The sequence below is a fragment of the Pseudomonas sp. SJZ077 genome (assembly GCF_007993905.1).
Classification (GTDB): Bacteria; Pseudomonadota; Gammaproteobacteria; order Pseudomonadales; family Pseudomonadaceae; genus Aquipseudomonas; species Aquipseudomonas mandelii.
Map to the genome: position 1 here is coordinate 1 of NZ_VIUJ01000030.1, position 57,671 is coordinate 57,671.

The following is a 57,671-nucleotide window of genomic DNA, read 5'->3' on the forward strand; positions in this document are numbered from 1 at the left end:
AGTCTCCCACGGTCTGTACTGGTTAGAGTCAGATGACGAGCTTTAGTCCCACCCACCCCTTCAAGTCTAAACATACAAGCGAGCCTGCTCGCGATTGGATTTCAGCAGCAGCAAAAAATTCTGATCAGAACCACTCATCCTGCATCGTCAGGCAAACATCATCCCGAGCCTCAAGAATCGCCAGCTCATGGTGGCAACCCGGCACTTCCCAGGTCAGGAAATACCGCGCCGCCTGCAGCTTGCCTTTATAGAAGCTCACATTCGCCGCATTTCCCTTCGCCAACCCTTCCTCGGCGCGAATCGCCTGTTCCAGCCAGCGCCAGCCGATCACCGTGTGCCCGAACACTTTCAGGTACAGCGCCGAGTTCGCCAGACTGCTGTTGACCTTGCCTTGGCCCAGATCCATCAGCAAGCCGATGGTCACCGTTTGCAGGCGCGCGACCAGCTTCTCCAGCGGTTCACGCAACGCAGTCAATGACTCATGTGCCTGCGAGCGTTCGGCAGTGTTGGCAATCAAGCGGATCAGCTGCTTGAGCCCCGCCCCTCCGTTCTGCGCCAGTTTGCGTCCCAGCAAATCCAGCGACTGAATACCGTGGGTGCCTTCGTGGATCGGGTTCAAACGGTTGTCGCGGTAATACTGCTCCACCGGGTATTCGCGGGTGTAGCCGTGGCCGCCGAGAATCTGGATCGCCAGTTCGTTGGCCTTCAGGCAAAACTCCGAGGGCCAGGATTTGACGATGGGTGTCAGCAAATCCAGCAGTTCGTGCGCCTGTTTGCGCTGGTCTTCGGTCTCCAGCGTCGTGGTGTCATCGAACAGCCGCGCCGCATACAACCCAAGGTCGAACGAGCCTTCGACATAGGCTTTCTGCGTCAGCAGCATGCGCTTGACGTCGGCGTGCTGAATGATTGCCACTGGCGCGGTGTTCGGATCCTTGCTGTCCGGCACGCGACCTTGCGGACGTTCGCGGGCGTACTCCAGGGAATACAGATACCCGGCATAGCCGAGCATCACCGCGCCCATGCCGACGCCGATCCGCGCCTCGTTCATCATCTGGAACATGTAGCTCAGACCGTGGTGCGCCTTGCCCACCAGATAGCCGACGCACTCACCGTTATCGCCGAAGTTCAGCGCGGTGGAGGTGGTGCCGCGCCAGCCCATCTTGTGAAACAGGCCTGCCAGCAAGACGTCGTTACGCTTGCCGAGGCTGCCGTCATCGTTGACCAGGAACTTGGGCACGATAAACAACGAAATCCCTTTCACCCCGGCCGGTGCATCCGGCAGTTTCGCCAGGACCATGTGCACGATGTTCTCCGAGAGCGGGTGATCGCCACCGGAGATGAAAATCTTGTTGCCCTTGAGTCGATAGGTGCCGTCAGACGCAGGCTCGGCGCGTGTACGAATATCCGACAGCGAAGAACCGGCGTGCGGTTCGGTCAGGGCCATGGTGCCGAAGAAACGACCGTCAATCATCGGTTGCAGGAAACGCTGCTTCTGCTCATCGGTGCCGAAGCTTTCAATCAGGTTCGCCGCGCCCATGGTCAGGAACGGGTACGAGGTCGATGCCGCGTTGGCCGATTGGAAATGCGCGAAGCAGGCCTGGGACAGCAGCGTAGGCAGTTGCATGCCGCCGGCGTCGAAGCTGCGCGCGGCGTTGAGGAAACCGGCTTCGAGAAACGCATCCACCGCCGGTTTTACTTCCGGAATCAGAATCGCCTGACCGTTCTCGTAGCGCGGCTCGTTCTCGTCGTTCTTGCGGTTGTGTGGCGCGAAGAACTTCTCGGCGATGTTTCGGGCCGTGCCGATGGCGGCATCGAAGGTTTCGCGGTTGTGCTCGGCAAAACGCTCACGCTGTGTCAGGCCCTCGGCATCGAGGACTTCGTACAGCTCGAAAGCCAGATTGCGGGAACTGAGCAGCGTCTCGGACATGGCGGCCTACCTTTTTTTGGAATGGACCGAGTCTAGGCGTGAGAATAAAAGCTGAACAGGATGATTGATGAGCGTGATGGTAGATCAGAGCACCGACTTACCAGACACCCCAAAACAACTGTAGGAGTGAGCCTGCTCGCGATAGCGGTGTGTCATCCAATAAATAGGTCGGATGACAGAGCGCTATCGCGAGCAGGCTCACTCCTACAGGATTTTGCATACCGGGCAGCCATTGCGGTTGCCCGGTTTTGTTGCGGTTTAGCCGATGGTCATCAAGCTGGCGTTACCACCCGCCGCAGCGGTGTTGACGCTCAACGCCCGCTCAATCACCAGACGCTCCAGCGCAATGCTGGTCTCGCCCTGCGACAGACCATGAACCCCGACAATCGCCCCGGCACGCTTGGCCACTTGCTGGCACACGGCACGCAGCTGGTCGGAATGGCCATGATGCAGAACCGCATCAAACACCACTTCGTCCTTGCTCCAGTCGGAAACAAGCTTGATTCGCGCCTGAACTTCCTTCGGCAGACGTGCGAACACCGCTTTGGTCAATTCAGCTTCCGGCCACACCGCCGAACCGCCGACAGCCAATACCGCCGCCAGCTGCGTCAGCAGATCGCCTTCGACTTCCGCCAGGCACAGCACGTGTTCACGCGGCAGGATGGCGTAGCTGTTGCGCTCGCCAGTCGGGCCAGCGAGGACACGGGTGATGCCGCTTTGCGATTGCGCCGCGAACTGCACACACAGCGTGCTCAGATCTGCAAACGTGTTGCTGTCGGCCCACGCCTTCAGGGCGGTCAGTGGTTTGCTCATGGCATCACGCAAACGGACATCCGGTGCTGCGATGGCGTCGCCGCGAGCGAAGGATTGTTCGATGGCATCGGTAGGACGCGTCGACAGCAAACGGTACAGGTACAGCGGACCACCGGCCTTCGGGCCGGTGCCCGACAAGCCTTCGCCACCGAACGGCTGTACGCCGACCACGGCACCCACGATGTTGCGGTTTACGTAGACGTTACCGGCGTTGACGTTGTCGATCACCTTGGCGATGGTCTCGTCGATCCGGGTGTGCACACCCAGCGTCAGGCCATAGCCGGAAGCGTTGATCTGACCGATCAGTTGATCGATGTCTTTGCGCTTGTAGCGAACCACGTGCAGCACCGGACCGAAGATCTCACGTTGCAGCTCATCGAAGCTTTCCAGTTCGATCAGGGTCGGCATCACGAAGGTGCCGCGTTTGACTTCTTCGCTGTTGGCGATGGCCACCTGATACACGTTGCGACCTTTGTCGCGCATGGCCTGGATGTGCTTCTCGATGCCGGCCTTGGCTTCGGCGTCGATCACCGGGCCGATGTCCACGGACAGGCGCTCAGGGTTGCCCAGACGGCATTCAGCCATGGCGCCCTTGAGCATTTCGATCACACGGTCAGCGGAATCTTCCTGCAGGCACAGCACGCGCAGGGCCGAGCAACGTTGACCGGCGCTGTCGAAAGCCGACGACACCACATCGATCACCACCTGTTCGGTCAGTGCCGAAGAGTCGACGATCATCGCGTTCTGGCCACCGGTTTCGGCGATCAGCGGAATCGGACGACCCTGTGCATCCAGGCGACCGGCGACATTGCGTTGCAGCAAACGAGCGACTTCGGTGGAGCCGGTGAACATCACGCCTTTGACCCGATCGTCGCCGACCAGACGGGCGCCGACGGTTTCGCCACGGCCCGGCAGCAGTTGCAGCACGCCTTCCGGAATCCCGGCTTCGAGCAGCAAGCGCACGGCTTGAGCCGCTACCAGCGGGGTTTGTTCCGCAGGCTTGGCCAATACCGGGTTGCCTGCGGCCAGTGCAGCAGCTACCTGGCCACTGAAGATTGCCAGCGGGAAGTTCCACGGGCTGATGCAGACCACCGGACCCAATGGGCGGTGGGCGTCGTTGGTGAAATCGTTACGCGCCTGCACCGCGTAATAACGCAGGAAGTCCACGGCTTCACGCACTTCGGCGATGGCGTTGGCGAAGGTCTTGCCGGCTTCGCGAGCCAGCAGGCCCATCAGCGGCTGGATCTCGCCTTCCATCAAATCGGCGGCACGTTCCAGAATCGCAGCGCGTTCGGCGGGCGGAGTGGCCTGCCAGATCGGTGCAGCCTTCAGGGCGCACTGGATCGCGTTGTCGACGTCTTCGACGGTTGCTTCCTGTACGTGGCCGACGACGTCACGCAGATCCGACGGGTTCAGCACCGGAGCCGGGGTTTCAGTGCTGGACGCGCAACCGAGCATCGGCGCGGCTTTCCAGTGATTGTGAGCGGTGGCCAGCAAAGCACAGGACAGCGAAGCCAGACGATGTTCGTTGGCCATGTCGATGCCGCTGGAGTTGGCGCGCTCGGCACCATAAAGATCACGCGGCAGCGGGATACGCGGGTGCGGCAGGCCGAAGCCGCCTTCCAGCGTCGCCATCTGCTCGATGCTGGCCACTGGATCGGCCACCAGCTCCTGAATCGAAATGGATTGGTCGGCGATGCGGTTGACGAACGAAGTGTTCGCGCCGTTTTCCAGCAGACGACGCACCAGATACGCCAACAGCGTTTCGTGAGTACCGACCGGGGCGTACACGCGGCACGGGCGATTCAACTTGCCTTCGGAAACTTTGCCTACAACCTGTTCGTACAGCGGTTCACCCATGCCGTGCAGGCACTGGAACTCGTACTGACCGGGGTAATAGTTCTGACCGGCGATGTGGTAAATGGCCGACAGGGTGTGGGCGTTGTGCGTGGCGAACTGCGGGTAGATGACTTCCGGCACCGACAGCAGCTTGCGTGCGCAAGCGATGTAGGAAACGTCGGTGTACACCTTGCGGGTGTAGACCGGATAGCCTTCCAGGCCCTCGACCTGGGCGCGCTTGATTTCGCTGTCCCAGTACGCGCCTTTTACCAGGCGGATCATCAGGCGATGACGGCTGCGACGAGCCAGGTCGATCACGTAGTCGATCACATACGGGCAACGCTTCTGATAAGCCTGGATCACGAAACCGATGCCGTTCCAGCCGGTCAGTTGTGGCTCGAAGCACAGGCGCTCCAGCAGATCCAGCGACAGTTCGAGGCGGTCGGCTTCTTCGGCGTCGATGTTCAGGCCGATGTCGTATTGCTTGGCCAGCAGGGTCAGCGACAGCAGGCGCGGGTACAACTCGTCCATCACGCGCTCGTACTGCGCACGGCTGTAACGCGGGTGCAGTGCCGAGAGCTTGATGGAAATGCCGGGACCTTCATAAATCCCACGACCGTGGGAGGCTTTGCCGATCGAGTGGATGGCTTGTTCGTACGAGGCCAGGTATTTCTGGGCATCATGCTCGGTGAGTGCGGCTTCACCCAGCATGTCGTAGGAATAGCGGAAACCCTTGGCTTCGAACTTGCTCGCATTGGCCAGGGCTTCGGCGATGGTTTCGCCGGTCACGAACTGCTCGCCCATCAGGCGCATGGCCATGTCGACGCCCTTGCGGATCATCGGCTCGCCGCTCTTGCCGATGATGCGGCTCAAGGAGGAAGTCAGGCCCGCTTCATTGTGGGTGGCGACCAGTTTGCCGGTCAGCAACAAGCCCCAGGTCGCGGCGTTGACGAACAGCGACGGGCTGTTGCCCAAGTGCGGGTGCCAGTTGCCGGTGCTGATCTTGTCGCGGATCAGCGCGTCACGGGTGCCTTTGTCCGGGATGCGCAGCAGCGCTTCGGCGAGGCACATCAGCGCGACGCCTTCCTGAGACGACAGGGAAAATTCCTGCAACAGACCCTGAACAATTCCGGCACGGCCGCCGGCGCTCTTCTGATTGCGCAGTTTTTCGGCGATCGAGGAGGCGAGCTTGTTAGTGGCTTCGGCCATCGCCGCCGGCAGACGCGCCTGCTCGATCAGCATCGGCACCACTTCAGGTTCCGGGCGACGGTAAGCGGCAGTGATCGAGGCGCGCAGCACCGATTGCGGCAGGATGCTTTCGGCAAATTCGAGGAAGCACTGATGGGCGTGATCCATAGGCGCATCGACGGCTTCGTCGGAATCCTTGGTCAAACCGCTCAGCTCGGTCAGGGTTGCACCACCCTCGAGTTTTTCCAGGTAATTGAAAATTGCCTGCTTGATCAGCCAGTGCGGCGTGCGATCAATCGAGGTCGCGGCCGCCTTGAGGCGCTCGCGGGTCGGGTCGTCAAGTTTGACCCCAAGGGTGGTGGTAGCCATATTTTTATCCTCATGTTTGCCACGACCGCGTGGCATCAGCTGGCCGCAAGATTAGCTGGGCAACCTTTGAGGTGCAACCGGGTGCAACCCTTTTTTTGTCGGAATAATAGGCAGCTCGTCAGGAAATAAATTCCGGAACGAACGTACCGCGCTGACTTGGTGCTTTTCATTCTAGTAAACCGTCAGGACTGCCCTAAAAGGGAGCAAAAACAGGGGTTTTTCAGGTAAATCCGACTAGGTGCAACTTATTCTCGAAAAATGGGTTGCACCTTATTTGCTTTGTTGAATAGCATTCGCGGCCAAGGTGCAACCGGTCATAAAAGACTGGTGTACCGGCTGATGGCTTTCCTGGGGAAACATCAGTCATAAATGCGCGGGACCTGAAATCGTCTGTCAAACGTCGTCGTTTGCGCGCGGTTCACCAGCCGCCGCTACATAAAAACAAAGCCAGGGCGAAACTTAATGAGCGTTAGCAATCCAACTCTGATCACGTTCGTGATCTACATCGCAGCAATGGTGCTGATCGGCTTCATGGCCTATCGCTCCACCAACAACCTTTCTGACTACATTCTGGGCGGTCGCAGCCTGGGCAGCGTCGTGACGGCATTGTCTGCCGGTGCTTCCGACATGAGCGGCTGGTTGTTGATGGGCCTGCCGGGCGCCATCTACATGTCCGGTCTGTCCGAAAGCTGGATCGCCATCGGCCTGATCATCGGTGCTTACCTGAACTGGCTGTTCGTCGCCGGCCGTCTGCGCGTGCAGACTGAGCACAACGGCGATGCACTGACCCTGCCGGATTACTTCTCCAGCCGTTTCGAAGACAAAAGCGGCCTGCTGCGGATCATCTCCGCCGTCGTGATCCTGGTGTTCTTCACCATCTACTGCGCTTCCGGCATTGTGGCCGGCGCCCGTCTGTTCGAAAGCACCTTCGGCATGTCCTACGAGACCGCGCTGTGGGCCGGTGCTGCGGCGACGATTGCCTACACCTTCGTCGGCGGTTTCCTGGCCGTGAGCTGGACGGACACCGTACAAGCCACGCTGATGATCTTCGCCCTGTTGCTGACGCCGATCATCGTGCTGCTGGCCACCGGCGGCGTCGACACCACGTTCCTGGCCATCGAAGCGCAGGATCCAAGCAACTTCGACATGCTGAAAAACACCACCTTCATCGGCATCATCTCGCTGATGGGCTGGGGCCTGGGCTACTTCGGCCAGCCGCACATCCTCGCGCGTTTCATGGCGGCGGATTCGGTCAAGTCGATCGCCAAGGCACGTCGCATTTCCATGGCCTGGATGATCCTGTGCCTGGGCGGCACCGTCGCTGTAGGTTTCTTCGGTATCGCTTACTTCTCGGCACACCCCGAACTGGCCGGCCCTGTGACCGAAAACCCAGAGCGCGTGTTCATCGAACTGGCGAAAATCCTGTTCAACCCATGGGTTGCCGGTGTCCTGCTGTCGGCCATTCTGGCTGCGGTCATGAGCACCTTGAGCTGCCAACTGTTGGTGTGCTCGAGCGCCCTGACCGAAGACTTCTACAAAACTTTCCTGCGTAAAACCGCTTCCCAGGTTGAATTGGTCTGGGTCGGCCGCGCCATGGTGCTGCTGGTTGCCCTGATCGCCATCGCGTTGGCCGCTAACCCGGAAAACCGCGTATTGGGTCTGGTCAGCTACGCCTGGGCCGGTTTCGGTGCTGCGTTCGGTCCGGTGGTCCTGATCTCCGTGATCTGGAAAGACATGACCCGCAACGGCGCACTGGCCGGCATCCTGGTCGGCGCGATCACCGTGATCGTCTGGAAGCACTTCGAACTGCTGGGCCTGTACGAAATCATCCCGGGCTTCATCTTCGCCAGCCTGGCCATCTACATCGTCAGCAAGCTGGGCGCGCCGACTCAGGGCATGCTTCAGCGTTTCGCCGCTGCCGAGGCTGATTTCCGCCTGAACAAGTGATAGGGATGAGCTAAGGCTCTGAGCTTTCGCCGAACATGAAAACGGCCCGCTTCCTTTTGGAGGCGGGCCGTTTTTTTGTCTGCGGGAAAAGATTGGGTGTTTTTTATGGCCCTTTCGCGGGCAAGCCTCGCTCCTGCAGGGTTGGCGATTCGCCACAAAACTGTGGGCGCTAGGCTTGCCTGCGAAGAGGTCATCAGCTGCAACACACTACTTTGCAGAGAATGTCTGTAGCCAAACATTCCAATTCTTGAAGGACAAATCCCTAAAAAAGTAGGGCAAATCTGATTTTCCTGTCCCTCCCTCAACACCCCTTGTCGCTCATGCAGAATCGCCCGCCCTCATTCTGCAGAGACACATCGGATGTTCGCTCCTGCCAATCAACCGCGTTTCACGTTGACGATCGACGGCGTCCAGATTGAGCTCAAGGTGCTTGAGTTCACAGGCACGGAAGCCATCAGCCAACCCTACCGCTTCGATCTGGAACTGGTCAGCGACCGGCCAGACATCGAGCTCGAAAACCTGCTGCATCGTCAGGCGTTTCTGAGTTTCGATGCACAAGGTTCTGGCGTACACGGTCAGATCTTTCGCGTCGGTCAAAGCGATTCCGGGAAACGTCTGACGGGCTATCAAATCAGTCTCGTACCGCGACTGGCCTACCTCGGTCAGCGCATCAACCAGCGGATTTTCCAGCACCAAAGCGTGCCAGCGATCATCGCGCAGGTCCTCAAGGACCATGGCATCCAGCGCGATGCCTTCGAGTTCCGGCTCGGCAGCGACTACTCACCGCGCGAATACTGCGTGCAATACGCCGAAAGCGACCTCGCGTTTATCCAGCGCCTGTGTGCCGAGATCGGCATTCATTACCACTTCCAGCACAGCCCCGACGAACATCTGCTGGTGTTTGGCGATGATCAGACAGTATTCCCGCGCCTGCCTGAGCCGACGCTGTACTTGCCGGGCAGTGGCATGGCGGCGGACGCGCCGGCCATCAAGCGTTTCAACGTGCGTCTGGAGACCCGCACCACGGCGGTCACCCGGCGCGATTACGACTTCCAGAAACCGCGTCTCTCCCTGGAAAACCGGGTCGACAGCGAACAGCGTCCGGTGCTGGAGGATTACCTCTTTCCCGGCCAATTCACTGACCGCGAGCATGGCAAACAGCTGACACAGCGAGCGCTGGAACGGCACAACGCAGACTTCCGTCAGGCCGAAGGTCGTGGCGACGATTCTGCCTTGGTCAGCGGACATTTCCTGCACCTCGCCGAGCACCCGCGTCAGGCGTGGAACGACCTGTGGCTGATCACTGAAATCGAACACCGTGGCCGACAGCCGCAAGTGCTGGAGGAGTCGGCCACCAGTGATGACCCGGATGATTTCCAGGGTTATCGCAATACCTTTCTGGCGACGCCGTGGGATGTTTCATTTCGTCCACCACTGGGACCGGAAAAGCCGCGCATGCTCGGCTACCAACCTGCCGTGGTCACCGGTCCTGTCGACAGCGAAATCCATTGCGATGAGTTCGGCCGGGTAAAGGTCCAGCTCGCTTGGGACCGCGACGGTCAGCTCAATGAGCATTCCAGTTGCTGGTTGCGGGTCGCCACGGGCTGGGCCCACGACCATTACGGCAGCGTGCTGATCCCACGAGTGGGCATGGAAGTGCTGGTGGGTTTCATCGACGCCGATGCCGACAAACCGCTGGTGATGGGGTGCCTGCCCAACGCCGCAACACCGGTGCCGCTGGATCTGCCCGCCGACAAGACCCGCAGCATTTTCCGCAGCCAAAGTAGTCCGGGCGGCGGCGGTTACAACGAATTGCGCATCGAGGATCGCAAAGGCGCCGAGGAAATCTACCTGCGCGCCCAGCGAAACTGGACCCAGCACGTGTTGAATGATCAGCAGGTGCAGGTCGATAACCAGCGCAGCATCGTCGTCACGGGGACCGCTCGCCATGAGCTGAAGGCTGACGAGCAACGCATCACCCATGGCCAGCGCCAGGCCGAAGTGAAGCTCGACGATCACTTGCTGGTGATGGGCGACCGGTACATCCGCGTATCCAGTCAGGCGCTCAACGCCAGCCAGCAGTTCCATGTCAGCGCCGGTCAGCAAGTGGTGATCGACGGCGGTGCCAGCGCGACGATTCAGGCGGGCGGGCAGTGGATCAACATCGGTCCTGGCGGGATTTTCAGCAGCGTTCCGATTCAGGTCGGGGGCGCGTTGATGCCGTCTATGGCCGCTACGCCCGTGTCGCCAAATACGCCGTTGAAACTCGTCGCCGCCCCAGCCGCCCTGCTGAGCGCCGCACAGATCATGAGCCTGCAAAGCGACGCGCCGTTCTGCGAAGAATGCGAGCGCTGCAAGGACGGTGTCTGTGCCGCCTGATCGCATGTCACCCCACGCCTGGCTGGAACGCCAACCGCTCAAACCCGGCGAGCAGTTGTTCGCGATTTTCGGCAACGCCAGTGCGTCGCAGCCGATGAAAGCCTGGCAGCTCTCGACCCCGGCCCAAGCGCCGAGCCCGATCTGGGCCGACACCACCTATGCCGAGTGGGAACCGGTGATGCCCTATGTAGGAATCGTTCCCGCAAGCAGTGAGTTTCTTCAGTGGGTCGCCACGACCGAGTCCCGTGACTGGGGTTGGCTGGCGGTTTCTTCTGCGTCTCAAGAAGCGCTGGTCGAACATCTGCGCAGCCTTACACAAGTGCTTTTGCCCAACGGCAGGGCGGTGTTTTTTCGGTTCTGGGATGGGCGCTATTTGCTGCCGATTCTTCAGTCTGCCGACGTTAACCCAACGCAGTTAATGCCTGTGCTTGACCGTTGTTTGATCAATGGGCAGCCGCTCGATATCGGCGGCAGCGCATTGAAAGTCTCCAGGGTTTTTCCGTGGTGGGAAGTGTCCGAATCGCTGCTCGACGACCTCGCCGCCGAGTCCGCGACAACCCGGATCAACAACTTGATGAAGTGGTTGAGCGAAGACCGTCCTGATCTTTTTGAGGCGTTTTCGGCGCGTGTATTGCGGCACAAGGTTGCGACCTTTCTGAAGACGCCGGACCTGCCTCAAGCACCGAAACAAGCCTTGGCGGATTACCTGATGGCGGAGCGGAACTGATGGACCAGATTGTGCGGATCGAGCAGGAGCTCGACGGTTTCAAAGACACGTTGGTTGTGTATCGCGAGCAGCTCGGCAGTTTCTTGAGTCGGAATGCGGACAAGATCAGCCGGTCGATGGACATGCCTTCGCTGGTGGGCATGGAGCGGCTGATAAAGCTTGGCGATTCGACGACAGCGGTGAGCAGTCGCGACGATGATTTTCTCTCGGGTTTGGCACAGTGTCCTGCGAACGGAATTCTGGAGATCGAGAGCAAGTTTGAATCGGTTTATGACATCCCGCTGGGGAATATTCAGGTCGATGTGATCGCCATGGACGGGGGTGAGAGCACCGCGGTCCCGCTCGACGAAAACGGCAAGGGACAGTTCGAAGGCACGCCTGGCAAGTTCTATCGCGTTCATGTCCAGAGTGACGTTTCATCGGATCAAATCGAAGACCTGTTCTCCTCTTACGATGGCCTGACCCAAGAGCTGGACAGTTGGCTGCGCAACGAGTGGGAAGGGTTCAAGCCGCAATGGTCGCAGTCGACATTTGCGGCCGCCGGTAATGGAATACTCGCGGGAAGTTGGGAGGCGATTACCGGTGTCTGGGACAGCATCAGCCTGCTCTCGGACATTCTCCAGGATCCCCGAAAGTTCGTTGGCCGCTTGGGCGATGGGGCCGACAAGCTTGCCGAACTGGCAGAGAAACTCCCGGCAACAATGGAAAAGGTCCAGCTGCTGGTCAGCGATGAAGCGGCCCTTTGTCTGTTGCTGCGCACGGCAAGCCTCTGGCTGGAGATGCTGCCCCCCAGTGAAATCGCCGGCAAAACTGCCGAAGCGCTTTCAACCGTGGTGGTGCAACTGCTCATCGATATTCTGATCGGGGTTGTTCTGACTTTTGCGGGCGCAGGCGCAGGCGTTGCCTATTTGGGGATGCGCCTTGCCAACTACGGCGCCCGAATCGTCGACGCTGTTGTGGGCTTCGTCAAAGCCATCTTCAACATCACCAACAGCTTCATTACCTACGTTGACCGCTACAAAAAAGTGGCCGCACGCGGTGTAGCGGCAGGCCTGAAAAAAGGTCGCATGCAACTGCGCTGGGACGCCAAACGCAACACCACACTCAAACAAAACGAACACCACGACAACGTCCCGGATCAGGCGAAAAACCCCAACGGCGACAGTGCCGATTCCGTCGATAAAACCGCCACCAACAAATGCCCGGTGTCGATGGTTACCGGCGAAGAACTGCTGACCCTCATCGACGGTTCGCTGGACGGCATTCTGCCGTTCGACTTTGCCCGGCTCTATCGCACCAGTGCTGCCGAAATCGACTGCGGTCTCGGATTTGGCTGGAGCCATTCGCTCTCCCATCGACTGGAAATCGACGGCGACACCGTCATCTGGATTGACCACGAGAACCGCCGCACCACGTTCCCGCTGCCGTCCGCTGAACGCCCGGCGATTCATAACAGCCTGTCGCGCGCCGCGATTTACGTTGGCAATGAACCCGAAGAATTGATCCTCGCCGTCGCCGGCGACGAGTCACGTTTCTACCATTTTCGTAATGGTTTACTTACAGCGATCAGTGACGGATACGACAACCGCCTGCGCATAACCCGCGATCGTCAGGGCCGCATTCGGCGCCTCGACAACGGTGCGGGCCGCGCCTTGTTGTTGCGTTATGAATGCAGTCACTTGGTCGCCGTCGATTATCAGGTTTTCGCCCCGGCCCAAACCCTGGACGAAGCCTGGCAGACCGAGCAAACACTGGTCGGTTACCGCTACGACGAACGCGGTCGACTCATCGAGGCCACCAATGCCGCCGGCGAAAGCGAGCGCTACGACTACGACGATCAGCACGTCATTCTCCAGCGGCAATTGGCCGGTGGGGCGAGTTTCTTCTGGGAGTGGGAAAGGTCCGGCAAGGCCGCCCGATGCATCCGCCACTGGGCGTCGTTTGCGCAGATGGACGCGCGGTATACCTGGGATGACCAGGGCAGCGTCACCGTCCACAACATCGACGGCAGCGAAGAGGTTTACGTCCACGACGACCGGGCGCGGCTGGTGCGCAAGGTCGAACTGGATGGCGGTGAACACCTCAAGGCCTACGACGACCAGGGTCGGCTGATTGCCGAGCAGGACCCGCTCGGCGCGGTCACCGAATACCGCTACGACGAAGTCGGACGCTTGGTGGCGCTGATTCCGCCAGAAGATGAGCCAACGGCCTACGAGTATCGCAACGGTTTCCTGCACGCACGCTATCGCGGCAAAGCGGTGTGGAAGTATCAGCGCAATGCGCAGGGGGATGTCACCGAAGCGACCGATCCCGATGGCCATGTCACCCACTATCACTACGACGAAAAAGGTCAGTTGCTGTCGATCCGCTACCCGGACACCAGCCGGCATGTGTTCGTCTGGAATGGCTTGGGGCAACTGGTCGAAGAGACGCTGCCGGACGGTGGCGTACGGCGGTTTTCCTACGATGCGCTCGGGCGGCAGATTACCCGTCAGGACGAAAACGGCGCGGTCACGAAGTCGCTATGGGACGCTGTTGGCCGACTGATCCAGACGATTCTTCCTACCGGTGCAAGTCGCGCCTACAGCTACAACGCCTACGGAAAAATCACCGCCGAACGCGACGAACTCGGCCGCGTCACCCGCTACGAATACCTCGACGACCTTCACCTGGTCAGCCGCCGGCTCAATGCCGACGGTACCCAGCTGAAGTATCGCTACGACAACGCGCAGCTGTTGCTCACGGAAATCGAAAACGAATCCGGCGAAAAATATCAGCTGGACTACACCCCCGGCGGATTGATCCGACAGGAAACCGGCTTCGACGGCCGACGCACGGCGTATGCCTACGACCTCAACGGCCATCTGCTGGAGAAAACCGAGTTTGGCGACGATGGTTCGCAGCTCGCCACCGCCTATGAACGAGACTCGGCAGGGCGCTTGCTGGTCAAAACGCTGCCCGACGGCGTCAAGGTCGAATACCGCTACGACAGCCTCGGCCGACTGATTGGCGTCGACGATGGCCACGACCATCCGCTGGAATTCGAGTACGACCAACAGGATCGGCTGATCACCGAGCATCAGGGTTGGGGCACGCTGCGTTATGGCTACGACGCCTGCGGCCAACTCAATCGCCTGCGCCTGCCGGATGGCAGCAAACTCGATTATCACCACGCCAAGGGCGGCGCACTGACCGCAATCGACCTCAACGGCGCAAGGCTTTCCAGCCACCAATTTGCGTTTGGTCGCGAGCAGCAACGTCAGCAAGGCCAACTGCTCAGCGAATATGCCTACGACGATCAAGGCCGCTTGAAGGCCCACGCTGTCAGACAGCAGCACCAAACGCTGTATCGCCGCGACTATGCCTACAGCGCCAACGGCAATCTCGACAGCATCGCCGACACCCGTCACGGCCAGCGCAACTACCAATACGACCCGCTCAACCGCCTGACCCGCGTCCGTCACACCCGCGACGACCCGGCGGAAAGCTTCGCCCACGACCCGGCCGGTAACCTGCTGATGCAGGATCGGCCTGGCTTGGCGACCGTTAAAGGCAATCGCCTGCTGATGCAGGGCGACCGCCATTACGACTACGACGCCTTCGGCAACCTGATCCGCGAACGCCGCGGCACCGCGCAAAAACTGGTCACCGAATACCGCTACGACTGCCAGCACCGATTGCTCGGCGTCACCACCCCGGACGGTCGCACCGCCAGTTACCGCTACGACGCCTTCGGCCGCCGCATCGCCAAAACCGTCGACGGCAAAACCACCGAGTTCTTCTGGCAAGGCGACAACCTCATCGCCGAAAGCAGCCGCGAACACTACCGCAGCTACGTCTACGAACCCGGCAGCTTCCGCCCGCTGGCGATGCTCGACGGCAAAGGCCCACGCAAAGCCTGCCCGTTCTACTACCAACTCGACCACCTCGGCACACCGCAGGAACTGACCGATTTTGGTGGCGAGATCGTCTGGTCAGCGAAGTACAACGCCTACGGCAAAGTCACTCGCCAGACGTTCGGCGGGGGCGAGCAACTTGAGCAACCGTTGCGGTTTCAGGGGCAGTACTTTGATGCGGAGAGTGGTCTGCATTACAACCGGCATCGGTACTATGATCCAGAGGTTGGACGGTATCTGACGCCGGACCCGATCAAGTTGGCGGGTGGGCTGAACCAGTATCAGTACACGCCGAATCCGACGGGGTGGGTTGATCCGTTGGGGTTGGCTTGTAATCCGTGCCCCGGCGCCCAAGAGGTCGTTGGACCGTATAGCGAAATCGTTCCTGGAGGGGGGTTAGCTGCGCATGAAGCTCAAGGTGGGCATCTAATCGCTAAGCACATAGGTAGGACGGATATGCAGTTAGTTCAAAGGCTAGAAGCGGAACCCAAAATTCCTGCGGCATCTACATTTCCTGATCGTGCTACTGCCGAGTCGGCTTCTGCGAGAGCATTAGACGCAAACAAAACAAAAATCCAAGAATTTCTTAAGGGGAATAAAGGGAGAACGACTGTTACCCATGAATTTCCGTACCCAATAGGCGTCAGCGTGCCGAACGGAAGTACCGATGCTGTGCCAGCGACGAAGGTATTGTTGGTGTTGATAAAGGATGCACGGCGACCTGAGGGATATTTTTTACTTACGGGGTTTCCAGAGATATGAGCAGAGAGTTTCCAGAGTTACACGATTTTTTTGGGGCTTATTTTCATCAAGATTGGACAGTCGAACATGACACAGCTGAGCAGGTGATTGAGGCTTTTTTAACTGACTCCGATCCTGAGGACCTATTGGTTGTGCAGCATGAGCTCAATATTTTGCTTGGTCAGCGGAAAGATGAGTTTGTATTACGGGATTACTTGTTGAAAGAGTTGAGCTGTTACTACTGCTACTGGCATGCATGGAAATCAGGTGAACTTTGGTTGCGTCATATCGCTGATAGATTGGCTAGTCGACTCGACCAAGCATGATGGCAACGGCTGCGAAATTTCTGGGCAAGCTCGTCGGAAGTTTCCTTCAACTCGTATCGGCTTCCATGAACTGGTTTGAAATGCATTCCATCGATAGTCTTTGGCAGTCACTGAAAATTCAGTGGCGGGGTGTAGGAGCCCTTCAAAGTCGTTGGAAATGTATTAGCGTCGAAGCTTGGTTTGCGGCCGTGAACGTGCGTCCGTAAGATCAGTTGCGGCGGTTGTGCGCGGGCACGCTTCGGCGTGGTCGAGTTTTCCAAAGGCCTCGATACTCCTACCCCGCGCATAACTGCCACCCCAGCCTGTAGGAGGGCTGATGGCAGTTCCTGTTTACTGTCTTTGGAACTTGAAAATGAAAAATCTTCACCCCGATCCACCCTATGAAAAACCAACTCCCCACCCCAAAAACCGCTTCATGGCCCTCACCAGCAACTGCACCGACATGCCGACGCTGTTCGTCGATACCCACGCGCCGCTCGATGTTTTGTACGACGCTGCCAGCTATCGAATTCGCGCGGTGACGCAGGTGCTTGAGAACCTGTCGATGCGCGGTTCGGTTGAGTGTGAGTCGTTCATTCTTAGTGATTTTGCGTTGCTGTGTGCCATTCCGTTGCGGGATGGGTGTGATGTGCTGGATGTAGTGGGGCGACGGTTGAGGGCTCGGCCTTCGGACTAAGGGCAGGATGTGGCGAGGGAGCTTGCTCCCGTTCGGCTGCAGAGCAGTCGCCAAATCAAGCGCTGCGGTGTGTCTGACAAATCTGCGGTGCTGGTTTTGGGGCTGCTTCGCAGCCCAGCGGGAGCAAGCTCCCTCGCCACAGGGTTTGTGGTTGGCTGGGATGTTTTGGGGTTGCTGCGCAGCCCAATGGGGACAAGCCCCCTCGCCGCAGGTTCTTGGGTTGACGTGAGATTGCGTGTCGGCAGTTGCCCGCTCGGCTGCGAACCCCTGACGTCCAGCCCCGTACAAGGTAAACTTCCCGGCCTTCGCAGGAGCAATCATGAATTATCGTCACGCCTTCCATGCCGGCAATCACGCCGATGTGTTCAAACACCTGACTCTGACCCGCATCATCGCCCTGATGTCGCGCAAGGAGCAGCCGTTTGCCTATCTCGACACTCACGCCGGTATTGGTCTGTATGACCTGCAGGGTGATCAGGCGAGCCGTACCGGTGAGTACCTGGAAGGTATTGCGCGTCTGTGGGATCAGCCGGATCTGCCAGCGCTGACCGCCGACTACATGAAAGTGCTGCACGACATGAACCCGGATGGCCAGTTGCGCTATTACCCGGGGTCGCCGGAGCTGGCGCGGCGTCTGACGCGGCGGCAGGATCGGGTGATGCTCAATGAGAAGCACCCCGAAGACGGTTTGCTGCTCAAGGACAACATGGCCGGTGATCGTCGGGTGAAGGTTCATTTGGGCGAAGGCTGGCATGTGCCGCGTGCGATGCTGCCGGTGCAGGAGAAGCGGGCGGTGATGTTGATTGATCCGCCGTTCGAGCAGCTCGATGAGATGCAGCGTTGCGCGGCGTCGCTGAAAGAGGCGATTGGCCGGATGCGGCAGACGGTGGCAGCGATCTGGTACCCGGTGAAGGATCAGCGCATGTTGCGACGTTTTTATCAGGATCTGGCGGGCACGGGCGCACCAAAGTTGTTGCGTGTGGAGTTGCTGGTGCATCCGCTGGATACGCCGAACAGTTTGAATGGCTCTGGATTGGCGATTGCCAATCCGCCGTGGGGCCTGGAAGAGGAATTGCGTGAGTTGCTGCCGTGGTTGTCCAAGAAGCTTGGGCAGACCCAGGGTGGGTGGCAGATGGATTGGTTGATTGCTGAGAGTTGATGGCTGATCAGATGGATTGATGGCGTCTGATCGGACGCCTTCGCGGGCAAGCCTCGCTCCTACAGGGATCGATATCTGAGCACAATTTTGTGATCGACATAAATCCTGTAGGAGCGAGGCTTGCCCGCGAAGCTTTTCAGAGCCCGAGAGTTAGATCGGGCAGGTAACGCCCGTACCACCAATCCCGCAATACCCTTCAGGGTTCTTCGCAAGGTACTGCTGGTGATACGCTTCGGCGAAGTAGAACGTCGGCGCTTCATCGATTTCAGTGGTGATTTCGCCTTTCCCGGCCTTGGTCAACTCAGCCTGGAACACGTCCTTGCTGTGTTTGGCGGCGGCCAGTTGCGTCGGGTTGGTCGCATAGATCACCGAGCGGTACTGAGTGCCGATGTCGTTGCCCTGACGCATGCCTTGCGTCGGGTTGTGCAATTCCCAGAACATTTTCAGCAGTTCTTCGTAGCTGACTTTGGCCGGTTCGTAGACCACCAGCACCACTTCGCTGTGGCCGGTCAGGCCCGAACAAACTTCTTCATAGGTCGGGTTCGGGGTAAAACCGCCGGCATAACCCACCGCCGTGCTGACCACGCCTTCACGTTGCCAGAACTTGCGTTCCGCGCCCCAGAAGCAGCCCAGGCCGAAGATCGCGAAATCCACGTCCATCGCGAACGGGCCCAGCAGTGGGGCGTCGTGGACGAAGTGTTTTTCCGGCACGGTCATCGGGGTTTCACGGCCGGGCAGAGCTTGTTCTTTGGTAGGTAGCACGTTTTTGTTCACCAGGATTTCCGAGCGCAAGACCATCATCAGTCCCCTCAGTCAGGTTGAATGTAAATTGTCAGACACGCAGTTTGCCCAATGCCGGCCGGTTACGCACTACCCCTGTGCGAGCGTGCCTGCTTGCGATAGCGGCGGGACATTAAACATTGATGGCGACTGACACACCGCTATCGCGAGCAGGCTCGCTCGCACAGGGGATTACGGTGTTCCACAGGGATTTTGTGGTGTGCTGTCAGACGAGCGGGCCGCGTGGGTAGCGCTTGAGCTTTTCGATCAGCTCGGCGCCGGGGATGGGGCGGTCGAACAGGTAGCCCTGGCCGACATCGCAGCGGTGGCGACGCAAGAACGCAAGCTGCTCGGCCGTCTCGATCCCTTCCGCCACAACTTTGAGTTTCAGGTTGTGAGCCATGGCGATCACCGCGGAGGTGATTTCCATGTCGTCCTGGTTGTCCGGGATTTCGTGGATGAAGCTTCGGTCGATCTTGATGATGTCGATCGGGAATTTTTTCAGGTAACTGAGCGACGAGTAACCGGTGCCGAAATCGTCCATGGCCAGGGTCAGGCCCAGGCGCTTGAGTTGATCGAGCTGCAAGTGGGTGTCTTCGGTGGCTTCCAGCAGCAGGCCTTCGGTCAGTTCCAGCTCCAGCAGGTTCCCCGGCAGCGCTTCTTCCTTGAGGATGTTGGCGATGGACGCCACCAGGTCCGGGTCGGAGAACTGCTTGGGCGACAAGTTGATCGCCACTTGAAGGTTGCCCAGGCCAGCGGCGGTCAGGTCTTTGCTCATGCGGCAGGCCTGGCGGGCGATCCATTTGCCGATCGGGATGATCAAGCCGGTTTCTTCGGCAACGCTGATGAACTGGTCCGGGCGGATCATGCCCTTTTCCGGGTGGTTCCAGCGCAGCAGCGCTTCCATGCCCAGCAGGCGACCACTGCGCAGGCACAGTTTGGGCTGATAGAACACGTCCAGCTCATTCTGGGTCAGGGCGCGGCGCAGGTTGTTTTCCACGAACAGCTTGTAGCTGGCCTCGGCGTTCAGTGCTTCGGTGAACACCTGGACCTGGTGTTTGCCATTGGCCTTGGCCTTGTGCAGCGCCAGGCCGGCGTTGCGCATCAATGTCTGTGGATCGCGACCGTGCAGCGGCGCGCAGGCCAGGCCCACGGAGCCGGTGACGCTGATCAACTGGTTGTCGACGAACATCGGCTTGTCGAGGGTCGCCAGCAATTGGTTGGCGACGTGCTGGCCCATCGCGAGGTCGGTGTTGTCCAGCAGCACGGCGAATTCGTTACTGGCGAATCGCGCCAGGCTGCCGCTCGGGCTCAGGCTGTTGCGCAGGCGCCGGGCCAGGCTGATCAGCAGTTTGTCGCCGGTCTGGTGGCCGAGGCTGTCGTTGATGCGCTTGAAGTTGTCGATGTCCACCAGCAGCAGGCTGATCGGCGTATCGCTGTCCCGGGCGAAGCGTTCGTCGAGGTTGCGGATGAACGCCGGGCGGTTGCCAAGGTTGGTCAGGTTGTCGGTGTAGGCCAGGCGCTCGATGCGCTGCTGGGCGAGCTTGGTCTGGGTGATGTCTTCGTAGATGCCGATGTAATGCGTCAGCTCGCGGTTGTCGCCATAGACCTTGGAAATCGACAACTGGCCCCAGTAGGGTTCGAGGTTTTTACGGCGGCTTTTGAACTCGCCCTGCCAGCTGTTGCTCTTGGCCAGCGCCGAGGGCGCGTCGAACAGCAGCTCGCTGAGGTTTTCCAGGGCCGGCAGTTCCGACAGCCGCTGGCCGTGGACTTCTTCGGTGCTGTACTGGGTGATCGCCGTGAAGCTCGGGTTGACGTATTCCACCACGCCATCGCAATTGACCAGCAAAAAGGCGTTGGCGCTTTGCTCCACCGCACGCTGGAACAGGTGCAGGGCGCTGGTGGCGGTGCGGCGGTTGTGGTTGTTGATGACTTGGGCGAACTGATCCGCCAGCTCGCCGGCAAAGGCGATTTCATCCGACTGCCAGGCACGGGTCGCGCCAGTCTGTTCCAGGCACAGCACGCCGACCACTTGGCCGTCGACGCGGATACTGGCGTCGAGCATGGCGTTCACATCGCGCGGGCGCAGGTGTTCGGCCATTTCCCGGGTACGCGGATCGCGAATGGCGTTGTGCGCATCGATGGCGCGGCTGCCGTGCAAGGCGTCGAGGTAATCCGGGAAGCCGCTGACGTCGATCGGTTCCGGCAGCTGATATTCCCCGGAGGTGCGGTGATAGGCCGAGATCGGCACCAGCAGCGAGCCTTCGAGGTTCCACAGGCTGGCGCAGTCGATTTCATAGATGTCGCAAGCGCTGCGGGTAATCAGTTCGGCGGCTTCTTGCAGGGAATTGTTGGTGCTGTAGCGCTGGCGGGTCAGCAGCAGGATCAAGTCTTGCTGGGCGCGGACCCGATCCAGATGCTGCAGTTGTTCCAACTGGGCGCGCTGATTGAGTTCCAGAGCGATTTGCAGGCGCGAGTTCTGGGTTTCCAGGTCCAGCGACGGCAGCAGCGGTTCACCTTCGAACAAGCCGTCCACGACCATCAGGTAACCGCGCAGCAGGTGTCGATTGTGTTGTCGGTAGGCTTCGCCCAGTTCGAGCAGGCTCAAGGAGCCTTTGGCGGTGTGCAGGTTGTAGCGGATCAGGTAATGCGGGCTCTCTCTGAGTTGCTGCTGAATCGCGTCGTGCAGTTGATAGCGCGCTTCAGGCTCCATCAGGCTGGCATAAGGCGAGTCGACCAAGGCACAAAGCTCCACGGCCGGCAGACCAAATTGTCGTTCGCAATTGGGATCGAGAAACAGGAGTGCCCAGCTAGCTTCATTCAGCCGTTCGAAACGCAGCATGCCGAGCCGCGAGGGCACAGGCAATTGCGTCACTACCTCGGCCACCATACGGCTGGCGGCATCAGGTTGGCTTTTCATTGAGGGAAACTCGCTTCGAATGTGCTGATCGCGCCGGGCTCTCGCCCTCTTTACTGTTGCCTGCGGCAAGGTTGCATCATTGCGACACTGACTGACAAGAGACATGAAGGCCAAGTGCTATAAGAATATGTCGGCAGGGGCGAGGATTTCTCCAGCCAGGGCCGAAAACTAATGCATTTGGCCTTCATTTTCCTTAGTGCAGCGGGATGTTGATCGATTGCAGGCGCCGGCCGTTCCGGTCGTGGTAACTGACCTGAATCTGATCCCGATCCACCACCAGATGAGCAAAGTTGTCTTCGCTGACCACCTTGCTGGTCAATTCATGTCGATAATCTCCCGCTGCGGTACGTGCCAGCGCCTGGTTCAGAATGAAGGTGGACTCGGAGGCATAGGGCAGCAATTTGCTGTTGCACAGCGGGGACGAGACGATGGTGTGCACGTCGAAGTCCGGATCCTCGCTGTGGGTCAGGCGACTGGTCAGTGAGCCGTGGACATCGCCGGAAACGAAGATGACGTTCTTGATGCGATGCGTGCGAATCGTCTCCAGCAACCGCAGGCGTTGTTCCGGGAAGGCTTTCCAGGCGTCATCGCCGTTGAGTTTGCGGTCGGGGTAGAACATCACGCTGGTGACCACGAACTTGACCCGGGCTGGGCTGTGGATCAGCCATTTGCACAGCGCCTGTTCCTGCTCATCGTCGAGGATGCGTCGATCATTGGGCGACAAGTTACGACGGGTTCGGCTGTCGGTGACAAACCATTCAATATCGCCTTCGGCGAACTGATACCAATACTGTTCCAACTTTCGGCTTACTTGCCCGCTGGGTAATAAGTCATGCGCCGGACTGTGGCTGGCTTGGTATATCTCATAGGCTGCCATGGCGTTCTTATATAAATAGGCATCGGCCTTGCTTTCGTTGGTGGGCCAGTTGTCTTCTATTTCATGATCGTCGAGGATCATATAAGTCGAGGTATTGGACATTAATCGGGCGATGTTCGGTTGGGAAAAAGCCGCGCGATATTTGCTGAGTATTTCCTTGTATTCCCGGTCGGGAGCAATAACGTTCAGATCATCGACATAAATTTGATCACCCGTCATTAACATCGCGCTGATGGGCGGCTCGGCCTGCTGCGCAAGTTCGGTGATCGAGGCAAAAATACGGTCGCCCAGATGAGGTGCCGAAGGGATGCCTGCGGTCATGCGCAGGTAGCGGCATGAGCCGACGATGTACGCCCGCGGTGTGTTGGCCTTGCTAGACAGGGTGCGAAAGCGATAAATCTCCCGTGGCCATTGCAGCGGCAGTTCCTGAACGGTCTCCACGGTGTGCACCGGGCTCATGGGGCTGAACCATCCGGCCTGGTATTCATAGTCGGTATCGATGGCGAGGTTGTTGAGTGCAATCACATCGGACATATCGCGCAAGATCGACAGTTTGGCAAAGACACCTTGCGACCAACGCTCTTCCCTCGCGCGCCGATAACGAATGCCGGCAAATACCAGCGAGTTGTCTTGACGTTCTCCGCGCAAAAAAATACGTACGTGGTTAGTTGTAGTGTGGCCAATAATAGGGCCGACAGTTGGTTTAAACATGTTCGAATCCGTTCGAAATAACGTTAACTAAGCAAATGAGGTTTTCAGTATTTAAAAGAAAATGCTGTCGAACTAAGCCTAGTTATTAAACGGCAAAAAATATCGAGCGAAAGCCGCCATGAGTTGTGGGCGGTGTAAGCCACGGCTGTAGGAAATTACTTTGTTCAAGGCAAAAAAAGCCCCGCCAAATTGGCGGGGTTGAGGTACGAGCGTGGCGCTCGGAAAACATGGAACGCGACGGGCCCTCCGATGAAGGAGGGCCGGCCGGTGTTACAGCAGGATGGTACGGATGTCCGCCAGCAGGCTGCTCAGACGCTGGGTGAAGCGTGCAGCAGCAGCGCCGTTGATCACACGGTGATCGTAGGACAGCGACAGTGGCAGCATCAGTTTCGGCTGGAAGGCTTTGCCGTCCCAGACTGGCTGGATGGTTGCCTTGGAAACACCGAGGATCGCCACTTCCGGCGCGTTGACGATCGGCGTGAAGCCGGTGCCGCCAATGTGGCCGAGGCTGGAAATGGTGAAGCAGGCGCCTTGCATGTCGTCAGCGGTGAGCTTTTTGTCGCGGGCTTTGGCGGCCAGCGCAGCGGCTTCGGCTGCCAGTTGCAACAGGCTCTTCTGGTCGACGTTCTTGATGACCGGTACCAGCAGGCCTTCAGGGGTGTCGACGGCGAAGCCGATGTTCACATACTTCTTGCGGATGATCGCCTTGCCGCTTGGCGCCAGCGAACTGTTGAAGTCCGGCAGCTCCTTGAGCAGGTGCGCGCACGACTTGAGCAGCAGCGGCAGGATGGTCAGCTTGACGCCGGCCTTCTCTGCGACGGCTTTCTGAGCGATGCGGAACGCTTCCAGGTCGGTGATATCAGCCGAATCGAACTGAGTCACGTGCGGAATGTTCAGCCAGCTGCGATGCAGGCTCGACGCGCCGATTTGCATCAGGCGAGTCATCGGCACTTCTTCGGTTTCACCGAAGCGGCTGAAGTCCACGACCGGAATCGGCGGGATGCCCGCGCCGCCAGTTGCGCCGGCAGCAGCGGCCGGCGCTTCCTTGGCCTTCTGCATCATCGCTTTGACGTAAACCTGCACGTCTTCTTTGAGGATGCGACCGTGCGGGCCACTGGCGCCGACGGCGCTCAGCTCAACGCCGAATTCACGGGCCAGTTGGCGTACAGCCGGGCCAGCGTGAACCTTGGCGCCCGGCTTGGCCGGTGCAGCCGCGGGTGCGGCAGGTGCCGGAGCAGCAGGTGCTGCGGCGGCCGGAGCAGGAGCGCTCGGTGCAGCAGCGGCTGGAGCCGGAGCAGCGGCCGGCGCAGCGCCTTTGACTTTCAGCTTCAGAATCAGGTCGCCAGTACCGACTTCGTCATCCAGCTTGATGGAAACGCTTTCCACCACGCCAGCGGCAGGCGATGGAATTTCCATGCTCGCCTTGTCGGATTCCAGTGTGATCAGCGACTGGTCGGCGGTGACGGTGTCGCCGGCCTTGACCAGTACTTCGATGATCTTGGCCTTGCCCGACGAACCGATGTCCGGGACATGAATGTCCTGGACGCTATCGGCAACCGGTGCGGCCGGGGCCGCAGCGGCTGGCGCCGGAGCAGCGGCAGCAGGCGCAGCAGCCTGGGCTGGCGCGGCAGCAGCAGGGGCCGCAGCACCCGCCACTTCCAGATCCAGAATCAGGTCACCCGTACCGACTTCGTCGTTGAGCTTGACGCTGATGGCCTTGACCACGCCAGCGGCAGGCGATGGGATTTCCATGCTGGCCTTGTCGGATTCCAGGGTGATCAGCGACTGATCAGCCTCGACGGTGTCGCCGACCTTGACCTGGATCTCGATGATCTGGGCCTTGCCCGCCGAACCGATATCCGGCACGTGCACTTGCTGAACCGAAGCGGCAGCAGGCGCGGCTGCTGGCGCTGGAGCAGCGGCGGCGGCAGGCGCAGCAGCCGGTTTCTCTTCAGCTTTCGCAGCCGGCGCAGCGGCAGCCGCAGGGGCCGCATCAGCGGCACCTTCGACTTCCAGCTCCAGCAGTTCGTCGCCTTCTTTCAGGCGATCGCCCAGCTTCACTTTCAAACTTTTGACGATGCCGGCCTTGGGAGCAGGGACTTCCATGCTCGCCTTGTCCGATTCCAGCGTCAGGATGCTCTGTTCGGCTTCGATACGGTCGCCGACCTTCACAAACAGTTCAATTACTTCACCTTCACCGCTGCCGATGTCAGGTACGCGAATGAGTTCGCTCACAGAGTGTCTCCTCAGCAGTCCAGTGGGTTGCGTTTTTCCGGGTTGATCCCGAACTTGGCGATGGCCTCGGCCACCACTTTAGGTTCGATGTCACCACGGTCAGCCAAGGCTTCCAGGGCTGCCAACACCACGAAATGACGGTCGACTTCGAAGAAGTGACGCAGCTTCTTGCGGCTGTCACTGCGGCCGAAACCGTCGGTGCCCAGGACTTTGAATTCCTTGGACGGGACCCACTGACGAATTTGCTCAGCGAACAGCTTCATGTAGTCGGTAGACGCGATGACCGGACCTTTACGGCCGTTCAGGCACTCTTCGACATAGCTCAGTTTAGGCTTCTGGCCCGGATGCAGACGGTTGGTGCGCTCGACGGCCAGGCCATCGCGACGCAGTTCGTTGAAGCTGGTAACGCTCCAGACGTCGGCGGCAACGTTGAACTCTTCACGCAGAATCTTCGCCGCTTCACGGACTTCACGCAGGATGGTGCCGGAGCCCATCAGCTGAACGTGGTGCGCCGCTTCGCGGGTGTCTTCTTCGAGCAGGTACATGCCCTTGATGATGCCTTCCTCGACACCGGCCGGCATGGCTGGCTGCTGATAGGACTCGTTCATCACGGTGATGTAGTAGAAAACGTCCTGCTGCTCTTCGGTCATCTTCTTCATGCCGTCCTGGATGATCACCGCCAGCTCGTAGCCGTAGGTTGGATCAAAGGTGCGGCAGTTCGGGATGGTGGCAGCCAGGATGTGGCTGTGACCGTCTTCGTGTTGCAGGCCTTCGCCGTTCAGCGTGGTCCGGCCGGCGGTGCCGCCGATCAGGAAACCACGGGTACGGCTGTCGCCTGCAGCCCAAGCCAGGTCGCCGATGCGCTGGAAGCCGAACATCGAATAGAAGATGTAGAACGGCAGCATTGGCTGGTTGTGGCTGGAGTACGAAGTACCGGCTGCAATGAAGGAGCTCATGGCGCCCGCTTCGTTGATGCCTTCTTCGAGGATCTGGCCCTTCTTGTCTTCCTTGTAGAACATCACCTGGTCTTTATCGACTGGCTCGTAGAGCTGGCCGACGGACGAGTAGATGCCCAACTGACGGAACATGCCTTCCATACCGAAGGTACGGGCTTCGTCCGGGATGATCGGGACGATGCGCGGGCCGATTTCCTTGTCCTTGACCAGCTGCGCGAGGATCCGCACGAAGGCCATGGTGGTGGAGATTTCACGGTCGCCCGAACCATCAAGAATCGCCTTGAGGGTATCGAGCGACGGGGTCGGCACGCTGAAGCTTTGCGCGCGGCGCTGTGGCACAAAACCGCCCAGTGCAGTGCGGCGCTCGCTCAGGTAGCGGGCTTCGGCGCTGTTTGGCTCTGGCTTGAAGAACGGCAGGTTTTCCAGCTCTTCGTCGCGAACCGGAATGTCGAAACGATCGCGGAACAGCTTCAGGCTTTCAACATCAACCTTCTTGGTGTTGTGCGCGGTGTTTTTCGCTTCGCCGGCACCGGTGCCATAACCCTTGATGGTCTTGGCGAGGATGACGGTCGGTTGTTCTTTGTGGTTGACCGCTTCGTGGTAAGCCGCGTAGACCTTGTACGGGTCGTGGCCGCCACGGTTGAGTTTCCAGATCTCGTCGTCGGACAGATCAGCAACCATCGCCTTGAGTTCTGGCGAGTTGAAGAAGTGTTCACGCACGAACGCGCCGTCTTTGGCTTTGTAGTTCTGGTACTCGCCGTCGATGACTTCGTCCATGCGACGTTGCAGGATACCGTCGACGTCTTTGGCCAGCAGTGGGTCCCAGAAACGGCCCCAGATGACTTTGGTCACGTTCCACTGAGCACCGCGGAACACGCCTTCGAGTTCCTGGATGATTTTGCCGTTGCCGCGAACCGGGCCGTCGAGGCGCTGCAGGTTGCAGTTGATGACGAAGATCAGGTTGTCGAGCTTCTCGCGGCCAGCCAGCGAGATCGCGCCCAGGGATTCTGGCTCGTCGCACTCGCCGTCGCCCAGGAAGCACCAGACTTTCTGCTTGCCTTCAGGGATGAAGCCGCGGGCTTCCAGGTACTTCATGAAACGTGCCTGGTAGATCGCCTGGATCGGGCCCAGACCCATGGATACGGTCGGGAACTGCCAGAAATCAGGCATCAGCCAAGGGTGCGGATAGGAAGACAGGCCTTGACCATCGACTTCCTGGCGGAAGTTGTTCATCTGGTCTTCGGTGATGCGGCCTTCCATGAACGCACGGGCGTAAACGCCTGGCGAGGTGTGGCCCTGGAAGTAGATCAGGTCGCCGCCGTGTTCATCGGTCGGGGCCTGGAAGAAATAGTTGAAGCCGATGTCATACAGGGTGGCGCTGGAGGCGAAGCTGGAGATGTGACCGCCCAGGTCCGAATCTTTCAGGTTCGTGCGCATCACCATGGCCATCGCGTTCCAGCGTACCAGCGAGCGAATGCGGCGTTCCATGAACAGGTCGCCAGGCATGCGTGCTTCGTGGGTAACGGGAATGGTGTTGCGGTATGGCGTGGTGATGGCGTAAGGCAACTGCGAACCGCTGCGGGTTGCGAGTTCGCCCATACGGGTCATCAGATAGTGAGCGCGGTCTTCGCCTTCTTTGTCGAGAACCGATTCCAGGGCGTCCAGCCATTCCTGGGTTTCGACGGGATCGAGGTCTTGCATGGCTTGCTCCAGGGCGGAAAGGCTTCCAGAATCGGTTGCCTGAGTTTGCGACTGGCCTTGTGGGCAGACGATATAAATTCTTGGATTGCCGAGTGGTAGGTTCCGGCGGCGTGTAGTTTTACTACAAATCATCGGGCATTTCAGCTATCTGGATGTATATACGAGTAGTAAAACTACAGATGAGCGGCTTGTGGCCTCCGGCTGCGTTGTGAGAATAATCGTTAAGGTTGGTCTTTTGCCAACCGAAAAAGGTGAAAGCTTGATGCTGCCTGCCAAAAATAAAGAAATTTCAGCTATTTCTAACCTTTGTTCGACAGTCGATCACGTAGTGCGTTTTGAAAAATCACTACATGCCGCCCTCTACACGCCGATCAAGGATAGACCATGAGCCTCCCTCCGCTTGCCGAACTGCCCGGCATTCTCCTGCCGTTTGTCACCCGCGCCGAGCAGTCGTTCCGTACCGCCGTTGCCGAGTTGGAAGATGACCATGGCCTGTCTGCCTGGACAGCTGAGCGCTGGGCGCAATTCGCCCGCGTCACCGCCGCCAGCGATTTCGTGACCGAACAGAGTGTGCGTGACCCCTTGATGTTGCTGGCGCTGGTGCAGTCCGGCGAACTGGATCGCAGATTCGCACCGGGCGAGTTGTGCGGGCAGATCGCGGCAGCGGTGAATGCGGCCGAAACCGATGACGAGCTCGGTCGCGCCTTGCGCCGTCAGCGCACGCGTCAGCAAGTGCGGATCATCTGGCGCGACCTGACTCGTCAGGCTGATCTGGTCCAGACCTGCCGCGACCTCTCGGACATGGCCGATGCGAGCATCGATCAGGCCTATCAGTGGTTGTACTCGCGGCATTGCCAGCAGTTCGGCGTGCCCACCGGCCGGCGCAGCGGCGAGCCGCAGCAGATGGTCATCCTCGGCATGGGCAAGCTCGGTGCAGTGGAGCTCAACCTGTCATCGGACATCGACCTGATCTTCGCCTACCCCGAGGGTGGCGAAACCGTCGGCGTGAAACGCTCGCTGGATAACCAGGAATTCTTCATTCGTCTCGGCCAGCGCCTGATCAAGGCGCTAGACCCGATGACCGTCGACGGTTTTGTGTTCCGGGTCGACATGCGTCTGCGGCCTTACGGCTCGGCCGGTGCCCTGGTGTTGAGCTTCAACGCGCTGGAGCAGTATTACCAGGACCAGGGCCGCGACTGGGAACGCTACGCGATGATCAAGTCGCGGGTGGTGGCTGGCGATCAAGTGGCCGGCGCGCAACTGCAAGAGATGCTGCGCCCGTTCGTTTACCGGCGTTACCTCGACTTCTCGGCGATCGAAGCGCTGCGCACCATGAAGCAGCTGATCCAGCAGGAAGTGCGGCGCAAAGGCATGGCCGACAACATCAAGCTCGGCTCGGGCGGCATCCGCGAAGTGGAGTTTATCGCCCAGGCGTTCCAGCTGATCCACGGCGGTCGCGACCTGAGCCTGCAGCAACGCCCTCTATTAAAAGTACTGAGCACCCTGGAAGGTCAGGGTTACCTGCCGCCGGCGGTGATCAGCGAGCTGCGCGAAGGCTATGAATTCCTGCGGTACACCGAGCACGCGATCCAGGCGATTGCCGACCGCCAGACCCAGATGCTGCCGGACGGTGCGCAGGATCAGGCGCGCATTGCCTTTATGTTGGGCTTCGCTGACTGGGAGGCTTTCCATGCGCAGCTTATGTATTGGCGAGGCCGCGTGGCCTGGCACTTTGGACAAGTGATCGCCGATCCCGATGAAGAGGAAGGCACCGAAAGCGAAGTGGTGGTCGGCGGCGAATGGCTGCCGCTGTGGGAAGAGGCCCAGGATGAAGAAGCCGCCTGCCGTCAGTTGGAAGAGGGCGGTTTTGCCGATGCCACCAAGGCACTGAAAGCGTTGGCCGGTTTGCGCAGCAGCCCGCAGTTGCGCGCGATGCAGCGTTTGGGGCGCGAACGCCTCGATGCATTTATTCCGCGTTTGCTGGCTCAGGCGGTCGAGCATGCCAATCCGGATCTGGTACTTGAGCGCGTGCTGCCGTTGGTTGAAGCGGTGGCCCGTCGCTCGGCGTATCTGGTGCTGCTGACCGAGAACCCCGGCGCCCTGCGACGTTTGCTGACCTTGTGCGCGGCAAGCCCATGGATCGCCGAGCAGATCACCCGCTTCCCGCTGCTGCTCGACGAATTGCTCAATGAAGGTCGATTGTTCAAGCCCCCCCTGGCGCCGGAACTGGCCGCCGAGTTGCGCGAGCGCCTGACGCGGATTCCCGAAGACGACCTCGAACAGCAAATGGAAGCCCTGCGCCATTTCAAACTGGCACACCGCTTGCGGGTCGCCGCTTCGGAAATCGCCGGCAGCCTGCCGTTGATGAAAGTCAGCGATTACCTGACCTGGCTGGCTGAAGCGATCCTCGCACAAGTACTGGCCCTGGCCTGGCGCCAGACCGTGGCCAAATATGGCACGCCACTGCGCACCGACGGCACCTTGTGCGATCCGGGTTTCATTATTGTCGGTTATGGGAAAGTCGGCGGACTGGAATTGGGGCATGGTTCGGACCTGGACCTGGTGTTCATCCATGACGGTGATCCGCAGGCGGAAACCGACGGAGCGAAACCTATCGACGGCGCGCAGTTTTTCACCCGGTTGGGGCAGCGGATCATTCATTTGATTACGACCCAGACCAACTCTGGCCAGCTGTATGAAGTCGATATGCGCCTGCGGCCGTCCGGCGCCTCGGGGTTGCTGGTGAGTTCGGTCGGGGCGTTTGCCCGCTACCAGGAAAACGAAGCCTGGACCTGGGAACATCAGGCACTGGTGCGGGCCCGGGTGCTGGTGGGCAGCCAGGATGTCGGCCAGGCATTCGAGAAGGTGCGCGCGGCGATATTGGGTAAGCACCGGGACCTGGCGACCTTGCGTCAGGAGGTGAGCGAGATGCGCGCCAAGATGCGCGATAACCTCGGTAGCAAGAGCACCGCAGCCGGCACGGCGGCAAATGCCTTCGAGGCCACGGCGCCATTCGATCTCAAGCAGGACGCCGGAGGTATCGTCGATATTGAATTTATGGTGCAATACGCGGCCCTGGCGTGGTCCGAAACACACCCGCCATTGCTGCGCTGGACGGATAACATCCGCATTCTGGAAGAGCTGGAACACGAAGGGCTGATGCCTGCCGAAGACGCCAGCCTGCTACGCGAGGCCTACAAGGCCTACCGTTCCGCCGCCCACCGGCAGGCCTTGCAGAAGGACCCCGGGGTGATACCGGGTGACCAGTTTGTCGATGAGCGTCGGCAGGTATTGCGGATCTGGCGTGAACTAGGGTTAAGCTGAAACGTGCGAGTTGAAGCAACAAGATTCAAATGTGGGAGCGAGCCTGCTCGCGAAGGCGGGGTGTCAGTCGCCATCGATGCTGGATGTGACGGCCCCTTCGCGAGCAGGCTCGCTCCCACAGTAGATCTGCTTTGTATCGCAGAACGATGCACACCAAATCCCAATGTGGGAGCGAGCCTGCTCGCGATAGCGGAGTGACAGTCGACAGCAATGTTGAAGGTGATGACCCATCGCAAGCCGACAGGCTCCCGCAGTGATTCTCGAGGCGGGGAGGCGTATGCCTCCCCGGTTCGTTTATGGAAACCACATGAAAATTCTGATCGTTGGGCCCAGTTGGGTCGGTGACATGGTGATGGCGCAGACACTGTTTCAGTGTCTCAAGCAACGCCACCCGCAATGCGAAATCGACGTCCTGGCCCCCGAATGGAGCCGGCCGATCCTGGAGCGCATGCCCGAAGTCCGTCAGGCCTTGAGCTTTCCGCTCGGCCATGGCGCCTTGGAGCTGGCGACGCGTCGGCGCATCGGCAAATCCCTGGCCGGCCAGTACGATCAGGCGATCCTGCTGCCAAACTCCTTGAAATCGGCGCTGGTGCCGTTCTTCGCCGGCATCCCGAAACGCACCGGCTGGCGCGGCGAGTTCCGCTACGGCCTGCTTAATGACGTGCGCACGCTGGATAAAGAACGTTATCCGCTGATGATCGAGCGCTTCATGGCGCTGGCATTTGAGCGCGGTGCCGAACTGCCGACACCGTATCCACGGCCAAGCCTGCAGATCGACCCGGTCACCCGCGAGGCGGCGCTGGCCAAGTTCGGCCTGACCCTCGACCGCCCGGTGTTGGCCCTGTGCCCAGGTGCAGAGTTCGGCGAATCCAAGCGCTGGCCGTCCGAGCATTACGCCAAGGTCGCCGAAGCGAAGATCCGTGAAGGCTGGCAAGTCTGGTTGTTCGGTTCGAAAAACGATCACGCGGTCGGCGAAGACATCCGCGCACGGCTGATTCCCGGCCTGCGCGAAGAGTCGGTCAACCTCAGCGGCGGGACCTCCCTGGCCGAAGCTATCGACCTGATGTCCTGCGCCGATTCGGTGGTGTCCAACGACTCCGGCCTGATGCACGTCGCCGCTGCGCTCAACCGCCCGCTGGTGGCCGTCTACGGTTCGACATCGCCGGGCTTCACGCCCCCCTTGGCCGAGCACGTCGAGATTGTGCGCCTGGGCCTCGAATGCAGCCCGTGCTTCGATCGCACCTGCCGCTTCGGTCATTACAACTGCCTGCGCCAGCTCATGCCGCAAGCGGTGAACGAAGCCTTGCAGCGGTTGCAGGGCACTGTGGTCGAGGTCAAATAGCTTGCGCGTTCTGTTGATCAAGACATCTTCGCTGGGCGACGTGATTCACGCGTTGCCCGCGTTGACCGACGCGGCGCGGGCGATCCCCGGCATCACGTTCGACTGGGTGGTGGAAGAAGGCTTCGCCGAGATCCCGACCTGGCACCCGGCCGTGGGCAAGGTGATCCCGGTGGCGATCCGTCGCTGGCGCAAGAACCTCTGGCAAACCCTCAATAGTGGCGAGTGGAAGCGCTTCAAACAAAGCGTTCGCGCCACCCGATACGATCTGGTGATTGATGCCCAGGGCCTGCTCAAAAGCGCCTGGTTGACGCGCTATGTCAAAGCGCCGGTCGCCGGGCTCGACAAGGACTCGGCGCGCGAGCCCATCGCCGCACGTTTCTATTCCCGTCGTCTGGCGGTGGGCCGTGGACAACACGCGGTAGAGCGGGTACGTCAATTGTTCGCTCTGGCCTTGGGCTACGACCTGCCCAAAGGCCTGGGCGATTACGGCTTGAACGTCGAGCGCCTGGTGGAACTGCCGCGCAAGAACCCTTATGTGCTGTTTCTGCACGGCACCACGTGGGACACCAAGCACTGGCCGGAAGCCTATTGGCGCGAACTGGCCGAGCGCGTTGGCTATCTCGGTGTTGCCGTGAAGCTGCCGTGGGGCAATCCGGTCGAGAAGGCCCGGGCCGAACGCATCGCCGCCGGGTTCCGGCATGTCGAAGTGCTGCCCAAACTGAACCTGGCCGGTGTCGGCAAAGTGTTGGCTGGTGCTCAAGCCTGCGTGGCCGTGGACACCGGCCTCGGTCATCTGGCCGCCGCGCTCGACGTACCGACCCTGTCGCTGTTCGGTCCGACCAACCCGGGCCTGACCGGCGCCTACGGCAAGGCGCAGATTCACATCGCCAGCGATTTCCCCTGCGCGCCGTGCCTGCAAAAGAAATGTACGTATCAACCGACGGCCGAAGATGCCCGTCAGTTCGACCTGAAACGCGAGTGGCCCCTGTGCTTCACGCGTCTGAATCCCGAGCGTGTCGCGACCCGACTGAGCACGTTGTTACTGGCTGAGGAGCTGCGCTGATGCAATTGGCATTCGTCTTGTACAAGTACTTTCCGTTCGGGGGGTTGCAGCGCGATTTCATGCGCATCGCCCTGGAGTGCCAGCAGCGCGGCCATCAGATTCGCGTCTACACGCTGATCTGGGAAGGCGATGTCCCGCCGGGTTTCGAAGTGCTGGTGGCGCCGGTCAAGGCGTTCTTCAATCATCGCCGTAATGAAAAGCTCAGCGAGTGGATGGAAGCGGACCTGGCCAAGCGTCCTGTGGACCGTCTGATCGGCTTCAACAAGATGCCGGGCCTGGACGTTTACTACGCCGCCGATGGTTGCTTTGAAGACAAGGCGCAGAACCTGCGCAACTCGCTGTACCGTCGTTGGGGCCGCTACCGGCACTTCGCCGAGTACGAGCGCGCGGTGTTCGCCAAGGACGCCAAGACGGAAGTGCTGATGATTTCCGAAGTCCAGCAGCCGCTGTTCATCAAGCATTACGACACACCGCTGGAACGCTTCCATTTGCTGCCGCCGGGGATCTCCCAGGACCGGCGCGCACCCGCCAATGCCGCCGAAATCCGAGCCGATTTCCGTCGCGAATTCAACCTCAAGGACGATGAGCTGCTGCTGGTGCAGATCGGCTCCGGGTTCAAGACCAAGGGGGTGGATCGCAGCCTCAAGGCGCTGGCCGCGTTGCCTGCTGATCTGAAGAAACGCACCCGGCTGTTTGTAATTGGCCAGGATGACCCCAAATTATTCCAGATGCAGAGCGCCACTTTGGGGCTCGGCGACAACGTGACGTTCCTCAAGGGGCGCAGCGATATCCCACGTTTCCTGCTGGGTGCCGACCTGCTGATTCATCCGGCGTATAACGAAAACACCGGGACTGTGTTGCTCGAAGCCCTGGTGGCTGGGTTGCCGGTATTGGTGAGCGCGGTCTGTGGTTACGCCCATTACATCGCCGAGGCCGACGCCGGCCTGGTGTTGGACGAACCGTTCGATCAGGCGCAACTGACGCAGTACCTGACCGGCATGTTGAACGACGCTCAAGCACGGGCGGCCTGGAGCCGCAACGGTCTGGCCTTCGCTGAGACGGCCGACCTCTACAGCATGCCGCAGCACGCGGCCGATGTGATTCTGGCGGAGCACGCTTAATGAAGTTGATGCTGGCTGAACCGTTCAAGAGCCTTTGGGCCGGACGCGATGCGTTCACCGAAGTGGAAGGCTTGCAGGGCGAGGTTTACCGTGAACTGGAAGCGCGCCGGACCTTGCGCACTGAAGTGAACGGCAATGGCTTTTTCGTGAAGATCCACCGTGGCATCGGCTGGGGCGAGATCTTCAAGAACCTGCTGACGGCCAAGCTGCCGGTACTCGGCGCGGGTCAGGAGTGGAAGGCCATTCAGCGCCTCAAAGAAGTCGGCGTACCGACTATGACCGCCGTCGCTTATGGCGAAAAGGGCAGCAACCCGGCGGATCAACACTCGTTTATCGTCACCGAAGAACTGGCGCCCACCGTCAGCCTCGAAGACTTCAGCATCGACTGGATAAAGAACCCGCCCGAGCCCAGACTCAAGCGCGCGCTGATCGCCGAAGTCGCGCGCATGACCGGCATGATGCACCGCGCCGGGGTCAACCACCGCGACTGCTACATCTGCCACTTCCTGCTGCACACCGATAAACCGGTGACGGCTGATGACTTCAAGCTCTCGGTGATCGACCTGCACCGCGCCCAGACCCGGCCGGCCATTACCCAGCGCTGGCGCAACAAGGATCTGGCGGCGTTGTACTTTTCGGCCCTGGACATCGGCCTGACCCAGCGCGACAAACTGCGATTCCTCAAAGGCTACTTCCAGCAGCCATTGCGCCAGATTCTGGCTGAAGAAGCGTCGCTGCTCGCCTGGCTTGAAGGCAAAGCCAACAAACTTTACGACCGTAAACAGCGATACGGGGATGCGCTCTGATGCCCGGTTGGAAGCTGGAACCTGCTTACAGCGATCTGACGGAAGATTTTGGCAGCCTGGAAGCAGTGTTTGCGCTTCAGGGTGAACGCCTGACCCGCGACCCGTTGTCCGAGGTCATCCGCGTCAATCGCAACGGCGTCAATTATTACGTCAAGCGCTACGTGGGTGCCGGCAAAGGCCTGCGCCGCTACCTGGGCAAACCCCGGGTCAAGGCCGAATGGCAGAACCTCAAGCGCTTCGCCAAGTGGGGCATTCCGACCGCTGAAGTGGTTGCCTGGGGGCTGGAGCGGCGAGGCGCGGCGTATGCTCGTGGCGCGATGATCACCCGAGAACTGCCCAACACCGAAGACTTGTCGGCCCTCGCCGACCGCCACGATCCCAAGCTGGCGGACCGCGCCTGGGTCGATTCCGTCAGCCGTCAGTTGGCCGGTTACACCCGGACCATGCACGACAACCGTTTCACCCATAACGATTTGAAGTGGCGTAATCTGCTGATCGACGATGAGGCCAAGCTGTTCCTGATCGATTGCCCCAACGGCGATTTCTGGCGCGGCTTCTGGCTCAAATACCGGATCACCAAAGACCTTGCTTGCCTCGACAAGGTGGCGAAATATCACCTGTCGGCCACCCAGCGCCTGCGCTTTTACCTGCAATACCGCCAGCGTGACCGGCTGAATGCCGACGACAAAAAACGCATCCGGCACGTGGTGAGATTTTTCGAGGGGCGCGAATGACTGATTTCCTGGCCGCTGAAGACCGTGCGCTGCTTGAGCGCCATGGCCTCGGCACGTTCGATGCACTCTGGGACAAGCAACTCGAGGCGGTGGATGAGCCCAACACCGTCAGTGGCGGCTGGAGTAGCGTGTTTCGGCTGGATCTGGAAGGTCATGGCTACTACCTCAAGCGCCAGAGCAACTACCTGACGCGCACCTTCCATGCGCCGTTCGGCGAACCGAGTTTTGCCCGCGAGTTTCGCAACATCAGTCGTTATCAGAAGCTGGGTATTCCGGCGCTGAAAGCGGCGTTTTTTGGTGAGCGCAAAGTCGATGGGGAAGTGCGGGCGGTTCTGCTGACCCGTGCGTTGGACGGTTGGGATGACCTGGATTCGCTGTTACAGCGCTGGTCGGACCTGAGCGAAGCGCAACACACGGCCATCATGAAAGCCTGTGGCGAGCTGGCGCGGCGCCTGCACGGCGTGCGCCAGCTTCACGGCTGTTTCTACCCCAAGCACATTTTCCTCCAGGCCACGGGTGAGGGTTATCAGGCGCAGTTGATCGACCTGGAAAAAACCCGGCCGTTGCTGTTCGGCCAGCGTGACCGGGTCAAGGACCTGGAACCGTTGCTGCGCCGCGCGCCGGAGTGGACCGAAGCGCAGTTGCGCGAATTGCTGGCGGTTTATGTGGATCAGCCACGGGACAGTTCGCTGGTGGACAGTTGGGTTTCGCGCCTCACCGCGCGACGTAGTCACAAGGAGGCGCGCTGATGCGTTTGTCCGAATTGAAAGGCGCGGGCCGCAGCCCGAGCCTGCCGATGAGTATTTCACTGGCCGATGCTGCCGGTCCCGCCGAGTTGCAGTTGCTGAGCTTGTTGCGCGTATTGCCGGGGCAGCGTTATGTCGGCGCCGGCGTGTGGCGCGGCCGGCCGGTGCTGGCCAAGTTGTTGGTCGGCGGCAAGGCGGCGCGGCATTTTCAGCGTGAACTGGACGGCGTGCGTTTGCTCGCCGATCAAGGGCTGACCACTCCGCAGTTGCTGGTGGACGGCCTGAAAGAGGGCGAGGGCGGCTGGCTACTGTTCGATTTCCTCGAAGGCGCCGAGAGCCTGGGGGAGACCTGGAAAAAAGTCGAACACTTGCCGGTGCTGGCTGATATGCAAGGGGCCGTGTTGGCCGAGGCGTTAGGCGCTATCGGCCAAATGCATCGCAAGGGGCTCTGGCAGGAAGACCTTCATCTGGACAATCTCCTGCGTCAGCGAGGTCGGCTGTACCTGATCGATGGCGGCGGAGTCTGTGCTGAAACCCCGGGCCAGCCGCTGTCACGGCAGAAAGTCCTGGAAAACCTCGGCGTATTTTTCGCCCAGTTGCCCAAGTCTTTGGAACCGTTCACCGAAGAATTGCTGGTGTATTACCTGCTGAGTAACGGCGAACACGCCTTGCCGATGGAAGCGTTGCAGAAGCAGATCGACAAGGTTCGCAGCTGGCGCTTGAAGGACTATCTGATCAAGGTGGGGCGCGAGTGTTCGTTGTTCAGCGTCCAGCGCGGGCCTTTTGGCTTGCGGGCTATTCGTCGCGAAGAAGAGGCGGCGATGCTGCCGGTGCTGGAACAGGCCGATGCCTTGCTCGATCAGGGCCATCTGTACAAGACCGGCGGTGCGGCGAGCGTAGGAAAAGTCGAGGTTGGTGGTCGGACGCTGGTGATCAAGCGCTACAACATCAAAGGCTTTGCCCACTGGCTCAAACGCTTCTGGCGCCCGAGCCGTGCCTGGCACTCGTGGCGCGAAGGCAATCGCCTCGCGTTCCTCGGCATCGCCACGCCCAAACCGCTGGCGTTGCTGGAGAAGCGTTTTCTCTGGCTGCGCAGCCGGGCGTACTTGATCACTGAGTATCTGCCGGGGCCGGACATCATCGAGCGCTTTGCGCCGTACGTTGAAAAGGGTGATGCGCCCGAGGCTGAATTGGTGGCGCTGGATCATTTGTTTGCCGAGCTGATCCGCGAGCGCATCAGCCATGGTGATTTCAAGGGGCACAACCTGTTCTGGCAGCAGGATCGCTGGGCGCTGATCGATCTGGATTCGATGTGTCAGCATGGCTCTGTAGGGAGCTTTGCCCCAGCGTATGCGCGGGACCGGGCGCGGTTCATGCGTAACTGGCCCGAGAGCAGTGCGCTGTATCAGGTCATTGATCAGCGTCTGCCCCAAGACATCTCTGGCGCGGCCTGAATCGGGTCTTCGACCCTATCGTCGGAACGCCGCCCGGAGCCGGCTCGCTCCCACAGGGGCTCTGTGTTCACCGCAGATCAAATGTAGGAGCGAGCCTGCTCGCGATGGGGCCAGAACAGACACCCGAGATTAAGAGGACAAGTTCTTGTGAACCGTCCTACATGATCCCCAGACCCCGTGAACTGTGCGCTGAAGAGCCGCGATGCTAGTTTCGCCTGACGTTCACGGAGGGCAAACCTTGACCATAAAAACGGCTGTTGCAATCGGTACATTCTCACTGGCTTTATCGGGATGCGGGACCGCGCTGACGGTGCTGCAAGATGACGAAGACGCCGCTCGCGGCCTGCGAAAACAAAAAACCTACTGCCAGTCCATCCCCCGCATCTACAGCGGCCTGGCCTACGACTTCTGCATCCTGAATGCCCCGCCAGATCCCACCGGCTTCCTCGTCCCCTTTGTGTTGCTGGACCTGACCCTGTCGGGGGTCATGGACACCGTTTCCTTGCCCTATACGATTTACCGCCAGGCTATCGACGGCAATCTGAGTATTTACTGGCGAGCAGGCCGCGGGTAGCGCTTTTGTAATCCGGCGGGTGATGTGTCTAGTCCTGAAACAGGTTTTCCCTGTTTCAGAAAGCGAAAAGCCCCGATGAACTCACCGAGGCTATAGCGCCGACCGGGATCTCCCAGTCCATTTGAGCAGGAGCCTATGTCGACGTCTTTCTGCTGTCAACGCGTGAGCTTGCTGCTTGCCACTTCCCGCTAGAGGCTTGCCGTCGCTTTTAAGCTATAATCCCGCCCTTTAGCTGTCTCTCGCCCCTTGCGAGGGGCACATCAATTTTTGAGGCGCTTGTCGCCTGCATGCAGACTAAAGAGGCTAGACCCCTGTGGCATTGACGATTCTTGGCCTGTCCGGCGCCCTTAGCCATGATCCTTCAGCAGCCTTGTACATCGACGGCAAGCTGGTCGCGGCGGCTGAGGAAGAGCGCTTCGTACGCGATAAACATGCAAAGAACCGCATGCCTTACGAATCGGCGAAGTTCTGCCTGGAGCAGGCAGGCATCAAGCCGTCCGACGTTGACGTGGTCGCGATTCCGTTCGCCCCGATCAGCATTTTCGGCAAGGCCCGCTGGCAGTACGCCAAGCGTTACTGGTACGCCCCGGACCGCGCACTCGACGCGATCCTGATGGGCAACCGTCGCTACAAGCGCTATCGCAACAAGATCGTCTGGTGCCTGGAGCAACTGGGCTTCGATCCGAAGAAAATCAAGATCGAGCCGGTTGAACACCACCTGGCCCACGCTTCCAGCGCTTATCACTGCTCGGGTTTCAAAGAGAAAACCGCGATCCTCGGCATCGACGGCAAGGGCGAGTACGCCACGACCTTCTTCGGTTATGGCGAAAACGGCAAGATCCACAAGATCAAGGAATTCTTTGATCCGGACTCCCTCGGCGGCCTGTACGGCGCGATCACCGAGTTCCTCGGTTTCGACATGCTGGACGGTGAGTTCAAGGTCATGGGCATGGCGCCGTACGGCGATGCCAGCAAATACGATTTCTCGCGTCTGGCCTCGTTCGAGAACGGCGAACTGGTGATCAACACCGACTACGCCAACGTGATCGGCCTGCGCCGTTATAAAGAGAAGGGCAAGGGTTACTACTTCTCGCCGAAGCTGATCGAGTGGCTGGGGCCGAAGCGCGAAGGCGACATCGCCGACGAGCCGTACATCCACTACGCCGCCAGCATTCAGGCGCTGTTCGAAAAAATTGCGCTGCAGATGATCGACTACTACCTGGGCGACGTGCTCAAGGAAACCGGCAAACTGGCCTACGCCGGTGGCTGTGCGTTGAACGTCAAGCTCAACCAGAAAATCATCGCCCGTGACGACGTCAAGGAGCTGTTCGTACAGCCTGCTTCCGGCGATGCCGGCACCGCAGTCGGCGCAGCAGCCTACGTGTCCAATGCCCGTGGCGTGCCGGTCGAGAAGATGGAACACGTCTACCTCGGCCCGTCGTACAGCAACGAAGACGTGGTCGCCGCGTGCGCCCGTCATCCGAGCAAGCCGGTCTGGCGCAAACTCGAAAACATGCCGGAAAACATCGCCAAAATCATGGTCGACGGTAACCCGGTTGCCTGGTTCCAGGGCCGCATGGAGTTCGGTCCGCGGGCCTTGGGCGGTCGTTCGATCATCGGTTGCCCGAGCGCTGTCGGCGTGGCTGACCGCATCAACCACCAGATCAAGTTCCGCGAGCGCTGGAGGCCTTTCTGCCCGTCGATGCTCGACACCGTGGCCCCGCAGATGATCAAGATCGATCACCCGGCGCCGTTCATGACCTTCACTTTCGAAGTGGCTGAAGAATGGAAGACCCGCGTGCCGGAAGTCGTCCACGAAGACGGCACTTCCCGGGCCCAGGTGCTCAAGCGCGAATACAACCCGCGTTACTACGACATGATGAAGGCGCTGGAAGTGCTGACCGGCAACGGCGTGTCGCTGAACACCTCGCTCAACCGTCGTGGCGAGCCGATGATCTGCTCGCCGACCGACGCGCTGAACATGTTCTTCGGTTCCGATCTACAGTATCTGATCATGGAAGACATCCTGGTGGTCAAAGAGGGCGCCAACGCTTATGACACGCTCGGCTGAACGCCATGTGTTGCAGTTCTGCCACGGCTATGACGGGCCGTTCCTGGACTGCGCCCGGCAGTACGCCAGCCTGTTCGCGGGGACCGGTTATCGGGTGACCACGGTCTTTTTGACCGGGGCCGCCGATAGCGAAGTCGCCGCGAACTGCGCTTCCGATGAAGTGCTGTTCATGGAATACAGCTCCAAGGCCATTCGTGGCCTGAAGCTGGGCGCCATCAGCGATCTGCGCAAGATCGCCGCCTCGCGCAACTTCAGTTTCTGCATTGCTCACCGCTTCAAGCCGATCTACATCGCCTTGCTCGGCACTTCGCTGCCGGTGATCGGCGTGCATCACGCCTTTGGCGATTACAAGCGCGGCACCCGCAAACTGTTCGCGCATATTTTCCGCAAGCGCCTGAGCCTGCTCGGGGTCTCCGATGCGGTGCGTGACGACATGCGCCGTTGCCTGCCGAAATGGCCGGCCGGGCGGATTCAGACGTTGTATAACCGTGTCGATGTGCCGGCATTGCAAACCAGCCAGGTGTCGGTGCGCGAGGCCCGGGAAACCCTCGGCCTGTCGGCGGATGCCTGGATTGTCGGCAACGTCGGACGGCTGCACCCAGACAAAGACCAGACCACGCTGCTGCACGGATTTGCCGAGGCATTGCCGGGCTTGCCGGGCAACAGTCAACTGGTGATCCTCGGCAGTGGTCGCCTGGAGGAGGACCTCAAGGCCCTGGCCCGGGAGCTGGGTATCGGCGACCGCGTGCTGTTCCTCGGCCAGGTGCCGGATGCCCGTCGTTACTTCCGTGCCTTCGATGTGTTTGCCCTGAGTTCTGATCACGAACCGTTCGGCATGGTGCTGCTGGAAGCCATGGCCGCCGGTGTACCGTTGCTCGCCACCGCGTGCGGTGGGGCCAAGGAAGTCGTCGAAGGCGTGGGCATTCTGTTCCCGTTGGGCGATGCCGAACACCTGGCCCAAGGGCTGCAACACCTGGCCGCGATGGACGACCAGCAACGTCACCAGTGTGCCGAGCTGATGCTCGATCGCCTGCGTGAGCGTTTCTCCGACCGCGCGGTACGCGATGCTTTCTGGCATTTGCCGCACGTCACTGAACTGGCACCGAGGGGCTGATGCTCAACCGATTTCAAGGCTGGCGCGAACGGGGCTGGGCGGTGGTCGACGCCTCGACTTATGCACAGGCCTGGCAACGTTTTGGCGGCAGCGTCGCGACCCATCCTCTGGTAGTTGAACGTCTGGCACAGTTGGCCGACATCCCGGTGCGTTACCTGGCCTGGGAAAAAAACGGTGAAGTTAAAGCCGCCATCCCGACCTGGGGCCGTGACCTGGCGCTGTCCAAAGACGTACTCAAGCGCCGTGGTAAAAAAGGCCTGTTCGACCTCGGCAATGCCGAGTTGATCCTGCCGGCCGCCGCTGATGCGCAGGCGCCGCTGCGCCATCGCGGACGTTATTTGTCGGCGCTCAACGAAGGCCGTTTCACCGGCATCAAGCTGCAGACTGAGCAACTGGCGATGGCCCGCACGCCCGAAGAGTTGTCGAAGAAGTTTCGCTACAACCAGCGCCGTGAATTGCGTCTGCTGGAAGAGGCGGGCGGGGTGGTGCGGCCGGTCGCCGAGTTCTCCAGCGCTGAGCTGGGCGCGATCTATTGCGACCTGTTCCAGCGTCGCTGGGGCTTCCCGGCCACCGGCGCCGAGCGCATGGGCGAGGTGATCGAGCTGCTGCGGGACTTGCTGATCGGCTCGGTGATTTTCCTCAACGATGCGCCGATTGCGATTCAACTGGTGTACCGCGTCGAGGCGCCGGAGTGGATCAGCGTCGAGTACATCAATGGGGGGGTCGATCCCGAAACGCGCGAGTTCAGCCCCGGCAGCGTGCTGAGTTTTCTCAATACCCAAAGTGCCTGGGAACACGCCCGCGCCCTGGGTAAACCCTTGCGGTTCTCCTTCGGCCGCGCCGACCGGGAATACAAGGACCGCTGGTGCAATCCCGTGCCGGTCTTCACCGTGTGAGTGAACCCATGAGCCGCAAACAGCAACTGCTCAAGCGCCATCGGCGCAACAAACGCATCGGCCTGTTGATCGCGCTGGTGCTGTTGATTGCCATCGGCGTGCTGGTGGCGTGGTGGTTGCCGCTGGTACTCGCGGTGCTGGGCTGGATTGCCCACGAGGCATGGTTCGCCGACCATTTGTTCTATTCGCCCAAAGACGATTACCAATACAGCTTCCCGCCCTACACCCCGCAGCCCAAGGTGCATCTGGACGGTGAGCGGTTACGCTTGGACGAAGGCGTGATGCTGGTCGACGACGCAACGCTGGTGTTGGCGCTGCGGGTAAAAAGCACGTGGCTGGGGCGCTTTATCGACCCGGTGGTCGAGTTGTTGGGCGGCGACAATCCGGACCGGCAAACCTTTGAGCGCGGTGTGAATGGCCTGCGTTACCTGAACCTCAGTGGTCAGGCGCAAGTATTGTCGCGGGGCGAGTTGCGCCTGCACGGACGCTTCTGCCGCTTGCTCGGTGAGCCTGTGCTGTGGGCGCTGGAACAACCGGATTACCGCCGCCAGCGCGTAATGGTGATCGCCCCTCATGCCGATGACGCCGAACTGGCCGCCTATGGTTTATACAGCCAGGCCGATGAAGCCTGGATCGTGACCCTCACCGCCGGTGAAATCGAAGCCGAGCATTATCAGCAGATCGGCCTGAACAAGGTCGAGGCGGCGCGGCTCAAGGGCCGTTTGCGCGCCTGGGACAGCATCGCTGTGCCGCGTTGGGCTGGCGTGCCTGAAGCGCATTGCGTGCAACTGGGTTATTTCTGCCTGCAACTGGCTGCGATGCAGGCCGCACCGGCGAAGCCGATGGGTTCCCGTGAAGCCGAATTGAGCGACACCCGCGTGTATCGCCAGTTGAATCCATTTGCCCTGCCGGGCGACGTCGACGGTGCTCCGACCTGGAACAACCTGCTGGCCGATCTGCGTGAACTGATACTGCGCGCGCGCCCTGAAGTGATCGTGCTGCCGCACCCGGCGCTCGACCCGCATCCCGATCATCTCTGTGCCCAGCAAGCGGTCCTTGAAGCCTTGCGAGGCCTGGAATGGCAACCGACCACCTTGCTCGGCTACGCCAATCATCTGCACGATAACGATCGCTGGCCGATGGGCGATGCGGGGCATGGCATCGCGCTGCCGCCGGCCTTCGACTCGACCACACCGATGCAGCCTTGCTGCCTGCCGCTGTCGCTGGACCTTCAACGTGATAAAGCCATGGCACTGGGCATGATGCATGACCTGCAACCGCCCATGCCGTTCAAGCGACGTTTGCGTCGGTTGATACAGCGTCTGCTGGCCCTTAGAGTGCCGCCCCTTTATGGCGAAAACGAATTTTTTCGCAAGGCGGTCAGACGTCATGAATTGTTATGGCTTTTGAATCATGATGAAACATCTCGACAGCAGAAATGAAGCACTTCGCTGTCTAGCATGGCCGCGTCTTAAACCACTGCAGTGATTCTTCTGTGATCAACCCACGCCCGCGCATTGTTTTTCTGATTCCGTATTTCGGCCAATGGCCGTTCTGGATGCCGTTTTTCCTGGAAAGTTGTCGTCGCAATGCCGATATCGACTGGTTGCTGTTCAGCGATTGCGGCACGCCCGATAACCTGCCACCCAACGTCACCGTCGAGTTCATGACGTTCAGCGAATACTGCGGGTTGGTGTCAAAACGGCTGGGCATCGATTTTGCACCGGATACAGCTTACAAGCTTTGCGACATCAAGCCGGCGCTGGGGCATATTCATGCCGACCGCTTGCAAGGCTATGATTTCTGGGGGTTCGGCGATATTGATCTGGTGTATGGTGACCTGCGAAGTTACTTCACCCCTGATCGTCTGGCCGGTTATGACCTGTTCTCGACTCACGAGCGGCGGGTAGCAGGGCATCTCTGCCTGATGCGCAACAACGCCCGCAAACGTGAGTTGTTCATGCAGATGAAGGACTGGCGAAAGCGCTTCACCGATCAGGAGCATCATGCGCTGGACGAGGGCGCATTCAGTCGGATCTTTCTCTGGCGCAAGAATTTCCCCGAGCCTTTGTTCACTTTGGTGGGCAAGTTCAATCCGTGGCGTCGGCGCAGCGAATTCACCGAGGCGTTCAGCACGCCGGGTGGCTGTATCAAGTGGCACGACGGCACGGATGATTTTCCGCAACGCTGGTATTGGCGTAATGGCTGTTTGAGTAATGATCGCGATGGCGATCGCCGGTTTCCGTACTTCCATTTTGTTTGCTGGAAACGCAACGAGTGGTCACGGTTACCTCCACCCGATCCAGCCGAGGTCAGGCGTATTGCCGCCGAACCGGCCTGGGTCATCGATGCGACAGGTTTTCACCGGGGAGAGTTATGAGTCAACGGTCAAAGGTTCTGCAATTGCAGCCTGACTACAACGTCAAAGCCCATGATTTTGCCGACCTCGCGGAGCAGATCGTCAAGGCGCTGCCGAGTGATCGCTATGAGGTCACGGCGGCATTCCTGCGTGGCAAACCCGGGCCGGGCGAGGCTGTGAGCCGGGCCGACCGTTCGGTGTACTTCGAGTTTTCCGACAAGTCCCTCAAGGGCATGCGCCTGCGGGCGATGTGGCAGCTGTACAAGTTTTGCCGCGCAGAAAAATTCGACGTGGTGATTTGTAACCGCTTCAAGCCGGTAAACATGATGCTGACGCTCAACCGCTGGTTGAAGGTGCCGCTGTGCATCGGCATTTCCCACGGTTTTGGCGAGTACGACCGGTTTTACCGGCGCCGCCAGACCCAACGCCTGATCGATCGTCACTGGCGCTTCGTCGGTGTGTCGCCGGCGGTCAAGCAGTACCTGTTGGACTGTGACTGCGGTTTCACCGACCAGAATACCTACGCCATTACCAACGCCATCGACATCGAGCAGGCCGAAGGCTTGCAGCACAGCCGCGAGCGTGCCCGTGAACTGCTGGGCATCGATCCGTCGGTGCGCTTGATCGGGGCGCTGGGTCGCCTGGTGCCGGTCAAGGGTCACACCTATCTGTTGCAGGCGTTTGCTGCCCTCAAAGACAAATACCCCAATACCCAGTTGGCGATCATCGGTGCCGGCCGCGAAGAGTCGCGCCTGAAATCCGAAATCGAAAGCCTGGGCCTGACCGGTCGCGCGCACCTGCTGGGCTTCAAGGAAATCGCCTTGCAGTACATTCGCGCGTTCGACATCTGGACCATGCCGTCCCTGGCTGAAGGCTTGGGACTGGCGCTGCTCGAAGGCATGAGCGGGCATCTGCCGGTGATCGCCTCCAACGTGCCGGCCATGCTGCCGTTGATCGAAGGTGCTGGCGGGTTGGCGATTACGCCAAAAGACGTGCCGAGCCTGATCACGGCACTGGATAGCTACCTCGGGCTGTCGGATGACGAGCTCAAGGTCAAGGGCGAGCAGTCCTTCCGTTATCTCCAGGAACAACATGACATCGAGGTGTTCCGCCAGGAATACCTGAACCTGATCGACTCCGGCCTGGAACAGGCCCGCAAGGAACAACCATGAGCGACGCGCAACCTCTCGTAACCGTCATCATCGCGTCGTACAACCACGCTCGCTACATAGAGGAAAGCATTCTCAGCGTCCTCAACCAGACCTATAAGAACATCGAGCTGCTGGTGGTCGACGACGGCTCCAAGGATGATAGCGTCGAGCGGATCAAGGTGTTGCAGGCGCAGTACGGTTTCGATTTCCAGGTTCAGCAGAACCAGGGGCTGACCAACACGCTCAATGGCGCCATTGCCCGTTCAAAGGGCAGCCTGATCGTGCCATTCGGTTCCGACGACATCATGCTGCCGGAGCGCATCGCGACTCAGGTGGCGTACATGGATGGCAAGCCCGAGGTCGGTATCTGCGCCGGCAACATCGAGCTGATCGACGCCGACGGCAATCTGTATCCCGAGAAGCGTCAGCGCCGTGATGTGCCGTTCCGTCGTCTGGATTTCGATGACATGTTCCTGGAGCGCAAACCCTATCCGCCCGCGCCAACCCTGATGATCCGCCGGGAAGCGCTGGACAAGGTGGGTGGGTTCGATCCGAACATCCGACTGGAAGACTTGCTGATCGAGCTGAAGGTGACCCGTGCCGGTTACTTTATCGATGGCCTGAATGTGCTGATGGCGCGCTATCGCAAGCACGCCACCAACTCCTATAAGAACCACCGCTTCATGGTCGACAACATCCTGCGCTCCTACGCGCTGTTCAGCGATCATCCGCTGTACGACGAGGTGCGTTACAAGTTCCTCAGTTCTATGTTCCTCAAGACCGCCAACCGTGACCGCAAGCTCGCCCGCGAGCTGCTGGCGCAGATCCCGTTCAGGGCCTGGAACAAGAAGACCTGGCGCGGTCTGGGGCGGCTGTATTTCTCGCCGTTGGAAAAAGACTAAGGTCGTATCGCGATCTGTGCAGCAGCTGGCGAAACCTGCGTTCGGTTGTGCCAGCTGCTACAGAGGATGCGTTATCAGCTTTGGAAAGGGGGCTGATCGCTTCAGCGAGCGACCTTCTCCGTTAGGCTCTTTTCGGCCTTTTTGCCTTGGCGCAGCCACTGCAAGAGTTTGCGGCCGGCCGACATGCCTGGCTTTTCTATGTACAAGAACGTCAGGCTACTGATGACAATCAGCAGGCACGTGCATACGGCCAGCAGCGACAGATAGGTCCAGGTGTCACGAGCGTCCAGATCCATCACCAGCGGCAGGCGTTGCACCATCACCCAAAGCACGAACCCGTGCAGCAAATAGGTGCTGTAGCTGATTTCCCCGAGCCAGCGGATGCTGCGCGGCTTGAGAGCGCCGAACAGTGTGTTTCCAGAGGCCACGATGACAAAAAACAGGGAAAGCAGCAGCAGTGGCAGCAGGTTGAACGCGCGGTTGAATGCCGTAAAGGCAATCGCCAGCGCCAGCAACGCGATAATCCCCGCCTGTCGCGTCTGACCCCAGGCCATCAAGTGTGGGCGGCGTATCCAGTACGCCGCACCAATGCCGCCCAGGAAACTCGCCAGAAAGTGCTTCTTCAGTGAGTGCTCCCACCCGACCAATTGGTACAGCGCGTAAATGCCGATCAGGCACAGCACCACTTGCAGCCAGCTGCCGCGATAAATGAAGACCATGCCGGCCAATGGCAGCGCCAGATAGAAAAACACCTCGTAGCCCAGGGTCCAGGTGACGTTGGAGATCAGCATGCCGGTTTGGTGGTACTGGTTGACGTCCGGCCGGTCGAACGTCAGCCAGGCCAGTATCTGCCCGGCCAGTCGGATGCCGGGGTCCTTGAGTTCCCAGTTCTGCAGATAGAACACCGTGACAAATACAATCAGCATCAACGGCAGGTACAACGGGTAGAGGCGAAACACCCGAGAGACTGCGAAGGCCAGCCAGTCGTGTTGACGTCCCTGAGTGAGCAATCGGTTCCAGAACAGAAAACCGGTGATCATGAAAAACAGCGCGACGCTTCCCTGGCCCAGCTGCGAGTAGAAGTTGCTTGGCGGAAATTCGATAACGCCGGTGCGCAGGAAGATCCAGGTGATGACCGAATGGTGCACGAACACACCAAACGCCAGATAGCCGCGTAGTCCGTCAATGCTGGCATAGCGGCTTTCGCCGGAATGCTCCAGGTGACGGGTGATTTTCGGAACGGCGCGCAACAACAGGGCGGCGGTCACGATGGCCAGCAGGTAGGCTGCCAGCGCAATGAACGGATTGGTTTCAGTCATCAATGAGTCCGAGCCGGGGAACTCCCGGCCAGCACTTGCCTGTGCAGGTTATCGACAGCGGATTTCGACGCCATCATGGCGTATCCCTGGAGCAGTGCTTCGAAATGGTCTTCGAACAACCAGCGCTTATCCACCGTGTAGCGCTGCATATGGCGCAGATTACGCTGACGCAGGGACAGGCTCAGCGACGAAGGATAGATGCGCATGTCGGCGACATCGATCAGGCCGAACTCGCCATCTTCCAACACCAGCACGTTACCCAGATGCAGCGAGCGGAAATAGACGCCCTGTTCATGCAGTTGCGCCATGAACTTGCCGAACCGCTCCACCAGCGCCTGGCGTACCGCCGGTGCGGTAATGCCTTGCAGCACCTGACGCAACGTATTGCCCGGCAGTGGCGAGTAGTGCACGGCGCTGCTGCCATCGTCGAGCCGATACAGGTCAAGGATTTGCGGGGTGGGAATGCCGAGGTTGCGCAATTGCTCACTGTTGACCGCAAAGCGTTCGGAATAGGGGTTGAAGCTACCCGAGGTGTACCAGCGGCGGCGGCGGAACAGCTTGAGGAAGCTGCCATCGACCAGACGCAGCACTTTGGGGCCCAGACCATCTTCTTCAATCACCTGCGCATTGGCAGTCATCGTATGCATGACGGTCGATTTCAGTGACTTGACCGGCATCGCCAATAAACGTTTGGCGCGCTGGTTAATGCTCAGCGCAGCGATCAGCGCCAACGGAATCCACAGCAGGAACCAGTGTTCCTTCGGTCGGGAAATGATCCCGCCACCTTCGGTCAAACCCGCGCCGATGCCGAATACCAGCCAGGTGGACGCAATGATGAACAGCGGTTGCACGCGATGGCGCCAGCTGCTCAGCAAACCCCAGGCTTGAAAGAACAACCACGGCAGAAGGCCGAGAATGCCGACGTAATAGAGCACGCCCAATACAAAGCTGTGAGGCTCCTGAAAATTCGTACCAACCCCAGGGTCGATGGCCAGGTCCGCGTTATAGCCATGCCCGATCCACGGGTGATCAGCAATTTTGTTCAGGGCCAACTGCCAGATTTCAAAGCGATAGGAGTCGCCGCGTTCGATGATCATCTGCGAGAACAGTACGGTCACCGTTGCCCCACTGATGAGCAGCGCGCCGAGCAAGACCACGGACCTGCGACCCCAACAAATGAAACTCAGCCACAGTGACGCCAACGTCAGTGCAACCAGAGGCGTTCTTGACCCCGTTTCAAGCACCGCAGCGAACATGATGGCCATCGCCGGGATGCTCAGCCAGAGCACTTTCCGGCACTTGCAGGTCATGCTCAAACTCAGCCAGTACGCGCAAAAAAAGCCGAAGATGTGAGAACTGAGCAAAGGATTGTCGAACGCGCCGCCACCTATCAGCCGCAGCCCGGGCTCGTAGACTCGAGCAAAGAGGCATAAGTAGTAAGCCGTGCCGATCAGGGCGACCATCGAGGCGCTGAACAACAGCGGCTGAACGATTTCACTGCGATAACGCACCAGCAAGTAACAGCCTGCAAACAACAACAATGTATGCAGTGGCGGCTTGAACTGACCGATGCTTTTGTTTTCAGGGCCCCAGCACAAACTCACCAGCGCCCAGGCTGCGAACACCAGCACTGCGACGAAGATCGGTTCGCGCAGCAATTCCTTGAATTCACGGGGCCGCAAGCAAAGGGCAATCAGCGCTGGAATGCTGAACAGGCCATAAAAAAGCTTGTGATGCAGACTTCGTCCCGGCAGGAAAAACAGCGCGCACAAAAGCAAAAAGTAGCCGACCGGAAGAATCCAGAGGCAAATGAAATCGAAGACTCGATTGGATACGCTATTGAAACCGCTGAGTTGCATGCTGAGAGATTCAATCCTGAAGTTGATCGGCCATTTTGGAGCGATGGCTATTTGATGCTTAATCTGACGCGTAACAATAACAGCCTTTATGCGATTGCCAGAACCCTGAGGAAGCTGTGCTAAAGTCAGCGTCCTTTTTATCGACATTCGCGTGATATGACCGACTCCAGTCTCTCCGCAAGCCCTTCGAGCTTGAAAATCTACTTCCGCCTGCTCGGCTATGTCCGGCCGTATATCAGCCTGTTTCTGATCAGCATCGTCGGTTTTCTGATTTTCGCTTCGACGCAGCCAATGCTCGGCTACATCCTAAAGTACTTCGTCGACGGCCTGTCCAACCCCGAGGCAGTGCTGTTTCCAACCGTGCCTTACCTGCGAGACCTGCAACTGCTGCAGGCGGTGCCGTTGCTGATCATCCTGATCGCCGCATGGCAGGGGCTGGGATCTTATCTGGGCAACTACTTTCTGGCCAAGGTTTCCCTCGGGCTGGTCCATGATTTACGTGTGCAGTTGTTTAATAACCTGCTGGTTTTGCCCAATCGGTATTTCGACAAGCATAACTCGGGTCATCTGATTTCACGTATCACCTTCAACGTGACGATGGTCACCGGGGCGGCCACAGATGCGATCAAGGTCGTAATCCGAGAAGGCATGACGGTCATCTTCCTGTTCGCCTCGCTGCTGTTCATGAACTGGAAGCTGACGCTGGTGATGGTCGCGATCCTGCCGTTGATCGCCCTGATGGTACGCACCGCGAGCAAGAAATTTCGCAAGCAGAGCAAGAAAATCCAGCTGGCCATGGGCGACGTGACGCACGTGGCTTCGGAAACCATCCAGGGTTATCGCGTGGTGCGCAGCTTCGGCGGCGAAGTCTACGAAGAAAAACGTTTCTACGATGCCAGCCAGGGCAACACCGACAAACAACTGCGCATGACCCGTACCGGTGCCATCTACACGCCGTTGCTGCAACTGGTGATCTACAGCGCCATGGCGGTGCTGATGTTCCTGGTGCTGTACCTGCGCGGCGATGCGTCGGCCGGTGACATGGTCGCCTACATCACCCTGGCCGGCCTGCTTCCCAAGCCGATCCGTCAATTGTCCGAAGTCAGCTCGACCATCCAGAAAGGTGTGGCCGGTGCCGAGAGCATCTTCGAGCAGCTGGACGTCGCGCCGGAAATTGATACCGGCACGGTCGAGCGTGATGCCGTCAGCGGTCGTCTGGACGTGCGCCACTTGAGCTTCACTTACCCGGACACCGATCGCCAGGTACTCGACGACATCAGTTTCTCGGTCGAGCCGGGGCAAATGGTGGCACTGGTCGGGCGTTCGGGCAGCGGCAAGTCGACCCTGGCCAACCTGATTCCGCGTTTCTATCACCACGACAAAGGCGAGATCCTGATCGATGGCGTTGAAGTGGAGCAGTACAAATTGCTGAACCTGCGCAAGCACATCGCCCAGGTGACCCAGCACGTGACCCTGTTCAGCGACACCGTGGCCAACAACATTGCCTATGGCGATCTGGCGGGGGCGCCCCGTGAAGACATCGAAAAAGCGGCAAGAGACGCCTATGCGATGGACTTTATCGCGCAGTTGCCCGAAGGCCTGGACACTCAGGTCGGCGAGAACGGCGTGTTGCTGTCCGGCGGTCAGCGCCAGCGCCTGGCGATTGCCCGTGCGTTGTTGAAGAACGCTCCGTTGCTGATTCTCGACGAAGCCACTTCGGCCCTCGATACCGAGTCCGAGCGGCATATTCAGGCGGCACTGGACCAGGTCATGAAAGGCCGGACCACCCTGGTGATCGCTCACCGCTTGTCGACCATCGAGAAGGCGGACCTGATTCTGGTCATGGACCAGGGCCGGATCGTCGAGCGCGGCACCCATGCCGAACTCCTGGCGCACAATGGCTACTACGCCCGACTGAATGCCATGGGCCTCGACGCCCCGGCGGAAGACATCGCCTGACCCTTGTTCACCGGGCGTGCAATGCGCCCGGTGATTTGTATCAGTTATCAGTATTTCTGCTCAATAATTGATCAGATTTACCTGTCGAATCATCCCGTTGCAGCCGTCGCGCAAGCCAGTGCCAACCCTGTGGTAATATCGCGCCCCTGTTCATTTTGTATGTGGGTTGCTCCATGAAGTTGTCCATGCCGCGATTCGATCAAGCCCCTGTCTTGGTGGTCGGCGATGTCATGCTCGACCGTTACTGGCATGGTGGTACCTCACGGATTTCCCCTGAGGCGCCGGTGCCGGTAGTCAAGGTCGAGCAAATCGAGGACCGCCCCGGCGGTGCCGCCAACGTTGCGTTGAACATTGCCGCCCTCGGCGCACCGGCCTCGCTGGTCGGCGTGACGGGCGACGATGAAGCTGCCGACAGCCTGGCCAATAGCCTCAAGGGCGCTGGCGTGCGGGCGTTGTTCCAGCGCATTGCGCACCAGCCGACCATCGTCAAGCTGCGGGTCATGAGCCGTCACCAGCAATTGCTGCGTATCGACTTCGAAGAACCCTTCGCCACCGACGCCCTGGCGCTGGGCGAGCAGGTCGACGAACTGCTCGAAGGCATCAAGGTGCTGGTGCTGTCCGACTACGGCAAAGGCGCACTGAAAAACCATCAGGTGCTGATCCAGGCCGCCCGTGCCCGTGGCATTCCGGTGCTGGCCGATCCCAAGGGCAAGGACTTCTCGATCTACCGTGGCGCGAGCTTGATCACGCCGAACCTCAGCGAATTCGAAACCATCGTCGGCGGTTGCGCCGATGAGCACGAGCTGGTCAGCAAGGGCGCGCAGTTGATGCACGACCTGGACCTCGGCGCGTTGCTGGTGACCCGTGGCGAGCACGGCATGACCTTGTTGCGCCCGGACCATCCTGCGCTGCACCTGCCGGCTCGAGCGCGTGAAGTGTTCGACGTGACTGGTGCCGGCGACACGGTGATTTCCACGCTGGCGGCCGCGATCGCTGCGGGCGAAGAGCTGCCACACGCGGTGGCCCTGGCCAATCTGGCGGCGGGCATCGTCGTCGGCAAGCTCGGTACGGCGGCGATCAGTGCCCCGGAACTGCGTCGTGCCATCCAGCGCGAAGAAGGTTCCGAGCGCGGTGTGCTGGGCCTTGAGCAGTTGCTGCTGGCGGTCGACGATGCGCGAGCACATAAAGAGAAGATTGTTTTCACCAACGGCTGCTTCGACATCCTGCACGCCGGCCACGTGACCTACCTCGAGCAGGCACGCGCCCAAGGCGATCGTCTGATCGTTGCGGTCAACGACGATGCCTCGGTCAGCCGCCTGAAAGGGCCGGGTCGTCCGATCAATAGCGTCGACCGTCGCATGGCCGTACTGGCCGGTCTGGGCGCCGTGGATTGGGTGATCAGCTTCCCTGAAGGCACCCCTGAAAACCTGCTGCGCGAGGTCAAGCCGGACGTGTTGGTCAAGGGCGGGGATTACGGGATCGACCAGGTGGTCGGCGCGGACATCGTGACCGCTTACGGCGGAACCGTGAAAGTACTGGGGCTGGTGGCAAACAGCTCGACTACCGCAATAGTCGAAAAAATCCGCAATAACTGAAGACGACGCGGTCACTGTGGTGAGGGAGCTTGCTCCCGCTGGGCTGCGAAGCGGCCCCAAAACCATACACCGCGTGATTTCAGGGAATACTCGTTAGCCGGTGCGGCTACTGCGTAGCCGAGCGGGAGCAAGCTCCCTCGCCACACAAGCGCTCTTGTTCCTATCGCACTGCCTTACGCGGCACAATCTTCTTCAGCAATTGCTTCGCCTTCCCGCGTAACCGGGCCAGACCCGAATCCTTCCCCGGCGGGCTCAACCCCTGCTGCCGTACCCAATCCTTCCAGCGAATCCGCTCATCGCGCACCAGCCAGCCTTCCTGCTGGGCAAAACTCTCTGCCAGGTACAGCCCGCGCGTACTCGCCGGGTACAGCTGATCCTTTTTCAAGGTATACAGCTCGGCCATCGGCTGGCCGTCCTGCAGCGGCATCAAATACAAATCGGGGCGCTTGCGATCGAGCCGGGCCACCAACTGATCCCCCTCCAGTCGCTCATCGACATGAAACAGGCTCAGGGACTTGGCTTCCTTGGGTACGTCCAGGCGCAAGTCATAAATCAATTGCAGCGAAGCCGTCGGCAAATGCACGTAAGCCCGCGGACGTTCGATCAACTGCATCTTGGCGCAACGCACAGGCCGCGCGGAGCCGGACAACGGCGTCAGGCGAAAGGGTAATGCCTCGCGATAATGCAGCGCCGAGGAGTAGGGCGCCGGCAGCCAGGTGTCATTGAAGCGTCCACCGAGCCAGCCTTCCGGGGTTTCCAGCAGGCACTCTTCGGCGATCTCCTGGATCGCCGTATGCAGTGGCAGGTTCAGCTCGTGGGCTGGCACGTAACCGGATATTAACTTGAGCACCACATCGCCGCGGTCTTGCCGGCGTTGACGCACCAAGACCCAGTAATCGCGATTCTGCCAATGCAGGGTCAGGCGCACCGAGACCCCAAGGTTGGCCAGTTCCAGCGCGAAGCGCTCAGTGTCGGGCACCGTCACCGGGCGGCGACGTTGCAGGGTCTGGGAGAAATTGAGCGGCATCCCGACGCTCTGATAGCTCAAGCCTTCGGGAGTCGCTTCGACGTACAACGGCAGGGTCTTGAAGTTGCTCGGGTTCTTTCTTATGAGCGTGCGCGGCATGTCGGCTCCTGCTTAAGGCCGCGTGGGCGGCATCAGTTTCTACGTAGGACCTGGGCAACGGTCGCGACGTTGTGGGCGAGGTGCAGCGGATTGATGGTCCCGACAATAGCACTGGCAACACCCGGATGTTCAAACAACAACTCGAAGCTGGCGCGCACCGGGTCCACGCCCGGACTCAGGCAGACGTGACCGCTGGCGAGGGCTTTTTTCACCAGAATGGCTTTGCCGTGAGCAGCAGCATAGTCAATGACCGGCTTCTCGCTCTGTTCGTTCAGATTGTAGGTGACCATGGCGCAATCACCCTGTTCCAGAGCCTTCAAACCCCCTTCGACGGTTTTGCCGGAAAAACCGAAGCCGCGAATCTTGCCTTCGGCCTTGAGCGCGGCGAGGGTCGCGTAGACCTCGCTGTCGTTGAGAATTGCCAGGTCGTTGCCGTCGGAGTGCACCAGCACCAGATCGATAACATCTGTTTCCAGGCGTTGCAGGCTGCGCTCCACTGAACGTCGAGTATGGGCGGCGCTGAAGTCGTGACTCGACTGGCCGTCGGCAAATTCTTCGCCGACCTTGCTGACGATTACCCAGTCCTCACGCTGACCACGTAACAGCGGGCCGAGGCGCTCTTCACTGCAGCCATAAGCCGGGGCGGTGTCGATCAGGTTGATGCCCATATCGCGCGCGAGTTTGAGCAGCATGCGCGCTTCGTCATCGCCGGGAATCTGGAAACCGTTGGGGTATTTCACGCCTTGGTCGCGGCCCAGTTTTACCGTGCCCAGGCCCAGGGGCGAAACCATCAGGCCAGTGCTGCCCAGGGGGCGGTGCAGGTCGTGCAGGGTCTTTATGCTCATGGCAGCAGTTGCTCCCAGGCTGGAACGCAAATCGGTGGTTTTGGCAAGTCGGGCAGCGGCGCTGGATGGCTTGGCTGGATGCCGTCACGCTGCAAGGACGCGATGACCCGGTCGGCGAAGTCCGGCGCCAGTGCCAGTTTGGTCGGCCAACCGACCAGCAGCCGGCCTTCTTCGGCAAGGAAGGCATTGTCCGGGCGCGTCAGTCCCGATTGCAGCGGTTCGGCGCGATCCACACGCAAGGTGGCCCATTGCGCGGTGCTCAGGTCGATCCATGGCAGCAACTGGCCGAGTTCTTTCTGCGCTGTGGCGATTTGCTCGGCGGGTTCACGGGCAACCCCTTCGGCTTCAGCGATATCGCCGCCCATGTACCAGACCCATTGGCCATCGGCGGCAGGATGGGTGGTCACGGTCAGGCGCGGTTTGGTGCCGCCGCCCAGGCAGTGGGCATACAGCGGTTTGAGGCTCGGGCCTTTGGCGATGATCATGTGCAACGGCCGGCGCTGCATGGCGGGCTGGCTCAGCCCCAGGGCGTCGAGCAGCGTCGCGGTGCCGGCACCGGCGCTGAGCACGATGCGCTGGGCGCGGATCTCACGTCCGTCGACCTTCAGGCCCACCAGAACCCCGGCCTCCAGCAACGGTTCGATCCTCTGACCGGCGAGCAGGCCATCACCGGCCAAGTCGGCCAGGCGCTGAATCAGGCTTGGCACGTCGATGACCAGTTCCGCCAATCGGTAAACCTTGCCCTTGAAGCGCTTGTCTTGCAGGGCCGGCGGCAGTTGGTCGCCCTTGACCTGATCGACACGGCCACGCACGGCTTTGCTGGCGAAGAAACTGGTGAGGTTGCCAGCGAGGGTGCCAGGGGACCAGAGGTAATGGGCTTCGGACAGCAGGCGCACGCCGGTCAGATCCAGCTCGCCGTCGCCGGCAAGGGCTTCACGCCAGCGGCGTGGCATGTCGGCGATGGCTTCCGAGGCACCGGTCAGGGCGCCATGCAGCGCGTACTTGGCGCCGCCGTGGATGATGCCCTGGGACTTCACACTCTGCCCGCCGCCGAGGCTGGCGCTTTCCACCAGCACGGTCGAAAAACCCTGGCGGCGCAGGCGCGCATTCAGCCAGAGGCCGGCGACACCAGCGCCGACAATCA

The 57,671-nt window shown here is 60.0% G+C and carries 39 protein-coding genes (1 of these 39 running past the window's edge); 27 read left to right on the forward strand and 12 right to left on the reverse strand.

What is annotated here, in order from left to right; genetic code table 11:
- Positions 1 to 124 precede the first annotated feature (124 nt).
- Positions 125 to 1,927, reverse strand: a complete 1,803-nt coding sequence (locus tag FBY01_RS29370; RefSeq protein WP_145310685.1) for an acyl-CoA dehydrogenase — start codon at positions 1,925 to 1,927, stop codon at positions 125 to 127.
- A gap of 258 nt (positions 1,928 to 2,185) precedes the next feature.
- A complete protein-coding gene (gene putA, locus FBY01_RS29375) occupies positions 2,186 to 6,136 on the reverse strand; it encodes a trifunctional transcriptional regulator/proline dehydrogenase/L-glutamate gamma-semialdehyde dehydrogenase (protein ID WP_145310687.1) in 3,951 nt (1,316 codons plus the stop codon).
- Between the two features lie 462 nt (positions 6,137 to 6,598).
- On the opposite strand from putA, the gene putP reads away from it, so the two are divergent.
- The 7 genes from putP (at position 6,599) to FBY01_RS29410 (ending at position 17,987) form a co-directional block, all read left to right on the forward strand.
- Positions 6,599 to 8,083 carry a sodium/proline symporter PutP gene (gene putP, locus FBY01_RS29380; protein WP_010464334.1) on the forward strand — a complete coding sequence of 495 codons (1,485 nt, stop codon included), beginning with the start codon at positions 6,599 to 6,601 and terminating at the stop codon, positions 8,081 to 8,083.
- Between the two features lie 360 nt (positions 8,084 to 8,443).
- Positions 8,444 to 10,462, forward strand: coding sequence for a type VI secretion system tip protein VgrG (locus FBY01_RS29385; RefSeq protein WP_145310690.1), 2,019 nt, complete (start codon positions 8,444 to 8,446; stop codon positions 10,460 to 10,462).
- Positions 10,452 to 11,189 (forward strand): DUF4123 domain-containing protein, encoded by a 738-nt coding sequence (locus FBY01_RS29390; protein ID WP_010464330.1) that lies wholly within the window; start codon positions 10,452 to 10,454, stop codon positions 11,187 to 11,189. Before FBY01_RS29385 ends, FBY01_RS29390 begins: the two co-directional genes overlap by 11 nt.
- A complete protein-coding gene (locus FBY01_RS29395) occupies positions 11,189 to 15,847 on the forward strand; it encodes an RNase A-like domain-containing protein (protein ID WP_178113321.1) in 4,659 nt (1,552 codons plus the stop codon). Before FBY01_RS29390 ends, FBY01_RS29395 begins: the two co-directional genes overlap by 1 nt.
- A complete protein-coding gene (locus FBY01_RS29400; RefSeq protein WP_145310692.1) occupies positions 15,844 to 16,152 on the forward strand; it encodes a contact-dependent growth inhibition system immunity protein in 309 nt (102 codons plus the stop codon). The genes FBY01_RS29395 and FBY01_RS29400 overlap by 4 nt, the downstream gene beginning before the upstream one ends.
- Positions 16,153 to 16,504: 352 nt before the next feature.
- The gene (locus FBY01_RS29405) at positions 16,505 to 16,828 is read left to right on the forward strand and encodes a hypothetical protein (protein WP_145310726.1); all 324 of its coding nucleotides are present in this window, start codon (positions 16,505 to 16,507) and stop codon (positions 16,826 to 16,828) included.
- 319 nt (positions 16,829 to 17,147) lie between these two features.
- Positions 17,148 to 17,987 carry a 23S rRNA (adenine(2030)-N(6))-methyltransferase RlmJ gene (locus tag FBY01_RS29410; RefSeq protein WP_145310694.1) on the forward strand — a complete coding sequence of 280 codons (840 nt, stop codon included), beginning with the start codon at positions 17,148 to 17,150 and terminating at the stop codon, positions 17,985 to 17,987.
- A gap of 150 nt (positions 17,988 to 18,137) precedes the next feature.
- Here the strand turns inward: FBY01_RS29410 and msrA are convergent, their stop codons facing one another.
- The 5 genes from msrA to aceE form a co-directional block, all read right to left on the reverse strand.
- Positions 18,138 to 18,785 carry a peptide-methionine (S)-S-oxide reductase MsrA gene (gene msrA / locus FBY01_RS29415; protein WP_077747678.1) on the reverse strand — a complete coding sequence of 216 codons (648 nt, stop codon included), beginning with the start codon at positions 18,783 to 18,785 and terminating at the stop codon, positions 18,138 to 18,140.
- Between the two features lie 208 nt (positions 18,786 to 18,993).
- Positions 18,994 to 21,687, reverse strand: a complete 2,694-nt coding sequence (locus FBY01_RS29420; protein ID WP_010464311.1) for a GGDEF and EAL domain-containing protein — start codon at positions 21,685 to 21,687, stop codon at positions 18,994 to 18,996.
- A 193-nt stretch (positions 21,688 to 21,880) separates the two neighbouring features.
- The gene (locus FBY01_RS29425; RefSeq protein ID WP_145310696.1) at positions 21,881 to 23,275 is read right to left on the reverse strand and encodes an alkaline phosphatase D family protein; all 1,395 of its coding nucleotides are present in this window, start codon (positions 23,273 to 23,275) and stop codon (positions 21,881 to 21,883) included.
- A gap of 270 nt (positions 23,276 to 23,545) precedes the next feature.
- Positions 23,546 to 25,510 carry a dihydrolipoyllysine-residue acetyltransferase gene (aceF, locus tag FBY01_RS29430; RefSeq protein WP_145310698.1) on the reverse strand — a complete coding sequence of 655 codons (1,965 nt, stop codon included), beginning with the start codon at positions 25,508 to 25,510 and terminating at the stop codon, positions 23,546 to 23,548.
- 11 nt (positions 25,511 to 25,521) lie between these two features.
- Complete coding sequence (gene aceE / locus FBY01_RS29435) at positions 25,522 to 28,167, reverse strand: pyruvate dehydrogenase (acetyl-transferring), homodimeric type (protein ID WP_010464306.1); 2,646 nt, start codon at positions 28,165 to 28,167, stop codon at positions 25,522 to 25,524.
- A 262-nt stretch (positions 28,168 to 28,429) separates the two neighbouring features.
- On the opposite strand from aceE, the gene FBY01_RS32040 reads away from it, so the two are divergent.
- The 17 genes from FBY01_RS32040 (at position 28,430) to FBY01_RS29515 (ending at position 47,824) form a co-directional block, all read left to right on the forward strand.
- Positions 28,430 to 28,555, forward strand: coding sequence for a hypothetical protein (locus tag FBY01_RS32040; protein ID WP_256580097.1), 126 nt, complete (start codon positions 28,430 to 28,432; stop codon positions 28,553 to 28,555).
- Complete coding sequence (glnE, locus tag FBY01_RS29440) at positions 28,552 to 31,491, forward strand: bifunctional [glutamate--ammonia ligase]-adenylyl-L-tyrosine phosphorylase/[glutamate--ammonia-ligase] adenylyltransferase (protein WP_145310700.1); 2,940 nt, start codon at positions 28,552 to 28,554, stop codon at positions 31,489 to 31,491. Before FBY01_RS32040 ends, glnE begins: the two co-directional genes overlap by 4 nt.
- A gap of 307 nt (positions 31,492 to 31,798) precedes the next feature.
- A complete protein-coding gene (gene waaF / locus FBY01_RS29445; protein ID WP_010464302.1) occupies positions 31,799 to 32,833 on the forward strand; it encodes a lipopolysaccharide heptosyltransferase II in 1,035 nt (344 codons plus the stop codon).
- A gap of 1 nt (position 32,834) precedes the next feature.
- Positions 32,835 to 33,896 carry a lipopolysaccharide heptosyltransferase I gene (waaC, locus tag FBY01_RS29450; protein WP_145310702.1) on the forward strand — a complete coding sequence of 354 codons (1,062 nt, stop codon included), beginning with the start codon at positions 32,835 to 32,837 and terminating at the stop codon, positions 33,894 to 33,896.
- Positions 33,896 to 35,017, forward strand: a complete 1,122-nt coding sequence (locus FBY01_RS29455) for a glycosyltransferase family 4 protein (protein ID WP_077747649.1) — start codon at positions 33,896 to 33,898, stop codon at positions 35,015 to 35,017. The genes waaC and FBY01_RS29455 overlap by 1 nt, the downstream gene beginning before the upstream one ends.
- A complete protein-coding gene (gene rfaP, locus FBY01_RS29460; RefSeq protein WP_145310704.1) occupies positions 35,017 to 35,823 on the forward strand; it encodes a lipopolysaccharide core heptose(I) kinase RfaP in 807 nt (268 codons plus the stop codon). Before FBY01_RS29455 ends, rfaP begins: the two co-directional genes overlap by 1 nt.
- Positions 35,823 to 36,557: a lipopolysaccharide kinase InaA family protein gene (locus tag FBY01_RS29465; RefSeq protein ID WP_010464295.1), complete on the forward strand. Its 735-nt coding sequence runs from the start codon at positions 35,823 to 35,825 to the stop codon at positions 36,555 to 36,557. The genes rfaP and FBY01_RS29465 overlap by 1 nt, the downstream gene beginning before the upstream one ends.
- Positions 36,554 to 37,306, forward strand: coding sequence for a lipopolysaccharide kinase InaA family protein (locus FBY01_RS29470; protein WP_077747651.1), 753 nt, complete (start codon positions 36,554 to 36,556; stop codon positions 37,304 to 37,306). The genes FBY01_RS29465 and FBY01_RS29470 overlap by 4 nt, the downstream gene beginning before the upstream one ends.
- Positions 37,306 to 38,757, forward strand: coding sequence for a lipopolysaccharide kinase InaA family protein (locus FBY01_RS29475; RefSeq protein ID WP_145310706.1), 1,452 nt, complete (start codon positions 37,306 to 37,308; stop codon positions 38,755 to 38,757). The genes FBY01_RS29470 and FBY01_RS29475 overlap by 1 nt, the downstream gene beginning before the upstream one ends.
- Positions 38,758 to 38,995: 238 nt before the next feature.
- Positions 38,996 to 39,331 carry a YceK/YidQ family lipoprotein gene (locus FBY01_RS29480; protein WP_083375197.1) on the forward strand — a complete coding sequence of 112 codons (336 nt, stop codon included), beginning with the start codon at positions 38,996 to 38,998 and terminating at the stop codon, positions 39,329 to 39,331.
- Between the two features lie 313 nt (positions 39,332 to 39,644).
- Positions 39,645 to 41,402: a carbamoyltransferase gene (locus FBY01_RS29485; protein ID WP_010464288.1), complete on the forward strand. Its 1,758-nt coding sequence runs from the start codon at positions 39,645 to 39,647 to the stop codon at positions 41,400 to 41,402.
- Positions 41,386 to 42,516: a glycosyltransferase gene (locus FBY01_RS29490; protein WP_077747654.1), complete on the forward strand. Its 1,131-nt coding sequence runs from the start codon at positions 41,386 to 41,388 to the stop codon at positions 42,514 to 42,516. Before FBY01_RS29485 ends, FBY01_RS29490 begins: the two co-directional genes overlap by 17 nt.
- On the forward strand, positions 42,516 to 43,412 hold the full coding sequence (locus tag FBY01_RS29495; protein WP_145310709.1) for an antimicrobial resistance protein Mig-14: 897 nt from the start codon (positions 42,516 to 42,518) through the stop codon (positions 43,410 to 43,412). The genes FBY01_RS29490 and FBY01_RS29495 overlap by 1 nt, the downstream gene beginning before the upstream one ends.
- Before the next feature lie 8 nt (positions 43,413 to 43,420).
- Positions 43,421 to 44,854 (forward strand): PIG-L deacetylase family protein, encoded by a 1,434-nt coding sequence (locus FBY01_RS29500; protein WP_145310711.1) that lies wholly within the window; start codon positions 43,421 to 43,423, stop codon positions 44,852 to 44,854.
- Between the two features lie 53 nt (positions 44,855 to 44,907).
- The gene (locus FBY01_RS29505; protein ID WP_010464281.1) at positions 44,908 to 45,792 is read left to right on the forward strand and encodes a DUF6625 family protein; all 885 of its coding nucleotides are present in this window, start codon (positions 44,908 to 44,910) and stop codon (positions 45,790 to 45,792) included.
- The gene (locus FBY01_RS29510) at positions 45,789 to 46,943 is read left to right on the forward strand and encodes a glycosyltransferase family 4 protein (protein ID WP_145310713.1); all 1,155 of its coding nucleotides are present in this window, start codon (positions 45,789 to 45,791) and stop codon (positions 46,941 to 46,943) included. Before FBY01_RS29505 ends, FBY01_RS29510 begins: the two co-directional genes overlap by 4 nt.
- Positions 46,940 to 47,824, forward strand: a complete 885-nt coding sequence (locus tag FBY01_RS29515; protein WP_010464275.1) for a glycosyltransferase — start codon at positions 46,940 to 46,942, stop codon at positions 47,822 to 47,824. Before FBY01_RS29510 ends, FBY01_RS29515 begins: the two co-directional genes overlap by 4 nt.
- Positions 47,825 to 47,925: 101 nt before the next feature.
- Here FBY01_RS29515 and FBY01_RS29520 read toward each other — a convergent pair whose 3' ends face one another.
- Together FBY01_RS29520 and FBY01_RS29525 are read right to left on the reverse strand one after the other, a co-directional pair.
- Positions 47,926 to 49,143 (reverse strand): acyltransferase, encoded by a 1,218-nt coding sequence (locus tag FBY01_RS29520; RefSeq protein WP_102593655.1) that lies wholly within the window; start codon positions 49,141 to 49,143, stop codon positions 47,926 to 47,928.
- On the reverse strand, positions 49,143 to 50,825 hold the full coding sequence (locus FBY01_RS29525; RefSeq protein WP_256664559.1) for a bifunctional O-antigen ligase/aminoglycoside phosphotransferase family protein: 1,683 nt from the start codon (positions 50,823 to 50,825) through the stop codon (positions 49,143 to 49,145). Before FBY01_RS29525 ends, FBY01_RS29520 begins: the two co-directional genes overlap by 1 nt.
- 51 nt (positions 50,826 to 50,876) lie before the next feature.
- On the opposite strand from FBY01_RS29525, the gene FBY01_RS32045 reads away from it, so the two are divergent.
- The 3 genes from FBY01_RS32045 (at position 50,877) to hldE (ending at position 54,556) form a co-directional block, all read left to right on the forward strand.
- Positions 50,877 to 51,125, forward strand: a complete 249-nt coding sequence (locus FBY01_RS32045; RefSeq protein ID WP_224795494.1) for a hypothetical protein — start codon at positions 50,877 to 50,879, stop codon at positions 51,123 to 51,125.
- 33 nt (positions 51,126 to 51,158) lie between these two features.
- Positions 51,159 to 52,961 carry a lipid A export permease/ATP-binding protein MsbA gene (gene msbA / locus FBY01_RS29530; protein ID WP_145310717.1) on the forward strand — a complete coding sequence of 601 codons (1,803 nt, stop codon included), beginning with the start codon at positions 51,159 to 51,161 and terminating at the stop codon, positions 52,959 to 52,961.
- A 173-nt stretch (positions 52,962 to 53,134) separates the two neighbouring features.
- Positions 53,135 to 54,556, forward strand: a complete 1,422-nt coding sequence (gene hldE, locus FBY01_RS29535) for a bifunctional D-glycero-beta-D-manno-heptose-7-phosphate kinase/D-glycero-beta-D-manno-heptose 1-phosphate adenylyltransferase HldE (RefSeq protein ID WP_010464267.1) — start codon at positions 53,135 to 53,137, stop codon at positions 54,554 to 54,556.
- Between the two features lie 160 nt (positions 54,557 to 54,716).
- Here hldE and FBY01_RS29540 read toward each other — a convergent pair whose 3' ends face one another.
- The 3 genes in view from FBY01_RS29540 to FBY01_RS29550 are tightly spaced (at most 32 nt apart) and all read right to left on the reverse strand, a layout consistent with a single transcriptional unit that may run on beyond the window.
- Positions 54,717 to 55,682: a metal ABC transporter ATPase gene (locus FBY01_RS29540; RefSeq protein ID WP_145310719.1), complete on the reverse strand. Its 966-nt coding sequence runs from the start codon at positions 55,680 to 55,682 to the stop codon at positions 54,717 to 54,719.
- 32 nt (positions 55,683 to 55,714) lie between these two features.
- A complete protein-coding gene (locus FBY01_RS29545; RefSeq protein ID WP_083375189.1) occupies positions 55,715 to 56,527 on the reverse strand; it encodes an aldo/keto reductase in 813 nt (270 codons plus the stop codon).
- Positions 56,524 to 57,671: the 3' portion of an FAD-binding oxidoreductase gene (locus FBY01_RS29550; RefSeq protein ID WP_145310721.1), read on the reverse strand. Its footprint extends 28 nt past the window's final position; only the last 1,148 of its 1,176 coding nucleotides appear in the window; the start codon falls outside the window, past its right edge; its stop codon occupies positions 56,524 to 56,526. Before FBY01_RS29550 ends, FBY01_RS29545 begins: the two co-directional genes overlap by 4 nt.

Excerpts from the sequence above, each read along its gene's own strand:
- FBY01_RS29370 (WP_145310685.1), bottom strand. The coding sequence starts at position 1,927 with ATGTCCGAGACGCTGCTCAGTTCCCGCAATCTGGCTTTCGAGCTGTAC.
- putA (WP_145310687.1), bottom strand. The coding sequence starts at position 6,136 with ATGGCTACCACCACCCTTGGGGTCAAACTTGACGACCCGACCCGCGAG.
- putP (WP_010464334.1), top strand. The coding sequence starts at position 6,599 with ATGAGCGTTAGCAATCCAACTCTGATCACGTTCGTGATCTACATCGCA.
- FBY01_RS29385 (WP_145310690.1), top strand. The coding sequence starts at position 8,444 with ATGTTCGCTCCTGCCAATCAACCGCGTTTCACGTTGACGATCGACGGC.
- FBY01_RS29395 (WP_178113321.1), top strand. The coding sequence starts at position 11,189 with ATGGACCAGATTGTGCGGATCGAGCAGGAGCTCGACGGTTTCAAAGAC.
- FBY01_RS29400 (WP_145310692.1), top strand. The coding sequence starts at position 15,844 with ATGAGCAGAGAGTTTCCAGAGTTACACGATTTTTTTGGGGCTTATTTT.
- FBY01_RS29405 (WP_145310726.1), top strand. The coding sequence starts at position 16,505 with ATGAAAAATCTTCACCCCGATCCACCCTATGAAAAACCAACTCCCCAC.
- FBY01_RS29410 (WP_145310694.1), top strand. The coding sequence starts at position 17,148 with ATGAATTATCGTCACGCCTTCCATGCCGGCAATCACGCCGATGTGTTC.
- msrA (WP_077747678.1), bottom strand. The coding sequence starts at position 18,785 with ATGGTCTTGCGCTCGGAAATCCTGGTGAACAAAAACGTGCTACCTACC.
- FBY01_RS29420 (WP_010464311.1), bottom strand. The coding sequence starts at position 21,687 with ATGAAAAGCCAACCTGATGCCGCCAGCCGTATGGTGGCCGAGGTAGTG.
- FBY01_RS29425 (WP_145310696.1), bottom strand. The coding sequence starts at position 23,275 with ATGTTTAAACCAACTGTCGGCCCTATTATTGGCCACACTACAACTAAC.
- aceE (WP_010464306.1), bottom strand. The coding sequence starts at position 28,167 with ATGCAAGACCTCGATCCCGTCGAAACCCAGGAATGGCTGGACGCCCTG.
- FBY01_RS32040 (WP_256580097.1), top strand. The coding sequence starts at position 28,430 with ATGCTGCCTGCCAAAAATAAAGAAATTTCAGCTATTTCTAACCTTTGT.
- glnE (WP_145310700.1), top strand. The coding sequence starts at position 28,552 with ATGAGCCTCCCTCCGCTTGCCGAACTGCCCGGCATTCTCCTGCCGTTT.
- waaF (WP_010464302.1), top strand. The coding sequence starts at position 31,799 with ATGAAAATTCTGATCGTTGGGCCCAGTTGGGTCGGTGACATGGTGATG.
- FBY01_RS29455 (WP_077747649.1), top strand. The coding sequence starts at position 33,896 with ATGCAATTGGCATTCGTCTTGTACAAGTACTTTCCGTTCGGGGGGTTG.
- rfaP (WP_145310704.1), top strand. The coding sequence starts at position 35,017 with ATGAAGTTGATGCTGGCTGAACCGTTCAAGAGCCTTTGGGCCGGACGC.
- FBY01_RS29465 (WP_010464295.1), top strand. The coding sequence starts at position 35,823 with ATGCCCGGTTGGAAGCTGGAACCTGCTTACAGCGATCTGACGGAAGAT.
- FBY01_RS29470 (WP_077747651.1), top strand. The coding sequence starts at position 36,554 with ATGACTGATTTCCTGGCCGCTGAAGACCGTGCGCTGCTTGAGCGCCAT.
- FBY01_RS29475 (WP_145310706.1), top strand. The coding sequence starts at position 37,306 with ATGCGTTTGTCCGAATTGAAAGGCGCGGGCCGCAGCCCGAGCCTGCCG.
- FBY01_RS29490 (WP_077747654.1), top strand. The coding sequence starts at position 41,386 with ATGACACGCTCGGCTGAACGCCATGTGTTGCAGTTCTGCCACGGCTAT.
- FBY01_RS29495 (WP_145310709.1), top strand. The coding sequence starts at position 42,516 with ATGCTCAACCGATTTCAAGGCTGGCGCGAACGGGGCTGGGCGGTGGTC.
- FBY01_RS29500 (WP_145310711.1), top strand. The coding sequence starts at position 43,421 with ATGAGCCGCAAACAGCAACTGCTCAAGCGCCATCGGCGCAACAAACGC.
- FBY01_RS29510 (WP_145310713.1), top strand. The coding sequence starts at position 45,789 with ATGAGTCAACGGTCAAAGGTTCTGCAATTGCAGCCTGACTACAACGTC.
- FBY01_RS29515 (WP_010464275.1), top strand. The coding sequence starts at position 46,940 with ATGAGCGACGCGCAACCTCTCGTAACCGTCATCATCGCGTCGTACAAC.
- FBY01_RS29520 (WP_102593655.1), bottom strand. The coding sequence starts at position 49,143 with ATGACTGAAACCAATCCGTTCATTGCGCTGGCAGCCTACCTGCTGGCC.
- FBY01_RS32045 (WP_224795494.1), top strand. The coding sequence starts at position 50,877 with ATGCAGACTTCGTCCCGGCAGGAAAAACAGCGCGCACAAAAGCAAAAA.
- msbA (WP_145310717.1), top strand. The coding sequence starts at position 51,159 with ATGACCGACTCCAGTCTCTCCGCAAGCCCTTCGAGCTTGAAAATCTAC.
- hldE (WP_010464267.1), top strand. The coding sequence starts at position 53,135 with ATGAAGTTGTCCATGCCGCGATTCGATCAAGCCCCTGTCTTGGTGGTC.
- FBY01_RS29540 (WP_145310719.1), bottom strand. The coding sequence starts at position 55,682 with ATGCCGCGCACGCTCATAAGAAAGAACCCGAGCAACTTCAAGACCCTG.
- FBY01_RS29545 (WP_083375189.1), bottom strand. The coding sequence starts at position 56,527 with ATGAGCATAAAGACCCTGCACGACCTGCACCGCCCCCTGGGCAGCACT.